This is a genomic window from Algibacter aquimarinus (genome assembly GCF_039543265.1).
GTDB classification, from domain to species: domain Bacteria; phylum Bacteroidota; class Bacteroidia; order Flavobacteriales; family Flavobacteriaceae; genus Algibacter_B; species Algibacter_B aquimarinus.
On sequence record NZ_BAABJK010000004.1, the window covers coordinates 115,344 to 173,014 of the forward strand.

44 protein-coding genes (2 of these 44 cut by a window edge) are annotated in these 57,671 nt (G+C 32.7%); 27 read left to right on the plus strand and 17 right to left on the minus strand.

Annotation, left to right across the window (positions count from 1 at the left end; translation table 11 throughout):
* The 6 genes from ABD939_RS03335 to ABD939_RS03360 all read left to right on the plus strand — a co-directional run.
* On the plus strand, window positions 1-144 hold the final stretch of the coding sequence (locus ABD939_RS03335) for a glycosyltransferase family 2 protein (protein WP_345164510.1). Its footprint begins 807 nt before the window's first position; only the last 144 of its 951 coding nucleotides appear in the window; its start codon lies off the left edge, out of view; the stop codon is at window positions 142-144.
* A 107-nt stretch (window positions 145-251) separates the two neighbouring features.
* Complete coding sequence (locus ABD939_RS03340; RefSeq protein WP_345164512.1) at window positions 252-1,982, plus strand: phospho-sugar mutase; 1,731 nt, start codon at window positions 252-254, stop codon at window positions 1,980-1,982.
* A complete protein-coding gene (locus tag ABD939_RS03345; protein ID WP_345164514.1) occupies window positions 1,982-3,817 on the plus strand; it encodes an ABC transporter ATP-binding protein in 1,836 nt (611 codons plus the stop codon). The genes ABD939_RS03340 and ABD939_RS03345 overlap by 1 nt, the downstream gene beginning before the upstream one ends.
* Window positions 3,818-4,108: 291 nt before the next feature.
* Window positions 4,109-4,651, plus strand: a complete 543-nt coding sequence (locus tag ABD939_RS03350; protein WP_345164517.1) for an RNA polymerase sigma factor — start codon at window positions 4,109-4,111, stop codon at window positions 4,649-4,651.
* 45 nt (window positions 4,652-4,696) lie between these two features.
* Complete coding sequence (locus ABD939_RS03355; protein ID WP_345164519.1) at window positions 4,697-5,206, plus strand: hypothetical protein; 510 nt, start codon at window positions 4,697-4,699, stop codon at window positions 5,204-5,206.
* An 11-nt stretch (window positions 5,207-5,217) separates the two neighbouring features.
* On the plus strand, window positions 5,218-5,652 hold the full coding sequence (locus tag ABD939_RS03360; RefSeq protein ID WP_345164522.1) for a sensor of ECF-type sigma factor: 435 nt from the start codon (window positions 5,218-5,220) through the stop codon (window positions 5,650-5,652).
* Between the two features lie 2 nt (window positions 5,653-5,654).
* Here the strand turns inward: ABD939_RS03360 and ABD939_RS03365 are convergent, their stop codons facing one another.
* From ABD939_RS03365 to ABD939_RS03385, 5 genes are all read right to left on the minus strand, one after another.
* Window positions 5,655-6,722: a WD40/YVTN/BNR-like repeat-containing protein gene (locus ABD939_RS03365; protein WP_345164524.1), complete on the minus strand. Its 1,068-nt coding sequence runs from the start codon at window positions 6,720-6,722 to the stop codon at window positions 5,655-5,657.
* Between the two features lie 78 nt (window positions 6,723-6,800).
* Window positions 6,801-7,448 (minus strand): SCO family protein, encoded by a 648-nt coding sequence (locus tag ABD939_RS03370; protein ID WP_345164526.1) that lies wholly within the window; start codon window positions 7,446-7,448, stop codon window positions 6,801-6,803.
* Window positions 7,435-7,995, minus strand: coding sequence for a toxin-antitoxin system YwqK family antitoxin (locus tag ABD939_RS03375; RefSeq protein WP_345164529.1), 561 nt, complete (start codon window positions 7,993-7,995; stop codon window positions 7,435-7,437). The genes ABD939_RS03370 and ABD939_RS03375 overlap by 14 nt, the downstream gene beginning before the upstream one ends.
* On the minus strand, window positions 7,996-8,772 hold the full coding sequence (locus ABD939_RS03380) for a YHYH protein (RefSeq protein WP_345164531.1): 777 nt from the start codon (window positions 8,770-8,772) through the stop codon (window positions 7,996-7,998).
* A 20-nt stretch (window positions 8,773-8,792) separates the two neighbouring features.
* Window positions 8,793-10,115, minus strand: a complete 1,323-nt coding sequence (locus ABD939_RS03385) for a sulfatase-like hydrolase/transferase (protein ID WP_345164533.1) — start codon at window positions 10,113-10,115, stop codon at window positions 8,793-8,795.
* Between the two features lie 285 nt (window positions 10,116-10,400).
* Between ABD939_RS03385 and ABD939_RS03390 the strand changes: the two genes are divergently transcribed.
* The 4 genes from ABD939_RS03390 to purL all read left to right on the plus strand — a co-directional run bounded on the left by ABD939_RS03390 (window position 10,401) and on the right by purL (window position 17,009).
* Complete coding sequence (locus ABD939_RS03390) at window positions 10,401-11,615, plus strand: RsmB/NOP family class I SAM-dependent RNA methyltransferase (RefSeq protein ID WP_345164535.1); 1,215 nt, start codon at window positions 10,401-10,403, stop codon at window positions 11,613-11,615.
* Between the two features lie 435 nt (window positions 11,616-12,050).
* Complete coding sequence (locus ABD939_RS03395; RefSeq protein WP_345164537.1) at window positions 12,051-12,200, plus strand: hypothetical protein; 150 nt, start codon at window positions 12,051-12,053, stop codon at window positions 12,198-12,200.
* Window positions 12,201-12,366: 166 nt separating this feature from the next.
* Window positions 12,367-13,083, plus strand: a complete 717-nt coding sequence (locus ABD939_RS03400) for a suppressor of fused domain protein (RefSeq protein WP_345164539.1) — start codon at window positions 12,367-12,369, stop codon at window positions 13,081-13,083.
* A 269-nt stretch (window positions 13,084-13,352) separates the two neighbouring features.
* Window positions 13,353-17,009, plus strand: a complete 3,657-nt coding sequence (purL, locus tag ABD939_RS03405; protein ID WP_345164541.1) for a phosphoribosylformylglycinamidine synthase — start codon at window positions 13,353-13,355, stop codon at window positions 17,007-17,009.
* 77 nt (window positions 17,010-17,086) lie between these two features.
* Here the strand turns inward: purL and ppdK are convergent, their stop codons facing one another.
* The 4 genes from ppdK to pflB all read right to left on the minus strand — a co-directional run bounded on the left by ppdK (window position 17,087) and on the right by pflB (window position 24,343).
* Window positions 17,087-19,816 (minus strand): pyruvate, phosphate dikinase, encoded by a 2,730-nt coding sequence (gene ppdK / locus ABD939_RS03410; protein ID WP_345164543.1) that lies wholly within the window; start codon window positions 19,814-19,816, stop codon window positions 17,087-17,089.
* Window positions 19,817-19,974: 158 nt separating this feature from the next.
* Complete coding sequence (locus tag ABD939_RS03415; RefSeq protein ID WP_345164546.1) at window positions 19,975-21,243, minus strand: L-lactate MFS transporter; 1,269 nt, start codon at window positions 21,241-21,243, stop codon at window positions 19,975-19,977.
* Window positions 21,244-21,280: 37 nt separating this feature from the next.
* On the minus strand, window positions 21,281-22,081 hold the full coding sequence (gene pflA, locus ABD939_RS03420) for a pyruvate formate-lyase-activating protein (RefSeq protein ID WP_345164548.1): 801 nt from the start codon (window positions 22,079-22,081) through the stop codon (window positions 21,281-21,283).
* A gap of 36 nt (window positions 22,082-22,117) precedes the next feature.
* Window positions 22,118-24,343: a formate C-acetyltransferase gene (pflB, locus tag ABD939_RS03425; RefSeq protein ID WP_345164550.1), complete on the minus strand. Its 2,226-nt coding sequence runs from the start codon at window positions 24,341-24,343 to the stop codon at window positions 22,118-22,120.
* A gap of 315 nt (window positions 24,344-24,658) precedes the next feature.
* On the opposite strand from pflB, the gene ABD939_RS03430 reads away from it, so the two are divergent.
* From ABD939_RS03430 to ABD939_RS03480, 11 genes are all read left to right on the plus strand, one after another.
* Entirely contained in the window at window positions 24,659-26,428 is a 1,770-nt protein-coding gene (locus tag ABD939_RS03430) for an AMP-dependent synthetase/ligase (protein ID WP_345164552.1), read from the plus strand.
* Between the two features lie 128 nt (window positions 26,429-26,556).
* Complete coding sequence (locus tag ABD939_RS03435; RefSeq protein ID WP_345164554.1) at window positions 26,557-26,949, plus strand: hypothetical protein; 393 nt, start codon at window positions 26,557-26,559, stop codon at window positions 26,947-26,949.
* Window positions 26,950-27,060: 111 nt separating this feature from the next.
* Entirely contained in the window at window positions 27,061-27,516 is a 456-nt protein-coding gene (locus ABD939_RS03440; RefSeq protein WP_345164556.1) for a MarR family winged helix-turn-helix transcriptional regulator, read from the plus strand.
* A 1-nt stretch (window position 27,517) separates the two neighbouring features.
* Window positions 27,518-29,926: a 3-hydroxyacyl-CoA dehydrogenase/enoyl-CoA hydratase family protein gene (locus ABD939_RS03445; protein ID WP_345164559.1), complete on the plus strand. Its 2,409-nt coding sequence runs from the start codon at window positions 27,518-27,520 to the stop codon at window positions 29,924-29,926.
* 5 nt (window positions 29,927-29,931) lie between these two features.
* On the plus strand, window positions 29,932-31,122 hold the full coding sequence (locus tag ABD939_RS03450; RefSeq protein WP_345164560.1) for an acetyl-CoA C-acyltransferase: 1,191 nt from the start codon (window positions 29,932-29,934) through the stop codon (window positions 31,120-31,122).
* 26 nt (window positions 31,123-31,148) lie between these two features.
* On the plus strand, window positions 31,149-32,960 hold the full coding sequence (locus ABD939_RS03455) for an acyl-CoA dehydrogenase family protein (RefSeq protein ID WP_345164562.1): 1,812 nt from the start codon (window positions 31,149-31,151) through the stop codon (window positions 32,958-32,960).
* Window positions 32,961-33,053: 93 nt separating this feature from the next.
* Window positions 33,054-34,385: a M28 family peptidase gene (locus tag ABD939_RS03460; protein WP_345164564.1), complete on the plus strand. Its 1,332-nt coding sequence runs from the start codon at window positions 33,054-33,056 to the stop codon at window positions 34,383-34,385.
* Between the two features lie 112 nt (window positions 34,386-34,497).
* Window positions 34,498-35,193, plus strand: coding sequence for a M23 family metallopeptidase (locus tag ABD939_RS03465; protein WP_345164566.1), 696 nt, complete (start codon window positions 34,498-34,500; stop codon window positions 35,191-35,193).
* On the plus strand, window positions 35,186-36,832 hold the full coding sequence (locus ABD939_RS03470) for a M1 family metallopeptidase (RefSeq protein ID WP_345164569.1): 1,647 nt from the start codon (window positions 35,186-35,188) through the stop codon (window positions 36,830-36,832). Before ABD939_RS03465 ends, ABD939_RS03470 begins: the two co-directional genes overlap by 8 nt.
* Before the next feature lie 358 nt (window positions 36,833-37,190).
* Window positions 37,191-37,409, plus strand: a complete 219-nt coding sequence (locus ABD939_RS03475) for a YdeI/OmpD-associated family protein (protein ID WP_345164571.1) — start codon at window positions 37,191-37,193, stop codon at window positions 37,407-37,409.
* Window positions 37,410-37,412: 3 nt separating this feature from the next.
* The gene (locus tag ABD939_RS03480) at window positions 37,413-37,901 is read left to right on the plus strand and encodes a YdeI/OmpD-associated family protein (protein ID WP_345164573.1); all 489 of its coding nucleotides are present in this window, start codon (window positions 37,413-37,415) and stop codon (window positions 37,899-37,901) included.
* 2 nt (window positions 37,902-37,903) lie between these two features.
* Here the strand turns inward: ABD939_RS03480 and ABD939_RS03485 are convergent, their stop codons facing one another.
* The 5 genes from ABD939_RS03485 to ABD939_RS03505 form a co-directional block, all read right to left on the minus strand.
* Window positions 37,904-38,788 (minus strand): carbohydrate kinase family protein, encoded by an 885-nt coding sequence (locus ABD939_RS03485; RefSeq protein ID WP_345164575.1) that lies wholly within the window; start codon window positions 38,786-38,788, stop codon window positions 37,904-37,906.
* A gap of 11 nt (window positions 38,789-38,799) precedes the next feature.
* Window positions 38,800-40,080, minus strand: coding sequence for a glycosyltransferase (locus ABD939_RS03490; protein ID WP_345164577.1), 1,281 nt, complete (start codon window positions 40,078-40,080; stop codon window positions 38,800-38,802).
* Window positions 40,081-40,098: 18 nt separating this feature from the next.
* Window positions 40,099-42,180: an HAD-IIB family hydrolase gene (locus ABD939_RS03495; RefSeq protein ID WP_345164579.1), complete on the minus strand. Its 2,082-nt coding sequence runs from the start codon at window positions 42,178-42,180 to the stop codon at window positions 40,099-40,101.
* A 238-nt stretch (window positions 42,181-42,418) separates the two neighbouring features.
* Window positions 42,419-43,147, minus strand: coding sequence for a LytR/AlgR family response regulator transcription factor (locus ABD939_RS03500; protein ID WP_345164581.1), 729 nt, complete (start codon window positions 43,145-43,147; stop codon window positions 42,419-42,421).
* Window positions 43,144-44,214 (minus strand): sensor histidine kinase, encoded by a 1,071-nt coding sequence (locus ABD939_RS03505; protein WP_345164583.1) that lies wholly within the window; start codon window positions 44,212-44,214, stop codon window positions 43,144-43,146. The genes ABD939_RS03500 and ABD939_RS03505 overlap by 4 nt, the downstream gene beginning before the upstream one ends.
* A 183-nt stretch (window positions 44,215-44,397) precedes the next feature.
* On the opposite strand from ABD939_RS03505, the gene ABD939_RS03510 reads away from it, so the two are divergent.
* Window positions 44,398-46,797 (plus strand): TonB-dependent receptor domain-containing protein, encoded by a 2,400-nt coding sequence (locus ABD939_RS03510; RefSeq protein WP_345164585.1) that lies wholly within the window; start codon window positions 44,398-44,400, stop codon window positions 46,795-46,797.
* A 16-nt stretch (window positions 46,798-46,813) separates the two neighbouring features.
* Window positions 46,814-47,389 carry a hypothetical protein gene (locus tag ABD939_RS03515; protein ID WP_345164587.1) on the plus strand — a complete coding sequence of 192 codons (576 nt, stop codon included), beginning with the start codon at window positions 46,814-46,816 and terminating at the stop codon, window positions 47,387-47,389.
* 38 nt (window positions 47,390-47,427) lie between these two features.
* Here the strand turns inward: ABD939_RS03515 and ABD939_RS03520 are convergent, their stop codons facing one another.
* Window positions 47,428-48,894 (minus strand): MoxR family ATPase, encoded by a 1,467-nt coding sequence (locus ABD939_RS03520; protein ID WP_345164589.1) that lies wholly within the window; start codon window positions 48,892-48,894, stop codon window positions 47,428-47,430.
* Window positions 48,895-48,896: 2 nt separating this feature from the next.
* Window positions 48,897-50,024: a vWA domain-containing protein gene (locus tag ABD939_RS03525; protein WP_345164591.1), complete on the minus strand. Its 1,128-nt coding sequence runs from the start codon at window positions 50,022-50,024 to the stop codon at window positions 48,897-48,899.
* Between the two features lie 107 nt (window positions 50,025-50,131).
* On the opposite strand from ABD939_RS03525, the gene ABD939_RS03530 reads away from it, so the two are divergent.
* A complete protein-coding gene (locus ABD939_RS03530) occupies window positions 50,132-53,332 on the plus strand; it encodes a WD40/YVTN/BNR-like repeat-containing protein (protein WP_345164593.1) in 3,201 nt (1,066 codons plus the stop codon).
* 85 nt (window positions 53,333-53,417) lie between these two features.
* Here ABD939_RS03530 and ABD939_RS03535 read toward each other — a convergent pair whose 3' ends face one another.
* Complete coding sequence (locus ABD939_RS03535) at window positions 53,418-54,095, minus strand: Crp/Fnr family transcriptional regulator (protein ID WP_345164595.1); 678 nt, start codon at window positions 54,093-54,095, stop codon at window positions 53,418-53,420.
* 112 nt (window positions 54,096-54,207) lie between these two features.
* Between ABD939_RS03535 and ABD939_RS03540 the strand changes: the two genes are divergently transcribed.
* The 3 genes from ABD939_RS03540 to ccoN form a co-directional block, all read left to right on the plus strand.
* Complete coding sequence (locus ABD939_RS03540; protein ID WP_345164597.1) at window positions 54,208-56,583, plus strand: heavy metal translocating P-type ATPase; 2,376 nt, start codon at window positions 54,208-54,210, stop codon at window positions 56,581-56,583.
* 205 nt (window positions 56,584-56,788) lie between these two features.
* A complete protein-coding gene (gene ccoS, locus ABD939_RS03545; protein WP_345164599.1) occupies window positions 56,789-56,974 on the plus strand; it encodes a cbb3-type cytochrome oxidase assembly protein CcoS in 186 nt (61 codons plus the stop codon).
* A 10-nt stretch (window positions 56,975-56,984) separates the two neighbouring features.
* On the plus strand, window positions 56,985-57,671 hold the start of the coding sequence (ccoN, locus tag ABD939_RS03550) for a cytochrome-c oxidase, cbb3-type subunit I (RefSeq protein WP_345164601.1). Its footprint extends 1,509 nt past the window's final position; 687 of the gene's 2,196 nt are visible here — the first part of the coding sequence; its start codon is at window positions 56,985-56,987; its stop codon lies beyond the right edge, outside the window.

The window sequence follows — 57,671 nt, forward strand, 5'->3', positions numbered from 1 at the left end:
CAACGCCCCCAGTTTTACATTGCTCTATCTACAATGATTATTGGTTCTCAGTTTTTTGTGGCAGGTTTTTTAGGAGAAATAATACTTAGGAATCGTCCTGACAAAAAGCGCTATTTAGTTAAAGATAAATTAAATTTAACCTAAATTATTTTCGAATACTTTAAAAATGGTTTTCATTTAAACCAAAATAGATACTCTAACAAATATTTTAAGAAGCAATTGTTTATTTTTGTTCAATATTTAATACAATTATGATACACATCGAACCAAAAATTTTAGATCGAATAAATACATGGTTAACTCCAACTTTTGATCAAGACACACAAAATACAATTAAAAACGCCATAGCTAATAGTCCTAAAGAAATAGAAGAAAGTTTCTATAAGGATTTAGAGTTTGGTACAGGTGGTATGCGAGGCGTTATGGGTGTTGGTACCAATAGAATAAATAAATATACATTAGGAAAAAGCACTCAAGGTTTAAGCGAATATTTACAAAAACAGTTTCCTGGAGAGACTAAAAAAGCTGTTATAGCATATGATTGTAGATATAATAGTAAAACTTTAGCAAAAGTTGTTGCTGATGTTTTTTCAGCAAACGGTATAGAAGTTTACCTTTTTGAAGATTTAAGAACTACCCCTGAACTATCATTTGCCGTAAAACATTTAAATTGCCATTGTGGTATTGTTTTAACAGCGTCACACAATCCACCAGAATATAATGGATATAAAGTCTATTGGCAAGATGGCGGACAATTAGTTCCACCTCACGACAGTGCTTTAATTAACATGATTAACGATTTAGAATATGCCAATATAAAATTTGAAGCGAACGAGAGTTTAATACATTATATAGGTAAAGATGTTGATGATTCTTTTATTGACGCATCAGTAAAAAATGGAGATGTTGGTGCATCACAATCTGCAAAAGACGATTTAACAATTGTTTTCACCTCTATTCATGGAACCTCTATTACTGCTGTTCCTGAAACTCTTAAACGCGCTGGTTATAAAAATGTTCATGTTGTAAAAGAACAAGAAGAACCAAATGGCGGTTTTCCAACAGTAAAATCACCTAACCCTGAAGAGCCAGAAGCACTAAAAATGGCTTTAGAACTAGCAGAAAAAGTAAATGCAGATATAGTAATTGGAACTGACCCTGATAGCGACAGATTGGGAGTTGCTGTTCGTAATTCTGAAAACGAATTGCAATTACTAAACGGAAATCAAACTATGGTGATGATGACCGATTTCTTATTGAAAAAATGGAAAGCTGAAAACAAAATAAAAGGTAAAGAATTTATTGCAACTACAATTGTATCAACCCCTATGCTAAACAAATTAGCAGACGCGTATAATGTAGATAATAAGATTGTTTTAACAGGATTTAAGTGGATTGCAAAACTTATTAAAGATTTCCCAGAATTAGATTTTATTGGAGGAGGAGAAGAAAGTTTCGGTTTTATGGTGGGTGATTTTGTAAGAGATAAAGACGCTGTTACCTCCACTCTTTTAGCTTGTGAAATTGCTGCAATTACAAAATCTAACGGTAGTTCATTTTTTAGTGAATTAATTAAACTTTACGTTGAGCATGGCTGTTTCAAAGAAAAGTTAATTTCACTCACAAAAAAAGGTATTGAAGGTGCTCAAGAAATTAAGCAAATGATGATTGATGCTCGCGAAAATCCTTTCAAGGAAATTAATGGCTCAAAAGTTACTAAAATCGAAGACTACGATTTATCAATTGCTAAAAACATGTCTACTGGTGAAGAAACCTCTATAGATGTGCCTAAATCAAACGTACTTATTTATTATACCGAAGATGGAAGTCAAGTAGCCTTAAGACCAAGTGGTACAGAACCAAAAATAAAGTTTTACGTTAGTGTAAATACCCAATTAGATACTACAGAAAATTTTAAAACTATAGAAGCTGAATTAAATACCAAAGCAGAAAATATCTTTAAAGATATGAACCTTATTTAATGAGCCATTTTACAAATATTCTAAGGTACGCAAAGCCTTATAAAAATTATGCCGCAGGACACATTATTTCTAATGTGTTTTTTGCGTTATTTAGCACACTTTCATTCGTTGCTTTAAAACCAATGTTGGATGTTATTTTCGATAATGAAAAAACCATTCCAACTGAAAAACCAATATATACAGGTCTAGATAAACTAGCAGATTTCGCAGGTGATTATTTAAACTACGAAATGTATCAATTTACTGAAGGAGACAAAGGTAAAGCTCTTATGTTTACTATTGGTTTAATAGTAGCTATGTTTTTACTAAAAAATATTTTTGGCTATTTAGCTAATTACTTTCTAGTATTTTTAAGAAATGGTGTAATTCGTGATATTCGAAATAGAGTTTATAGAAAAACAATAGAACTCCCGTTATCTTACCTTTCAGACCAACGCAAAGGGGACATTTTAGCCAGAGTTACAGGAGATGTTCAAGATTTACAATATTCATTTTTATCTGTATTAGAACTTATTGTAAGAGAGCCATTAACAATTATATTTACCATAATTGCAATGGTTTATATTAGTCCCCAACTTACCTTATTTGTATTTATTTTTATTCCCTTAATGGGATTTGTAATTTCTAAAATCGGTAAAAGTTTAAAACGGAAATCAGATCGTGTTCAAAAAGAACAAGGTATGTTTTTATCTACTTTAGAAGAAACACTTACTGGATTGAGAATCATTAAAGGCTTTAGTTCTGAAGGAAAATTCAACGCTAAATTTCAAGAATCAACCAATAGATTTTATAATTTCTCCAATAAACTACTTAACCGCCAAAACCTTGCATCACCTGCAAGTGAGTTTCTGGGTATTTGTATGATATCAGTAATTCTCTGGTATGGTGGTAACCTAGTATTAAATAATGATACAAACTTAGCTCTAGACGGAGGTAGTTTTCTTATTTACATGGGTTTAGCTTATAATATTCTAACTCCTGCAAAAGCTATTTCTCGTGGTTTATATAATATAAAAAAAGGTGGTGCTGCTGCTGAAAGAATTCAGGAAATAATTGACACACCAAATCCATTAAAAGATAAACCTGATGCTATTGTAAAAGATGGGTTTACTTCTGAAATAAAATTCAATAACATTTCATTTAAATATAAAGATGATTATGTACTTAAAAATTTCAGTTTAACTATTCAAAAAGGAAAAACAGTAGCATTAGTCGGTCAATCTGGAAGTGGTAAATCTACAATAGCCAATCTAATTACGCGTTTTTATGACGTTAATAAAGGATCTATTTCAATTGATGATATTGATATTAGAGATTTAACAACAAATTCTCTACGAAGCCAATTAGGTATTGTAACTCAAGATGCTATTTTGTTTAATGATAGTATTAAAAACAACTTAAAACTTGGTAATGAAAAAGCATCTGATGAGGAAGTAATTGAAGCTCTCAAAGTAGCTAATGCATGGGAATTTGTAAAAGATTTAGAAGGTGTACTTGAGTACAACATTGGTGATGGAGGTGGCAAACTTTCTGGCGGACAAAAGCAACGTTTAAGTATAGCACGTGCGGTTCTAAAAAGCCCACCTATTATGGTGTTGGATGAAGCTACATCTGCTTTAGATACAGAAAGTGAACGCTTAGTACAGATTGCTTTAGAAAATATGATGAAAAACAGAACATCTATCGTTATTGCTCACAGATTATCTACCATTCAAAATGCAGATGTTATAGTCGTTTTAAATAAAGGTGAAATTGTGGAACAAGGGAAGCATAACGAATTAATGTCTAAAAAAGGTGTCTATAAAAAACTTGTAGATATGCAGAGTTTTGAATAAAAACTTACTTTTAGAAATATAAAAAAGGATAGAGATTTGGGCTTCTATCCTTTTTTTTGTTCATTGTTAGACTTGGGGACGACTAACAACATAAGTAGGTTTCTGATACAAACTTATAATAAAAAAACATTTCCTACAAGAAAAAATGCATTTTATCGTGTTTAATTCACACTTAATCGATTATTAGTATTATAAACCACTGATAAACAAGTGTTTATTTTTTTAAAAAAATTTAAAAAAATCTCCCTTAAACTTTTAGTATATTTAATAGTCTAATAATAAAATATTTTTGTGACAGACGAGGCAGAACTTGTAATACAATTAAAATCTGACACTCAAAAAGAGCAAGCTTTTAGAGACCTAATAACACTCTTTAAAGAACGCCTTTATTGGCATATAAGAAATATTGTAAAATCTCATGATGATGCTGATGATGTCCTTCAAAACACATTTATAAAAATTTTTAAGAATATCGATAACTTTAAAGGAGATAGTAAATTGTTTTCTTGGATGTATAGAATAGCTACAAACGAGTCTATAACATTTATTAATAAAAAAGCTAAACGTTTGCAAACTACTAATGAAGAAGTTCAACAATTGGCTATAAATAATTTAACATCAGATGTTTATTTTGAGGGAGATGCTATTCAACTAAAATTGCAAAAGGCTATTGCTACATTACCAGAAAAACAACAATTAGTTTTCAATATGAAATATTTTGAGGATATAAAATATAAAGATATGGCTGATATTTTAGACACGAGCGAAGGTGCTTTAAAAGCCTCATATCATATAGCAGTAAAAAAAATAGAAGCATATTTAACTAGTAATTAAACCTTTGTATTAATTATTAGTCAAATTAATAAGTGTGAGTAAAAAATGAAAAACGAAAATTTAAATAATATAAAAACACCAGGTTTTAAAACTCCAGATAATTATTTTGAGTCTTTTGATGATGTCCTTTTAAATAAACTTAAAACAGAAAAAACTCTAAATACTGTTAAGACCACTGGTTTTAAAACTAAGAAAGACTATTTTGATAATCTAGAAGATAAAATATTAAATAAGCTTTCTAAGAAAAATGATACAAAAGTTATTTCTTTAGTAAGTAGAAAAACTATTATTTATGTTTCAAGTATTGCTGCAGCTATTTTGCTATTATTTAATCTTTCTATTTTTGGAAGGACCACAGAAACTTTTGATAACTTAGAAACTGAAACAGTAGAAAATTATATTATTGATGAAAATATAAGTTCTTACGAAATTGCAGCTTTATTAACACAAGAACAAATTGAAGAAAACATTACCATTGATTATAGTATTGATGAAGATAACATTCAAGAATTTTTAATAAACAATGCCGATATTGAAGATTTAATGGTAGAATAAAATTTATTCATATGAAAAAACTACTCCCTATAATATTTCTTTTACTGTCGTTGAATGTAATGGCACAAAAAGGTAACAGACAACAAATAAAAGCACTTAAAGTGGCCTTTATTACTGAAAAATTAAACTTATCTGAAATTGAAGCTCAAAAATTTTGGCCTGTTTATAATGAGTTTGAGCTTAAAAGTGCAAATATTAGATATAAAGAAATAAGAGCTATTCGTAAAGAAATAAAGGAAAACATAGATAATATGTCTGATGAAAAAGCAAGTGAACTTTTAGATAAACTCAGAAAATCTGAAAACCGTTTACATGAATTACACACAGGTCTTTTTGAAAAGCTTTCTGGTATCATTTCTCCAAGAAAAATGATATTACTAAAAGTAGCAGAAGATGATTTTAAAAGAAAAATGCTTAATGAATTAAAAAGACGAAAAAAAGGGTAACCTTAATAATCTCTATCTTTTTTTTCTCTAAATATTAATTTAGATACCCTCCCCTTTCCTGCAGCATAAGCTATGCTATCATTTAAAAAGCGGATTGTATAAAATCCTTCGTCACTTAAATGCTTCCATGAATTTCCGGAATCATTACTGTAATCTATTCCCTTAAAACCAATGGCGACTAATTCTTTTCCTTTTCTATTTGGAATATATTGAACGCAACTTCTATATCCAGGGTTCATTCCATCTGCAACAATTTTCCAAGTTTTTCCACCATCTGTAGTTCTAATTTTATTTGCTGTATTTTCATTAGGTTTTGTGTAATCACCACCAATCGCAAAACCGTTTAATTCATCATAAAAATCAATAGAATAAATACCTTCGGTTTCTTGCTCTTTAATTATTGGTGTATCATAAACCTCCCAAGTTTCACCTTTATCTGGCGAATAATATACACGGCCAGCGGTAGTTGCAACCCAAGTATTATCTCCAATAATTGCAATATTCGTATCACTAGCAGCAAAAGCACCTTCGTTTTCTAATCCTTTTGGTAATTCGTCACATGGAAGCTTACTCCAAGTATTTCCGCCATCACGGGTAATGATGACACTTAAACAACCATCAGTTGAATCACCAATTGCTATACCTTCTTGATTGTTCCAAAAATCCATAGAATCATAGAAGGCTTTAGGGTGGTTTTCTTGATATACCAAATTTATTGAGTCATGGGTGACTTTGTATAATAGAGCTGGAGTTGAAATGCTAAAAATAAAGACTGCTCTATTTGTAACTCCTAATGCACGGAAATTTGGAATTATTGTATCATGCTTTAACTTAGTATTCACAATTGCTTTCTCACCTTTAAAATCAGCTACAGTTCCTCCAAATTCTCCATTTGAAGTTGCAAACCCTAAACTTTTAGACGAATCTATTTCAATTGCTCTGACATTCAACAAAGAATCTTGCATTAAATGTTCAATTTCTACCTCAGAAAAATCTCTTGGTTTAAAAGTTTCCTTCTTTCCACAAGAAAAGAAAAAGACAACTACTAAGGGTACAATAAAATACTTCATAAATTTCGAATTTCCATAAAAATAGAAAAGCTCCACGAACAATCGTGAAGCTTTTTAGAAAAAAACTAACCAACCAAATTAAGTTTCCTTCCTTAAAATTTTAATATGTCGCTTTAAACGCTCTACATCAATTTCTAATGTACCGTTATAAACGCCACGTATATAACCTTGTTTATCTACTAAAACAAAATTTTCAGTGTGAATAAAATTACTTTCATCTTGAGTTTTTGTAAAATCTTCATCTGCAAAATAACCTGTTCTAGCAATAGTATAAAGTGCATCTTTACTACCAGTAACTAAATGCCATTTATTTGAATCTACATTATACTTTTTTGCATATTGTTTTAATAAAGGTACGGAATCTCTCCAAGGCATTACGGTATGAGACAATAACATAATATCATGATTATTTTTGTAAGTTTCTTGAATATGCCCCATATTTTTGGTAAGCTTTGGGCATATACCAGGACAACTGGTAAAAAAGAAATCTGCTACATATATTTTGCCTTCAAATGTTTTATTATTTACCTCTTCTCCATTTTGATTGGTAAACGAGAAATCAGGAATTTTATGTTCTGGCGTATTCCATTCTGGAGTAAAATCTGCAGCATTAAAATATGGTAGCGCTTCAATTTCTTTCGAATCTGTCTCTTTGGTATTATGTTTACACGAGCAAAAGCAAACAATTAATAAAACAGATAGTATATATATTCTATTCAATTTCATCTTTATTTACTGTTACCATATAACATTTTTTTAAACCAATTAAACCAAAACGCTCTCCATTTACTACCTCATAATTTGCCTTTATACTACCATCGGGTTTCCATAACCGCTGGCTTCCTGTTTCTTTTCCATTCTCATAATTAAAATCTCTAAATAGAATTCCGTCTTCATACCATTCTTTTACTATTCCATGAAATTCTCCCTTATCATTAAAATGATATTCAAATTTTACATTACCATTTTCCCACCACGATTTGTGGATACTTTGTTTTATACCTTCAATATAAAACCGTTCTAAAGCAAGTTTGCCATCAACATACCACTGTTTTTCAGAACCTTCTTTTAAACCATGTTTATAATAAACTTCAGATTTTAAATTTCCATCAGGAAAATAAGCTATCAATTTACCTGTAAAAGGTTGGTCTTCGAACTTTAAAACACCATTATGTAATTCTAAACTTTCATTAGAAAAATTTAGTACAAGAGGGTTATGCTTTTCACATGAAAAAAAGACAATAGCAATAATATATAATAACAGATATCTCAATTATCGAGAGATGTTTCCAGAGGTTCCAAAAAACCCGTTACCATTTAAATAAGGGTCTTCGTTAGTTATATGATAATGATAAATACCATCTGGAAAATCTGCCGTTGCTGATGTATGTCCATGATATGCATCTAAATCTGAATTTGTAATTGTTGTACCATTCTCTAAAGGCCCGTAAACAGGAAATCCGTCTGCCAATAATCCTAAAAAGGCATCTTCTCCAAATTGTTCCGTTAAAAAAGTAGGCTCAATATGATAATGGTAGTTATCTTGTCCTGCGGGATGTCCTAAATACTGATCAAATGAATCAATTTCATTGGTTAACGGCGAACCGCCTGCTGCATACTGGTTAAAAAATACCACGCCATTTCTTGAAATTCCTATTGGTCCCATTGGCGTTGCTTCTTTGTTAGTGGCCTCTTCTGGATTTAACGTTATGGTAAATACAATATTTTGCGCTGCAATTCTATTGGGGTTTAATCGAAAATTAGAATTAGTACCGTTGTAATCTGCATGTAAAGGATTATCTGTTGGCCAATACGGACTTGTATGATTTGGTAAATCTTGAGTAGTAAATGTTACCGTATTTCCATTTACAGCATATGATAAACCTGTACCCTCAAATTTAGAAAGAATACTACTAATATCATAATTGGTTGTGTTTTCCATATCATCTTGCTCCTGCTCCATAACTGGATTATCATCAGTATTAGAGCATGCTAGTATGATTAAAAAAGGTAATATGATGTATAGTATTGAAAGTTTAAGTGGTCTCATAGTTTTTGGGTTTTTAAAAGTTATTGTTTTATTTTAATAAGCTCTGCTTCAATATTGTTTTTAGATAGAGCAGCTTCACTAGACAATGGCAATTGGTTTGCATTTAACAAATTAGTAGTCTCTAAAGGGTCATCAATCAAGTTATAGAAGGCTTCACTACCGTTAGTAAATGAAATATATTTATAAGTGTTATCTCGCATTGTAAAATCTAAATTATTTGCATCATCTCCAATTTCTGAGTATACATAATCTCTAACACTAACACCAGAAATACTAAACATAGCACTAAAGTTTTTACTATCGTGTATATCGGTAATATCAGCACCTGCAATACCTGCAATGGTTGCAAATAAATCTGTAGTACCAAGTAATGCAGATTCCTTAGCACCTTGTCGTGTTATATTTTTACCCGAAATTACCATAGGCACATTAATACCACCTTGGTACACACTATTTTTTGCTCGCCTATTTTGGTAAGTCTGTACTACTTGGTTTGGTGTACCATTATCGCCTACAAAAATAATAACAGTATTATCAAGCTCTTCCTGAGACATAGCGTTTAACAAGCGTCCTATTTCAACATCCATAGCTTCTATCATTGCTAAATAATAAGGCAGTGGGTTTGCATCAATACTTGCCTGATCTGCAGGTAGCACCCCTTGATTATGTAATTCGTTTGGAGGTAAATGAAATGGTGTATGTGGCGCATTATAAGCCAACCATAAAAACCAAGGCTTATCTTGACTGTCTACCCAATTAATAGCTAAATCCGTAAATTTTGTTGTAGTATATTCTGTAGAACTTGCAGTTTGCATATTTTCTACCAAGTCCCAATTAAAATAAGATTGTACACCACCACCTAAAACTCCAGCATACTCATTAACACCTATTTCGTTAGGGTGATTTACATCTCTATTAGATAAATGCCATTTACCAATAACAGCATGACTATAACCAGAATTCATATCATCTAAATAACGCTGTATAGACTGCTCGCTGCTTGATAAGGTTTGCCCAACATTAGTTACACCTGTTCTAAAACCATATTTCCCAGTAATTATACCTGCTCTAGTAGGCGAGCATAATGGCGATGACCAGACGTTAATGAAGGTAATACCGTTTGTCATTAAAGACTCCAAATTTGGCATATTAGGCTGTATAGCCCCAACACTATAGCCAGGGGTGGCATCTAAACCCATATCGTCAGCTATGATTAATAAAATATTTGGCTTAGTAGATACGGTTTGCTCCTCTTCATTTTCGTTAATACTGACTTCTTCGATATTACTGCATGAACAAAAAACAATCAGAATAAATAATAATTTGAAAAATGTAGATTTCATTCTTATAACAATTTGTTTTTAGACCTTTAAAGTAAAAAAAGGTTTAAAATGATATATCACTCTCAGACTGAACTTCTGAAAATGACGTACTCACAAATTGTTAATAACACCAACAATGTGTTTTTTAATAAAGTCTGATTTTAAAAGCACAAAAAGGAAAAAACTCGCACTTGTTTAGGTAAGTTTTTCAAATTTATATAAAATGCTATTTATTAGAGAAATAAGTTATTGGCACTTATCAAATAACACATTTAAAATGTACCTTTGCACCCTCAATAAAATACCATGCGATTACACAGAAACCTTTGCTTTGCCGTTATAGACGGATTAACCTTAATATTTAATGAGGGTAAGTATGCCGATAAAGTTATCCAACAGCTATTAAAACGAGATAAACGTTGGGGCTCGCGCGATAGAGGCTTTGTGGCCGAAACCGTTTACGACATTGTACGCTGGAAACGCCTATATGCAGAAATAGCAGAAGTAAAAGAACCTTACGATCGTGATAACCTATGGCGTATGTTTGCCGTATGGGCAACCTTAAAAGGCATTACATTACCAGATTGGAAATACTTTGAAAACACACCAACACGTAAAATAAAAGGACGTTTTGACGAACTTTCTAAAGTTAGAAAACTTAGAGAATCTATTCCAGATTGGATTGATGAAGTTGGCGTAAAGGAATTAGGAGAAGCAAAATGGACTAAAGAAATAGCGATGCAAAATGAAAAGGCAGACGTTATTTTAAGAACCAACACACTAAAAATTACAAAAGAGAAATTACAGAATATATTAGCTGATGACGGCATAGAAACCGAATTTATAAAAGGCTACGACGCTGCATTAAAATTGGTTGAGCGTGCTAATGTATTTGTAACCGACGCCTTTAAAAAAGGTTATTTTGAAGTGCAAGATGCTTCCTCTCAATTGGTAGCCGATTTTCTAGACGTTGCTCCAGGTATGAAAGTGGTTGACACCTGTGCGGGCGCCGGCGGAAAAACATTACACATAGCCTCTTTAATGGAAAACAAAGGGCAAATTGTGGCTATGGATATTTACGAAAGCAAGCTTAAAAAACTAAAAGTAAGAGCCCGTAGAAACGGTGCACATAACATTGATTTAAAAGTGATTGATTCTACAAAACCAATCAAAAAATTATATAATAAAGCAGACCGGGTGTTGATTGATGCACCATGTTCTGGTTTAGGAGTTTTACGCAGAAATCCAGACGCCAAATGGAAACTAGAACCGGAGTTTTTAGATAACATTAGAGTAACCCAACAAGAGGTATTACAACAATATTCTAGAATGGTAAAAGAAGGCGGTAAATTAGTTTATGCTACCTGTTCTGTATTACCATCAGAAAACCAAGACCAAGTAAAAGCCTTTTTAAAATCAGAAGGTGGTACAAATTTTGAGTTGGTAAAAGACAAAAAAATTCTTGCTCACCAACAGGGTTATGATGGATTTTATATGGCCTTGATGGAACGTAAAGCGTAACCTTTTCTCATTCTGATGACTACCAAAGTACAACTTGTGAATCTCATCATTCTTAATAAGAATATTTAAAAATCCTGATAGAAAACTATCAGGATTTTTTTTGATTTATCTGTGGGAAAAATTATTTACCTTTACTTGATAGCAACAACATTAACTTCTTGTTTTATGACTTATTTGTGGGATAAGCGTAATAAAAGTTGTTATATAACGAGTTGGCAACAATATCTTAACAAAACGCTATAAATGAAAAGAACATTATTTACAGTTTTCCGAATCTTAATAGGAATAATATTAATCGGAAAAATATCAAATTGGTTTCTGAATTATAGTGACGAAACGAATCAAATTCTGAACACCGGAATGTTTACTATAATCGGAATTGTATATGTAGTCGGAGGTTTTATTTGGGATAAAAGACTGACTAACATAATTTTTATGATTTGTGGAATTTACTTAATTGTTATGAATTTTATAGGAGATTTCGAATTGAAATCAATAATGGGAATTGTTTGTATTTTGACACCAATGTTAATTGCACGATTCTCATCTGAAGAAACTGATGAAAAAGAATTGGCTGAAAATTAAAAAATACTGTTACCAGAAATGTGTAAAAACAATTAAGATTTAGTGGGTAATCAAATGGAGTTACATGTTTTCTAAATCTTATTTTCCTCTAAAAAATCCTCCAACGTGAAAACGCAACCAATCATACACAATACCGTTGCCCGTTATATTAGAAAACCGAAATCGAATGAAAATAAACAACTATAAAATAATCATTTTAATTTTAGTTTCAACGTACAGCTATTCTCAAGAATCAGAAAAAACCATGAATAATAAAGTTCCAAATAGTGTCGAAATTGTTGATGGTCATTTAGACTTATTTTTTGACGAAAACACAGATATATTAGTATTTGATGAGAAAGAATCTGAAATAATTCATCGAGATATATTTTTCATTAAAGCAACAAAAGACAGACCATATCACATCCTATTAAGTTGCGGAATGAGTGCATTACCGATGGTAATTCCTAAAGATATTGAATCATCCGAGTTTGTTGAAATAATGTTTTTACTTCCTAAAGAATGGACTTTAAAATACGAATCTTTCAGCGATGAGAAGAATTATTGGCCAATTAGAATTATGAAAGAAATAATGATGTTACCTCATGAGAAGAAAACTTGGTTTGGATATGGACACACTTACGGACACGAAGAAGCCGAGGAATTTGCAGAAGGAATTGGATTTAATTCTGTAATGTTGGCCTATTCAATGGAATTATCAGACGATTTTACTCAAATAGAAATAGAAAATGATAAGGTAGTCGACATATATACATTAATTCCACTTTATAAAGAGGAACTGGAATTTAAGAAAAAGAATGGAGCGAGTGCTTTACTTGAGCGATTTGATGAATTTGGAATTGAGGAAATTTTAGAAATCGGAAGAAAAAACGTTTGTAAATAAATAATACTACTGGAAAATTGCTATAACTAATTGCTAATTCTTACATAATTCTGAAAATCCTCTTGAGCCTTGGCAAATACCTGCAAAACTGAACCTCAAAAGAAACTATTGTAAACCAGTACCACCAAAAACCTTATAACAACTAAACCCAAAAATTAGTTGTTAAAATACTGTTGATAACCAACTGCGCTTTCATGAAAAAAGCAATCCTAAATCATGAAAAAAGTGTATTTTTGCATTTTCTTTAAACACTCACAAATAAAGACCTAATGATTCATTTCTTTGGAAACGTAGCCAGCAAAGTATTTGCTGTTCAAACAACAAAAGAATTATCAACTGAAACCATCTCGAAATTAACGTGGCTTTTTGGCAACCAACCAAAAATTAAGCAAGCATCTTTGGATGCTTTTTTTGTTGGTCCTCGTACTGCGATGATTACACCTTGGAGTACTAATGCGGTTGAGATTACGCAAAACATGGGGATTACGGATATTATTAGAATTGAGGAATTTGAAGCTGTTGCTGAAGATTTTGCTGATTTTGACCCCATGATTTCGGAGCGATTTGACGGCTTGAATCAAGACTCTTTTACGATTGATATTGAACCTGAACCGATTTTGAATATTGAGGATATTGCGACGTATAATGCCCAGGAAGGTTTATCGTTAAGCGATGAAGAAGTAACGTATTTAGAAGGTGTCGCAAAAAAAATTGGAAGACCGCTAACAGACTCTGAAGTGTTTGGGTTTTCGCAAGTAAATTCTGAGCATTGTAGACATAAAATTTTTAACGGCACATTTGTGATTAATGGCGAAGAGAAACCTACCTCGTTATTCAAATTAATTAAAGAAACATCGAAACAAAACCCAAACGATATTGTTTCGGCTTATAAAGATAATGTGGCTTTTATAAAAGGCCCGAAAGTGGAACAGTTTGCACCAAAACGCGCCGATATTCCTGATTACTATACAACTCAGGATTTTGATTCTGTAATTTCTTTGAAAGCAGAAACACATAATTTCCCTACTACCGTTGAGCCATTCAACGGTGCTGCAACAGGTTCTGGTGGAGAAATTAGAGATAGACTTGCTGGTGGAAAAGGTTCGCTTCCTTTAGCTGGAACTGCAGTTTACATGACATCTTATTCTCGTTTGGAAGAAAATAGACCTTGGGAAAAAGGTGTTAAAGAACGTGATTGGTTATACCAAACACCAATGGATATTTTAATTAAAGCATCTAACGGTGCATCAGACTTTGGTAACAAATTTGGGCAACCTCTAATTTGTGGTTCGGTATTAACTTTTGAGCATGAAGAAGATGCTAGAAAACTTGGTTTCGATAAAGTGATTATGCAAGCCGGTGGTATTGGCTACGGCAAAGCAAATCAAGCTTTAAAAGACACCCCAAAAACGGGTGATAAAATAGTAATTCTTGGTGGTGAAAATTACCGTATTGGTATGGGTGGTGCTGCGGTATCATCGGCTGACACTGGTGAATTTGCCTCTGGAATTGAATTAAACGCAGTACAACGTTCTAACCCAGAAATGCAAAAACGTGCTGCCAATGCAGTACGCGGTATGGTAGAAAGTGATGAAAACTTTATCGTTTCTATTCACGATCATGGTGCCGGAGGCCATTTAAATTGTTTATCTGAACTCGTTGAAGATACTGGCGGAAAAATTGATTTAGATGCATTACCTGTTGGCGACCCGACGCTTTCTGATAAAGAAATTATTGGTAACGAATCTCAAGAACGTATGGGATTGGTTATTGGAGAAAAACATATTGACACCTTACATAAAATTGCAGACCGTGAACGTTCACCGATGTATACCGTTGGTGATGTAACGGGTGATGATCGTTTTACGTTTCAGTCTAAAACCAAAGGTAACAAACCTATGGATTTAGCTATGGAAGACATGTTTGGAAGTTCGCCAAAAACGGTGATGACAGACCAAACGATTCAGCGTAATTATGCTGATGTTGCTTATAATTCTGATAATTTCCATGACTATTTAGAGCAGGTGTTACAACTAGAAGCCGTGGCTTGTAAAGACTGGTTAACTAACAAAGTAGACCGTTGTGTTGGTGGTAAAGTAGCCAAACAACAATGTGTTGGCGCGTTACAAATACCTCTAAACAATGTTGGCGTTATGGCTTTGGATTATAAAGGAAAAGAAGGTATTGCCACGTCTATTGGGCACTCGCCTATTTCTGGATTGATTAATCCTGTAGCTGGGAGTAGAAATTCTATTACCGAGGCCTTGACTAATATCATTTGGGCGCCTTTAAAAGATGGTTTACAATCGGTATCGTTATCTGCAAACTGGATGTGGCCTTGTAAAAATGAAGGGGAAGATGCTAGATTATATGAGGCTGTTGAAGCTATTTCAGAATTCTCGATTGACTTAGGTATTAATGTGCCTACTGGAAAGGATTCGCTTTCCATGAAACAAAAATATCCTAATGAGGATGTGATTTCTCCTGGAACCGTTATTATTTCTGCAGCAGCCAATTGTAACGCTATTTCTAAAGTAGTTGAACCTGTTTTTAAGAAAAATGGTGGCGGTATTTATTACATAAATATCTCTCAAGATGATTTTAAGTTAGGCGGAAGCTCTTTTGCGCAAGTACTGAATAAAATTGGAAACGATGCACCTAACGTAAAAGATGCTGGGTATGTTAAAACCGTTTTTAATACCATTCAAGAATTAATACAGAATGAGCAAATTATTGCCGGACACGATGTGGCCTCTGGTGGTTTAATTACTACGTTATTAGAACTTTGTTTTGCTGACACGAATTTAGGTGCTGCATTAAATCTTTCTGCATTAAATGAAAGTGATTCTGTAAAACTATTATTTTCTGAAAATTCTGGCATTGTAATTCAGGCCAAAGACAGTTCAATTGAAAACATCTTAACTGATGCTAATATTGAGTTTTTCAACATAGGAAAGGTTACTGAAAGCGATACGTTAAGCATCATTAACAATACTGATGTATTTACTTTAACCGTTTCAAGATTGCGTGATGTTTGGTATAAAACATCGTTCTTATTAGACCAAAAACAAACGGCAAATGGTTTAGCACAAGACCGTTTTGATAATTATAAAAATCAACCTTTACAATATACATTCCCCAAACATTTTACGGGTAAATTACCTGTATCTGGAAGTTATAGACCAAAGGCTGCCATACTTCGTGAAAAAGGTTCAAACTCTGAACGTGAAATGGCTAACGCTATGTATTTAGCTGGTTTTGATGTGAAGGATGTACATATGACCGATTTAATTTCTGGTCGTGAAACCCTAGAAGATATTCAGTTTTTAGGAGCAGTTGGTGGTTTCTCAAACTCTGATGTCTTAGGTTCTGCAAAAGGTTGGGCTGGTGCTATAAAATATAATGCTAAAGCAAAAGCTGTTATTGACAACTTCTTTGCTAGAGAAGATACATTATCTGTAGGGATTTGTAATGGGTGTCAACTTTGGATGGAATTAGACCTCATCAATCCAGACCATGAAGTTCATGGTAAAATGCATCATAATGAGTCACAAAAACACGAAAGTTCGTTTACTTCAGTAAAAATTCAAGAGAATAATTCGGTAATGCTTTCAACACTTGCTGGTACAACTTTAGGCGTTTGGATTTCGCATGGTGAAGGTAAATTCAGTTTACCCTACGCTGAAGACAAATACAACATTGTAGCTAAATATGGTTATGAAGGCTATCCTCATAATCCAAATGGTTCTGATTTTAATACAGCGATGATGAGTGACAAAACAGGACGTCATTTAGTAACCATGCCACATATTGAACGTTCTACATTCCAATGGAACTGGGCTAATTATCCTGATGGTAGAAAAGACGAAGTTTCGCCTTGGCTGGAAGCTTTTGTTAATGCCAGACTTTGGTTAGAAAAGAAATAATCCTTTTTAATAAAATCATAATAAAGCCCGAAGTAAATAATTTACTTCGGGCTTTATAATAGAATAGATAAAGGGAATTACAAACTTGCCTTAATAGCAGCCTGAGCAGAAACTAGTCTTGCAATAGGCACACGATAAGGTGAACAACTTACATAATCCATCCCTGTATTGTAACAGAACTCTATAGAACTAGGTTCGCCACCATGCTCTCCACAAATACCAACCTTTAAATTTGGTTTTGTACTTCTACCACGTTCAGTTCCAATTTTCACTAATTGCCCTACACCTTCTTGATCTAAAATTTCGAAAGGATCATTTTTTAGAATTCCTTTTTCGATATATATAGGCAAGAATTTACCAGCATCGTCTCTAGAATAACCAAATGCCATTTGTGTTAAATCGTTTGTTCCAAAGGAGAAGAAGTCGGCTTTTTCAGCTATTAAATCTGCCATAAGTGCCGCTCTTGGAATTTCAATCATGGTTCCTACTAAGTATTCAACCTTATCATTACGTTCTTCAAAAATAGTGTTTGCTGTAGTTCTAATAATGGCATCTTGAGCTTCAAACTCCTTAACTGTACCAATTAATGGTACCATAATTTCTGGTTTACAAATTACACCCCTTTCTTTTAAATTTAATGCTGCTTCAATAATAGCACGTGTTTGCATTTCGGTAATCTCTGGATAAGTATTTCCTAATCTACAACCTCTATGTCCTAACATGGGGTTAAACTCTTCCAATTCGGCTACTTTATTTTTAACGGCTTGTAGAGAAATATGCATTTCATCTGCCAAATCTTTTTGGGTAGCTAATTGATGAGGAACAAACTCATGTAGTGGCGGGTCAAGTAACCGAATAGTTACAGCATGACCTTCCATAGCTTCAAAAATGCCCTCAAAGTCGTCACGTTGCATAGGTAATAAATCTTCAAGTGCCTGTTTTCTTCCTTTAACGGTATCTGCCAAAATCATTTCGCGCATTGCTTTAATTCGGTCCAATTCAAAGAACATGTGTTCTGTTCTTGTTAATCCAATACCTTGTGCGCCAAAACCACGTGCTACTTTTGCATCTTTAGGACTATCTGCATTTGTACGCACTTTCATTTTTGAATACTTATCAGACAACTTCATAATTTCAGCAAATTCGCCACTCAACTCAGGTTCGATAGTAGCTACTTTTCCTTCAATGATATTCCCTGTAGAGCCGTTTAATGAAATCCAATCGCCTTCATGATAAATATGATCTCCAACGGTTAAAGTTCTTTTCTTATAATTAATTTTTAGAGCTCCAGCACCAGAAATACAACATTTACCCATACCACGTGCTACTACAGCAGCATGCGAGGTCATTCCGCCTCTTGCCGTTAAAATACCTTTAGCAATATTCATTCCCTCTAAATCTTCTGGAGATGTTTCAATACGCACTAAAATACTGTTTTTATACTTATTTGCTTCATCAGCAAAAAACACAATTTTACCTGTTGCGGCGCCAGGAGATGCTGGTAATCCTTGAGCTATTACATTAGCCTTTTTAAGTGCACTTGGATCAAAAACTGGATGCAATAATTCATCTAGTTTATTTGGCTCTACTAATAGTATAGCCTCTTTTTCATTAATCATACCTTCTTTTAATAAATCCATAGCAATTTTTACCATGGCAGCACCTGTTCGTTTTCCATTTCTGGTTTGTAGAATCCATAGTTTTCCATCTTGAATTGTAAACTCCATATCTTGCATATCGCGATAGTGTTTTTCAAGAATATCTTGATACGAATTAAGCTCTTTAAAGATTGAAGGCATCAATTCTTCAAGCGAAGGATAATTTTTGGCTCTATCCGTTTCTTCTACTTTTGCTAATTCTGCCCAACGTTGTGAACCTAATTTTGTGATTTGCTGTGGCGTTCTAACACCAGCAACTACATCTTCACCTTGTGCATTTATTAAATACTCGCCATTAAACACATTTTCTCCTGTTCCAGCATCTCGAGTAAAACAAACTCCTGTTCCAGAATTATCGCCCATATTACCATAAACCATAGCTTGAACATTTACTGCTGTTCCCCAGTCTGCTGGGTAGCCATTCATGTTTCTATAATAAATTGCTCTATCACCGTTCCAACTATTAAATACAGCTATAATTGCGCCCCAAAGCTGATTCCATGGATTTGTTGGAAAATCTTGACCTGTTCGTTTCTTTACAGCATCTTTAAAATCGTAAACCAAATCTTTTAAATCTTGAACTGTAAACTCAGTATCTAATTCAATACCTCGCTTTTCTTTAAGATGTTCCATAATTTCCTCAAAAGGATCAATATCATCCTTTGAAGCAGGTTTCATTCCAAGTACTACACCACCATACATTTGAATAAAACGACGGTAAGAATCCCAAGCAAATTGCTCATTATTCGTTTTTTTAGCTAAACCTAATACAACCTCATCATTCATACCCAAATTAAGAACAGTATCCATCATTCCTGGCATAGAAACTCTAGCTCCAGAACGTACTGAAACTAATAGCGGATTATCTTTATCCCCAAAAATAGTACCCATTTGAGACTCAATATTAGCTATACAGTCTTCAATATCTTCATTAATCATTTCTACAACAGCGCCTTGTCCTAATAAATTATATTCGGTACAAACTTCAGTCGTAATTGTAAACCCAGGTGGTACAGGAATTCCAATTGAACTCATTTCTGCTAAATTCGCTCCTTTCCCTCCTAAAAGGTTTTTCATTGTACTATTTCCATCGGCAGTTTTGTTACCAAACTTGAAAACCCGAGCCTTAACATTTTCTAGTATTTCCATAATATTTGTTTTAATTTTTTATTTGCTTAAAAAGTGAAATAAAAGTAGCTATTATGAATAAAAAATATCATGACAAAAATCATGTTAAGCCTTATTTTTACTAAAAAAAAGCACTTCCGTTTTCAGAAGTGCTTTTTAATCAAATCAACTATTAAAGTTTAAGCAAACTTCAATTTTTTGTCAATTTTTTTTTCACTTTTTTTATAGGATTTCATTACGGTTCTTTTCATTAACAAAGACACCATAAAAGCAACAATGAATAATATCGCGAATACTTTGAGTGTAGTGTCGAGTGAACCTGTTGCATTTTTAACCATATCGTAAATAGTTGGTCCAATAACACCAGCTAATCCCCAAGCCGCTAATACCATACCGTGAATAGCTCCTAATTGTTTTGTGCCAAATAAATCGCCTAAAAAAGCTGGTAATGTTGCAAATCCTCCACCGTACATAGTGATTACCGTAAAAAGCACAATTAAAAATGCTAATTCCATTGATATCTGTGGTAAAAAGTAAAATGCTAAAATCTGAAATGCAAAGAAAATGATATAGGTGTTTGCTCGCCCCAGATAATCAGATAAGGTAGACCACATGATTCTACCCAATCCATTAAACACGCCTATTAAACCAACTATAGCTGCTGCCTCCATTGGTGTGTAGTTTAGCTTTTCTTGCATCATTGGGCTTGCTGCAGAAATAATAGCAATACCACAGGCGATGTTGATAAACATCATAATCCAGATATAGTAGAAACGTGATGTTTTTAAGGCTTCATTAGCCGTAATATTTGCCATATCTTTTTTGATTGTTTTACCTTCTCCTGGTTTAAAACCATCTGGCAAATAACCTTCTGGTGGTCTTTCAATATACCTTGCAGAAGATAAAATCAATACCATGTAAATCAATCCTAAAATGTAAAATGCATTTGAAACACCTACAGCATCAAAAAGTGATTGCATTACAGGACCAAAAATTAACGCTGCAAAACCAAAGCCCATAATCGCCATTCCTGTAGCTAACCCTCTTCTATCTGGAAACCATTTTACTAATGTACTTACTGGGGTAATGTAACCTAATCCTAAACCAATACCACCAATAACACCGTAGCATAAGTAGAATAACCATAAGGCTTCTAGTTGTACTGCTAATCCAGAACCTAAAATACCAATACCGTAAAATATACCTGCTGTTGTACCACTAACTTTTGGACCAACTTTTTCTACCCATCTTCCTAAAAATGCTGCAGATAAACCTAATAATAAAATAGCAATTTTAAATGCCCATTTTATGACGCTGCCATCAACATCAAATATGTCTTTTACAGGGTTGGTCATTACTGAATACGCATATACCGATCCTATTGAAATATGTATTCCTACCGCTGAAGCAGCTATTAACCAACGGTTTTTTAGTTTTTGTGTTTTCATAATACTAATTGTTAGAGTTTTGCTTTCTGCTTACTCATTAATTTATTCTAACTTCTTTGAAATACTGTTGCAATATCTCTACTGCAGCATCAATTTCTTTTGGAGTATTTTCTCTTGCATCCTTTAAGGGATAATCCCAACCCAAAGCATCCCATTTATGAACGCCTAACTTATGATAGGGCTGAATTTCAATTTTCTCAATGGTTTTGTAATCTTTAAAATACACCCCCATTTGATGTAATAACTCTGGTTTATTTGTTATTTCTGGAATCAACACATACCGTAACCACATTTTTTTTCCAGAAGCTTCTCTGTGTTTTGCGAAATTGAAAGTGGTCTCCTTGTTTTTCTGACCTGTGATGTATTCATAACCTTCCTCAGTCATATGCTTAATATCCAGCATTACTAAATCCGCATATTTATCTAGTAATTCTTCTGTGAAATGATTAAGAAGTCTACCGTTTGTATCAATATTAGTATGAATACCTTCTTCTTTTAATCTTTTGAAAAATGGAACCAGTTCTTTGGATTGTAACAAAGGTTCGCCGCCTGAAACAGTAACACCCCCTCTTTTTCCGAAATAAGGTTTCTCTTTTATGGCCATTTGCACCAATTCCTCAATTTGGTATTCCTTACCGCCATGAGTATCTATAGTATCTGGGTTATGACAATACAAACATTTTAGTTTACAACCTTGTAAAAACACTACCATTCTTACTCCCGGTCCGTCATGAGTGCCAAATGATTCTATTGAATGAACTCGTAATATGTTGTCTTTGTGTTGGATGACTTTAGGTTTTAAAATTAGCATCTGAAAAAAGAAGCTTATACGCTTCATTTCTCAGATGCTTACAAAATATAAATAGAGTTTAGTTTAGATTGATTCGTGGAACGATCTGGTAATCACTTCCATTTGTTGTTCCCTAGTTAATCTTACGAAGTTTACTGCGTATCCAGAAACCCTAATGGTTAACTGTGGATATTCTTCTGGATGCTCCATCGCGTCAAGTAAGGTTTCTTTATCTAAAACATTCACATTAACGTGTTGTGCATTTTTAGAAAAATAACCATCTAAAATACATGCAAGATTTTCAATTCTTTCTTCTTCGTTAGTTCCTAATGATTTTGGAACAATTGAGAATGTATTTGAAATCCCATCTTGTGAATCTTTATAATCTATTTTTGCAACAGAGTTTAATGAAGCAATAGCACCATGAGAATCTCTACCATGCATTGGGTTTGCACCTGGTGCAAATGGAATACCTTTTGCTCTACCATCAGGTGTAGCTCCAGTTTTCTTACCGTAAACCACATTTGATGTTATAGTTAATACAGACATCGTTGGTTCTGCATTTTTATAAACAGGTAATTTTTTCAATTCATCATTAAAATCGGCAACAGCTTTCGCAGCTAAAACATCAACTCTATCGTCATCATTACCATAGCATGGGAACTCGCCTTCAATTTTAAAATCGACGGTTAAACCTTCCTCATTTCTAATTGGTTTTACCTTCGCATATTTAATAGCCGAAAGTGAATCTGCAACAATTGATAATCCAGCAATACCATAAGCAATATTAATTTCTGGATTGGTATCAATTAAAGCCATTTGTGCTTTTTCGTAATAGTATTTATCGTGCATGTAGTGAATAATGTTCATGGAATCATTATAAACTCTTGCAACTTCTTTCATGGCAATTTTAAAATTAGCCATAACTTTATCAAAATCTAAATACTCACAGTCACATGGTTCAATACCTTCCACCATTTGCGTTCCTGTAATTTCACATTTACCACCATTAATTGCTAATAATAGTGTTTTAGCTAAGTTGGTACGTGCTCCAAAGAATTGAATTGACTTTCCTAAAGCTTGGTAAGACACACAACACGCAATACCATAATCATCAGAACCTCGATTTGTTCTCATCATTTCATCGTTTTCAAACTGAATTGAAGAAGTGTCAATTGCAACTTTAGAACAATAATCTTTAAAGTTTTGTGGTAGTTTTTCAGACCAAAGAATAGTCATATTAGGCTCTGGTGAAGGCCCTAAGTTGTATAATGTGTTTAAGAAACGGAAAGACGTTTTTGTTACTTTTGTTCTTCCATCATCAAACATACCACCAATAGCTTCTGTAACCCATGTTGGATCTCCAGCAAAAATCTCATCATAAGCACTCATTCTTAAATGACGTACCATACGCAATTTCATCACGAATTGGTCTATAAATTCTTGAGCTTCTTCTTCAGTAATTAAACCTTCTTGTAAATCGTTTTCAATGTATATATCAAGGAATGTAGACACATTACCAAGAGACATTGCAGCACCATCTTGCTCCTTAACAGCAGCTAAATATGCCATATAAGTCCATTGTACAGCTTCTCTAGCGGTTTCTGCAGGACGATTTAGTTCTAAATCATATTTAGCACCTAAAACAATCATTTCTTCAAGCGCCTTAATTTGATCTGAAACTTCCTCACGAAGACGAATCACAGCATCCGTCATAGGTCCCGTGATATTTGCCAAATCTTTTTTCTTTGCTTCAATTAAAGCATCAATACCATACAATGCCACACGACGGTAATCTCCTATAACTCTACCTCTAGCATAGTTATCAGGTAAACCAGTTAAAAATCCTAACGAACGGAATTTTTTAATCTCGTCATTGTATGCTGCAAACACACCATCGTTATGTGTTTTCACATATTTGGAAAATAATTCTGTAAGGTTATCATTTGGCTTAACACCTTGTTCTGCTAAAGCTTTTTGTACCACTTTAAAACCACCAAAAGGTTTCATAGTACGTTTTAACAATTCATCTGTTTGTAATCCAACAATTACCTCATTTTCCTTGTCTATATATCCAGCATTAAATGCACTAACTGTTGAAATAGTTTCAGTATCTAAAGCACGAACACCATTATTTTGACGTTCTTCTTTTGTGGCATCTTTACAGATGTCCCATAGACGCTTTGTTTTTGCACTTGGTCCTACTAAAAATTCATCTGTTCCATAATAAGGTGTAACGCTTTTGTAAACAAAATCTTTAACGTTAATCTCATCAATCCAAATTCCGGGTTTAAATTCTTTTACTTCCATCTCTATATATTTAATATTTTGTAAAAATTGTATCTATTTTGACTATTCAAATTTAAATACTACCCCAGTAAAGAATTATGACATTTATCAGTAAACCATTGAAAATTAGAGATTTTAATACTTGACAAAATATTCGTCTTATTTTATCAAAAACCTAAAAAACCTATTTAGTATTTGCGTTTTTATTAGTTAAATAAGAAAAAAATGATAATTTCAAAATACACAAAAAATCTATTTTTTAATTTTCTAATTATTTAATGTATTTGAAAATCCTTTTTATTTTCATATTTTGCATCACTGCTATAAAAAAAACCTATGAATAAGATTACTAGACTTTTTGATTTTCCCTATTATCAATTAGAAAAATTCAATTTAGAAAAAGCTTTTACAACAAAATATAATGGTGAATGGCAATCTATTTCTTCTAAAGAATATGTAGAAAAAATCAATGCTGTTAGTAGAGGTTTATTGAGACTTGGGGTAAAACCAAATGATAAAATTGCAGTTATTTCATCCACCAATAGAACGGAATGGAATATTTTAGATATTGGCGTTTTACAAACTGGTGCTCAAAATGTACCTATTTACCCAACAATTTGTGCTGAAGATTACGAGTATATTTTAAATCATTCAGAATCTATATACTGTTTCGTATCAGATAAAGAAGTTTTAGAAAAATTAAATGCTATTAAAGAAAATACAAAACTTAAAGGCATATATACTTTTGATGATATTTCTGGAGAAAATAATTGGAAAGCTATTTTAAAACTTGGTGAAGATGACAGTAACCAAAATGAAGTTGAATCTAGAAAAACCAGTGTTAAAGAAGAAGATTTAGCAACTCTTATTTATACTTCCGGAACAACAGGAAAACCAAAAGGTGTTATGTTATCGCATAGCAATTTGGTTTCCAATGTTTTAGATAGCGAAAAACGTGTACCATTTAGCAAAGGAAAATCTAAAGCACTTAGCTTCCTTCCAGTTTGCCACGTTTTTGAACGCATGATTTTATATCTATACCAATATTGTGGTGTTGAAATATATTTTGCTGAGTCTATTGAAAAAATGAGCGATAACCTTAAAGAGGTTAAGCCAACTGTTATGACAGCAGTTCCAAGACTATATGAAAAAGTATATGACAAAATAATAGCTAAAGGAGCAGATTTGAGCGGTATTAAAAAATTACTTTTCTTTTGGGCAGTTAATTTAGGTTTAAAGTTTGAACCATACGGAAAAAATGGATGGTGGTATGAAACGCAATTAAAATTAGCTAGAAAACTTATTTTTAGTAAATGGCAAGAAGGTTTGGGTGGTAATTTAGAGCTTATGGTATCTGGAAGCGCTGCTTTACAACAAAGGCTAACTAGAGTTTTTGCAGCTGCAGGTTTGCCCATAATGGAAGGCTATGGTTTAACCGAAACATCACCTGTTATCTCTGTTAACGATATGAGAAATGGTGGTTTTAAAGTTGGAACCGTTGGAAGGATAATTGATAATGTTGAAATAAAAATTGCCGAAGATGGAGAAATCCTTTGTAAAGGACCTAATGTTATGATGGGTTATTATAAAGACCCTGAAAAGACTGCTGAAGTTATGACTGATAATTATTTTCATACAGGAGACATTGGCGAAATTGACTCAGATGGATTTTTAAAAATTACAGATCGTAAAAAGGAAATGTTTAAAACCTCAGGCGGTAAATATGTTGCACCAGCATTGTTAGAAAATCAATTTAAACAATCTCGATTCATAGAACAAATAATGGTTATTGGAGAAGGTGAAAAAATGCCTGCTGCATTGGTTCAACTTAATTTTGAATTTGTAAAGGAGTGGGCAAAACGCCATGATATAGATTACCAATCCAATGAAAAGATCATTACAAACTCTAATTTAATAGAACGTATACAAGAAGAAATTGACGATGCTAATTCAAACTTTGGCAAATGGGAACAAATAAAAATGTTTGAAATTACACCAGACATCTGGTCTATCGACGCAGGACATTTAACACCTACTATGAAAATGCGTCGTAAAGTAATAAAAGAAATCTACTCTAACCTTATTGAAAAAATTTATAGAAATTAAGTTCCAACAAAATCATAAAATTTGCCTTACAAGAAATTATCAAATTAATGATTTTTAAGTATTTATGTAAGTAATTCGTATTTTTTTAATACTTTTATTGACAACTAATCAATAAACCATTAAAAAAAATGAAAACAAAGAATTTTTTAATTGCTGGAATTGTTGGCGGAATAGTAGACTTTCTTTTGGGTTGGCTATTTTACGGAATTATATTTTTAGACACATTTCCACAGCCAGAAGAAAGCTCAGAAACTATGTTGTTTATATTTTTAGGATGCCTAACATTTGGGCTATTTGTGTCCTATATATATACACAATGGGCGCAAATTTCTACTTTTGCCACAGGCGTAAAAGCTGGAGTAATTATTGGGTTATTCGTAGGGATTTACTATAATTTCTTCAATTTAGCTATGGGACCAGATGCTACAATGCAACTTGCTGCATTAGATGTTGGCATATCATTAGTAATGACAGCCATTATAGGTGGTGTGATAGGTCTAGTAAATGGTAAATTAGGATAATTTTAAAATAAATACTTTTATTACACCTCTTATATGGAGGTGTTTTTTTATTAATTTATTATGCATGCATAATAAATTTTATTATATTTGACAACACCAACCATAAATAGAATGAAAGAAAAAACTATAGATTATATATTAAGGACAACATGGTTAACAGTCCAAAAAATGTATAATGAGGAAGCCTCAAAGTTCGAAAGCACTATGGCCACAGGTTTTACACTTTTAAGTATTGATCCAGAGAATGGAACTCCATCAACAGCTTTAGGTCCAAAAATGGGCATGGAAGCTACTAGTCTTTCAAGAATATTAAAGACTATGGAAAAAAGGGGTTTAATTGAGCGTCATCCAAATCCTGATGATGGCCGAGGTGTTATTATAAAATTAACAGAGTTTGGTCGTGAAAAAAGAGATTATTCGAAAGAAAAAGTTTTAATATTTAATGAAACCATTAAGAATAATATCTCAGCAGAAAAAATAAATCATTTTTATGAAGTTGCGAAAATTATAAATGATATGGTTTTAAACAAAAAAATATACAATCAAAACGAAAGCATTTTAAAATAAAATGAGCAAACGAAGAATTAAAAAAGTGGCCATTATTGGTTCAGGAATAATGGGGAGCGGTATAGCTTGTCATTTTGCTAATATTGGTGTTGATGTTTTATTATTAGACATTTTACCTAGAGAACTGAATGACAAAGAAAAGGCTAAGGGGCTTACTTTAGACGATAAAGTAGTTAGAAATAGGTTAGTTAATGACGCCCTTACTACGTCTTTAAAATCAAAACCATCTCCTATTTATCATCAAAAATTTGCAAATAGAATTACTACTGGTAATTTGGAAGATGACATTACAAAAGTAAAAGACGTTGATTGGATTATGGAAGTAGTTGTAGAACGTCTAGACATAAAACAACAAGTTTTTGAAAAATTAGAAAAGCACAGAACACCGGGAACTTTAATTACTAGTAACACTTCTGGAATTCCAATTAAATTTATGAGTGAAGGGAGAAGTGAAGACTTTCAAAAACATTTCTGCGGAACTCATTTCTTTAACCCTGCACGTTATTTAAAGTTATTTGAAATAATTCCTGGTCCAAAAACAAGTAATTCAGTTTTAGAATTTTTAAATGGCTATGGCGAGCAATTTCTTGGTAAAACCTCAGTAGTCGCAAAAGACACTCCAGCATTTATTGGAAACAGAATTGGTATTTTCAGTATCATGAGTTTGTTTCATACCGTAAAAGATATGGATTTAACCATTGAAGAAGTTGATAAATTAACAGGTCCGGTAATTGGCCGACCAAAATCTGCAACCTTTAGAACAGTTGATGTAGTTGGTTTAGATACTTTGGTACATGTTGCTAACGGCATTGCAGAAAATTGTAAAGATGACGAACAACTAGAGTTATTTAAACTACCCGATTTCATCAATACTATGATGGAAAACAAATGGCTAGGAAGTAAAACTGGACAAGGATTTTACAAAAAAACTGTAACAACTGAAGGTAAAAAACAAATACTTTCTCTAGACTTAAACTCATTAGAATATCGCTCAAAAAAAAGCGCAAAATTTGCAACTTTAGAATTGACTAAACAGGTTGATAAGGTTGTAGATCGTTTTAAAATATTAACTAACGGAAAAGATAAGGCAGGTGAATTTTATAGAAAAAGTTTTGCCGCTTTGTTTGCCTATGTATCTAATAGAATTCCAGAAATAACTGATGACCTTTATAAAATTGATGATGCCATGAAAGCTGGTTTTGGTTGGGAACATGGTCCTTTCCAAATATGGGATGCCATTGGTGTTGAAAAAGGTATTGAACTCATGAAAGCTGAAAATTTAGAGCCTAACTCATGGGTAAATGATATGTTAGCATCTGGTAGTTCATCATTCTATACAATTAATAATGGTGCAACTTATGCATACGATATTCCCAAGAAAACACAAGAAAAAATACCTGGTCAGGATGCCTTTATTATTCTAGATAACATCAGAAAATCAAACGAAGTATTTAAAAACTCTGGAGTTGTTATTGAGGATTTAGGCGATGGTATTTTAAATTGTGAATTCCAATCTAAAATGAACACTATTGGTGGTGATGTTTTGGCAGGAATAAACAAAGCTATTGATTTGGCTGAAAAAGATTTTGATGGACTAGTTATTGGAAATCAAGGAGCTAACTTCTCTGTTGGCGCTAATATAGGAATGATTTTCATGATGGCTGTCGAGCAAGAATATGATGAACTAAACGGAGCCATTAAGTATTTCCAAGACACTATGATGCGTATGCGTTATTCATCGATTCCAACAATTTCCGCACCACATGGCATGTCTCTTGGTGGTGCATGCGAGCTTTCCATGCATGCAGACAAAGTAGTTGCAGCAGCAGAAACTTACATGGGGTTAGTTGAATTTGGTGTAGGTGTAATACCCGGAGGAGCTGGATCAAAAGAAATGGCATTAAGAGCTTCAGACACATTTAGAAAGGGTGATGTAGAATTAAATGTACTACAAGAATACTTCTTAACAGTTGGTATGGCTAAAGTTTCAACCTCTGGTTATGAAGCATTCGATTTAGGTTTACTCCAAAAAGGAAAAGATGTCATAGTTGTTAATAAAGACAGACAAATAGCAACCGCAAAGGCACATGCAAAATTAATGGCAGATGCTGGTTACACGCAACCCGTTAAAAGAACTGATGTTAAAGTTCTTGGAAAACAAGCTTTAGGTATGTTTTTAGTCGGTACGGATGCTATGAATGCTAGTCATTACATAAGTGAACACGATCAAAAAATCGCTAACAAATTAGCTTACGTTATGGCTGGTGGTGATTTATCTGAACCAACTTTAGTAAGCGAACAATATTTATTGGATTTGGAGCGCGAAGCATTTTTAAGTTTATGTACAGAACGTAAAACTTTAGAACGTATCCAGCACATGCTAAAAACAGGTAAACCTTTAAGAAACTAAAAAAAATGAAACAAGCATATATAGTAAAAGCATACAGAACAGCTGTTGGTAAAGCACCAAAAGGCGTATTTCGTTTTAAAAGAGCTGATGAATTGGGTGCTGAAACCATCCAATACATGATGAAAGAACTACCAAATCTTGATGTTTCTAGGATTGATGATGTTATTGTTGGTAATGCAATGCCAGAAGGATCTCAAGGTTTAAATATGGCACGTTTCATATCATTAATTGGATTAAATAGTATTGATGTTCCTGGTGTAACTGTAAATCGCTTTTGTTCTTCAGGTATTGAAACCATAGGTATTGCAACAGCAAAAATTCAGGCGGGTATGGCTGATTGTATTATTGCTGGTGGTGCAGAAAGCATGAGTGCAGTACCAATGACAGGTTTTAAACCAGAGTTAAATTATGACACTGTAAAGGCTGGACATGAAGACTATTATTGGGGCATGGGAAATACCGCTGAAGCAGTTGCCAACCAATTTAAAGTATCTCGAGAAGATCAAGACGAATTTGCATACAACTCTCATATGAAAGCTTTAAAAGCACAAGCTGAAAATCGTTTTCAAGATCAGATTGTCCCTATAGATGTAGAGCAAATTTACATTGACTCAAACGGAAAAAAAGCAACAAAGTCTTACACCGTAACAAAAGATGAAGGGCCTCGTGCTGGAACAAGTAAAGAAGTTTTAGGTAAATTAAGACCAGTTTTTGCGGCTGGTGGAAGTGTTACTGCTGGAAATTCATCACAAATGAGTGATGGTGCAGCATTTGTTATGGTAATGAGTGAAGAAATGGTTAAAGAGTTAAATCTAGAGCCTGTGGCACGTTTAGTTAATTATGCAGCTGCTGGTGTAGAACCTCGTATTATGGGTATAGGGCCAGTTAAAGCTATTCCAAAAGCACTAAAGCAAGCTGGCTTAAAACAAAATGATTTAGAACTCATAGAATTAAACGAAGCCTTTGCATCGCAATCTTTAGCAGTTATTAGAGAACTAAATTTAAACCCAGATATTATTAATGTTAACGGTGGTGCTATTGCATTAGGGCATCCACTTGGGTGTACAGGAGCAAAATTATCTGTTCAATTATTTGATGAGATGCGAAAACGTACTATGAAAGGAAAATATGGAGCCGTTACTATGTGTGTGGGAACCGGACAAGGTGCCTGTGGCATTTTCGAATTTTTAAATTAAAAAGACAACAAAAGAAAAGAATAAAAATGGAAGCAACAGAAAAAGATATTTTACGTGGTGGTCAGTTCCTAGTGAAGGAAACAAAATGTGAAGACATTTTTACACCCGAAGATTTTAATGAAGAACAGCTAATGATGAAAGAAGCTGTTACCGAATTTGTTGACCGAGAAATTTGGCCAAACAAAGCGCGCTTTGAAGCTAAAGATTACGCCTTAACAGAATCTTGTATGCGACAAGCTGGAGAAATGGGTTTTTTAGGAGTTTCAGTGCCAGAAGAATATGGTGGGATGGGAATGAGTTTTGTTTCAACCATGCTAGTTTGCGATTATATATCTGGAGCAACAGGTTCTTTCAGTACTGCTTTTGGTGCACATACAGGTATTGGTACTATGCCAATTACACTATACGGAAATGAAGAACAGAAGAAAAAATATGTTCCAAAATTAGCTACTGGCGAATGGTTTGGCTCGTATTGTTTAACTGAACCCAGTGCTGGTAGTGATGCTAATTCTGGAAAAACCAAAGCCGTTTTATCTGACGATGGAAAAACTTATAGTATAACAGGCCAGAAAATGTGGATATCAAATGCTGGTTTCTGTAGTTTAATGATTGTTTTTGCTCGCATTGAAGATGATAAAAACATTACTGGTTTTATTGTTGAATATGATCCTGAAAACCCTAATGGAATCACTATGGGTGAAGAAGAACATAAACTAGGAATTAGAGCTTCTTCAACACGTCAAGTATTTTTTAGCGACACTGTAGTTCCTGTTGAAAATATGCTTTCAACTAGAGGCAACGGATTTAAAATTGCTATGAATGCATTAAATGTTGGCCGTATTAAATTAGCAGCAGCTTGTTTGGACGCCCAACGTCGTACTATTACAGAGTCTATAAAATATGCTAACGAACGCATTCAATTTAAAACGCCTATTTCTAGTTTTGGTGCTATTCGTCAAAAAATTGCTGAAATGGCAACTAACTGTTGGGTTGGTGAAGCAGCAAGTTATAGAGCAGCAAAAAATATAGAAGACCGTATTGCAATTCGCCAAAATAATGGTAAAGACACTCATCAAGAAGCAGAATTAAAAGGTGTTGAAGAATATGCAATAGAATGTTCAATCCTAAAAGTAGCAGTTTCAGAGCATACACAAAATTGTACTGATGAAGGCATTCAAATTTTTGGTGGTATGGGATTTTCTGAAGAAACTCCTATAGAATCGGCTTGGAGAGACGCTCGAATAGCAAGAATTTATGAAGGCACAAATGAAATTAACAGAATGTTAAGTATAGGTATGCTTATTAAAAAAGCTATGAAAGGTCATGTAGATTTATTAGGACCAGCTACTGCTGTGGCTAATGAGCTAACAGGAATACCTTCATTTGATACTCCAGATTTCTCTGAGTTATTTTCTGAAGAAAAAAGCATTATTAAAAACCTTAAAAAATTATTTTTAATGGTTGCTGGTGCTGCATTGCAAAAATATGGAGAAGAAATAGAAAAGCATCAACAGTTAATGTTGGCCTCCTCAGATATCTTAATTCAGATTTATATGGCAGAATCAGCTATTTTACGTGCTGAAAAAATGGCTAAAAAAGATGGTGAAGAAAAAGCTAAAGAACAAATAGCTATGGCTAAGCTAAATTTATTTCATGCTATTGATGTTATTGAAACAGCAGGAAAACACTCTATTATTTCATTTTCAACTGGAGATGAGCAACGGATGATGTTAATGGGTTTAAAACGTTATTTAAAATATGTGAACATGCCCAACATTATTGAATTGCGACATATTATTGCTGATAAAGTAACAAAAGAAAACAAATACTGTTTCTAAAATACATTGTGACTAACTCAATTAAAAAAAAACGTTTCAAAACTTAGTTTTGAAGCGTTTTTTATTTTCTGTAATTTAGAGAAAAATTAAACCATGAAAAAACTACTATTTATTTCTCTCTTACTTCTTACTTATTTTGCAACAGCACAAAACAATCAAAAAATATATGATATTATAAATGATGTCTCTGCAGAAAGAATTCAAAAAGACATTCAAACACTAGTAAATTTTGGAACAAGAAACACCTTTAGCGATACCGTATCAACAACAAGAGGAATAGGCGCTGCAAGACGATGGATAAAATCTGAGTTTGAAACTATTTCTGAAAGTTGTAATAATTGTTTAAACGTTTTTTATCAAAAAGATTTTGTATCAAAAGAAGGTAACAGACGTGTACCACATGATGCTTGGGTTGTAAATGTTGTAGCTGTACAGAAAGGAACAAAATACCCAAATAGATATGTGATTATGAGTGGAGATATTGATTCTCGTGCTAGTAATACCATGAATTTTACAATTGATGCCCCAGGAGCTAACGATAATGCTTCTGGTATGGCTGGAACTATTGAAGCTGCGCGTGTATTATCAAAATATAAGTTTGAAAACAGTATTATTTACGTTGGGCTTTCTGGTGAAGAACAGGGTCTTTTTGGGGGTGCCGGATTAGCTGCATATGCCAAAGAAAAAGATTGGGATATTATTGGTATTTTAAATAATGATATGATAGGAAACATTAAAGGTGTTGATGGTGTTATTGATAATAGAACCTTTAGAATTTTTTCTGAACCGGTACCTGCTAATGAAACAGAAAGACAAAGAAAATCGCGCCGATTTTACGGTGGTGAAGTTGATGGTATTTCACGTCAATTAGCACGATACATTCATAAAAATGTAAAAACATATATGCCGGAAATGAATCCTATGATGATTTATAGATTAGATAGATTTGGTCGTGGCGGCCACCATCGTCCATTTAACGATTTAGGCTTTGCAGGGATTAGAATTATGGAAGCTCATGAAAATTACACTCAACAACATCAAGATATTAGAGAAGAAAATGGCATTAAATATGGTGATGTTATAGAACATGTTAATTTTGATTATGCGAAAAAACTAACTGCTGTAAATGCTATTAATCTAGCAAATCTAGCTTGGGCACCCCCTGCTCCAAAATCTGTTGCTATTGGCGGTATTGTAGAAGCCTCAGCCAAATTAAAATGGGAGAAAGTTGATGGTGCAAAAGGTTATAAAATATACTGGCGAGATACTACCTCACCAACTTGGGATAACAGTAGATATGTTGGTGATATTTCAGAATTCACTTTGGATGGTATTGTTATTGATAATTATTTCTTTGGAATATCAAGTGTTGGAGAAAAAGGTTTCGAAAGCCCAGTGGTATTTCCAAATTCTGTAATGAGATAACATGAGATGTTTCAATTTTTTGGTTGTTTTTTTTCTACTTGTATTCGGCTGTTCGAAAGACAAGTATAATCGTGGGAATATCTTCTTTGAAATTTCGGGTGATTCGACAAAAGTGTTGTACAAAAATGGCTTGCTCTGTCCTGTATTTACCAAAATTGAAAATTTAAAGGATAACACTATAGATTTTGTACAATCAATTCCAAAAGAAACATCCTTAATTATGCAATTCAAAACAGAACAAAAAGATTCTACTTCCATTTTAAATTCATATAAATTCGCTCATTATTATGGTTACTACGAAAAGGAAAAACAAGCTTACGATACACTTTTTAATTATGCTCTACCCTTTCCGAAAGGCAAACAATTTAAAATAATTCAAGGATACAATGGTGATTTCACACATAACACAAACTTTTCCAGATATACTATTGATTTTAACTTACAAATAGGAGATACAATTGTTGGAACGCGAGATGGGGTTGTTATCAAAGTAATTGTAAAGCATAATAAACAAGGTACCACCGAAAAGTTTAAACCTTTTGGCAACTATATTATGGTGCATCATAATGATAATACCTTTGCACAATATGTACATTTAAAACAGTATGGTGCATTGGTAAAAGTTGGTGATTCCGTAAAAAGAAATCAACCCATTGCCTTATCTGGCTTTACAGGATTGACAACGACACCTCATTTACATTTTGGAGTTTTTAAGGCAACAACAAATGGAATTGAATCTATTCCTATTATTCTAGATTCAATTCTAGGAAAAAAATATATTAAAAGTAAAATCGCTAAAAATGAATAATCATAAATTCTTCTTTATTTTTTTAATCTCAAGTATATCGTTAACCGCTTATTCTCAAGGGCTTTTAGAAGAAAAAGTTAATTTTACAAGACAAGATACACTAAGAGGTTCTATAACTCCAGAACGCGAATGGTGGGATTTAACTTATTATCATCTAGACATAAAAGTAGACCCAGATAATAAATTTATTTCCGGTAAAAATACTGTTCGGTATAAAGTTCTTGAAAATGATTCTGTAATGCAAATAGATTTACAACCCCCTTTAAAAATTACTAAAGTCGTTCAGAACAACACAGAATTAGAAGTTAAACACGATGGTAATGCACACTTTATAAGCTTAAAGGAAAATCAAAATATAGATGATATTCTTAGCTTAGATGTATACTATGAGGGTAATCCAAAAGAAGCTGTTCGAGCGCCTTGGGATGGTGGTATCTCTTGGAAAAAAGATAACAATGGTAATCATTTTATTGCATCTTCTTGCCAAGGTTTGGGTGCTAGCGTATGGTGGCCATGTAAAGACCACATGTATGATGAAGTAGATAGCATGCTTATTAGCGTAAATGTCCCTTCTAAATTAACGAATGTATCTAATGGACGCTTGAGAAAAGTGGAACAAATTGGAGATACAAAAACGTATTCTTGGTTTGTAAGTAATCCAATTAACAACTATGGCGTAAATATAAATATTGGCGATTATGCTCATTTCTCAGAAGTTTACGATGGTATGGCAGGAAATTTAGACATGGACTATTATGTTTTAAAAGATAATCTTGAAAAAGCAAAAGTTCATTTTAAAGACGCACCAAAAATGATGAAAGCTTTCGAGCATTGGTTTGGTCAATATCCATTTTATAAAGACGGATTTAAATTAGTAGAAGTTCCTTATTTAGGAATGGAACATCAAAGTTCGGTAACCTATGGAAACCAATATATGAAAGGTTATTTAGGAAACGACTTATCTAGAACTGGTTGGGGTTTAAAGTTCGATTTCATTATTATCCATGAATCTGGTCATGAATGGTTTGCAAATAACATTACTTATAAGGATGCAGCAGATATGTGGATTCATGAAGGATTTACAGCATATTCAGAAAATTTGTTTTTGGACTATTATTATGGTAAAGAAGCTTCAGCTGAGTATGTTATTGGTACAAGACAGCTTATAAAAAACGACCGCCCAATAATTGGATTCTATAATGTAAACAAAGAAGGTTCAGGAGATATGTACTACAAAGGCGCCAATATCCTTCACACACTGCGTCAACTTATTGAGGATGATGAAAAATGGAGGAAAATTTTGAGAAAAATGAATGTTGAATTTTATCATAAAACTGTTACAACACAACAAATTGAAAATTTTATAAGTAGAGAAACTGGTTATGATTTAACCGAATTTTTTAACCAATATTTAAGAGACACACGTATTCCTACTTTGGAATATTCAATAAACAAGAAAGAACTAAAATTCCGTTGGACCAATATTATTGACAAATTTGACATGCCTGTTCAAGTAAAAATAGATGGAAAAGAACAATGGCTGTTTCCAAAATCCGAATGGAAAACAATGGAATTAGAAACTAAAAATGCTCCACTTACCATAGACCCAGATTTTTACATTTATTCTAAACAAATATAAATACTTTGGAGTTTAAAGAAATCCATTTTGAACGCGATACCGATTGGTATGATTGGTTGCTAAACAACCATAGCAAAGAAAAAGCTGTATATCTTATTTTTTACAAACTAGAAATGAATATTCCAACTATGCGATGGGAAGAGGCTGTAAAAGTTGCCATTTGTTTTGGTTGGATTGATTCAACTGTAAAAAGTTTAGGCAATGGAAAAAGACGCCAATACTTTTGTCCAAGAAATCCGAAAAGTACATGGAGTGCTCTTAATAAAAAGTATGTGGAGGAATTAGACCAAGCAGGTTTAATACATGAATCTGGTCGTAAAATGATTAATCTTGCAAAAAAACTGGTAAATGGACAGAAATGGATGATGTTGAAAATGGTATTATACCCAATGACTTGCAAAAAGCATTTGATGAAAACTTACGTTCATTTGAAAATTATCAAAACTTTTCTAAAGGTTACAGAAAAAATTATTTATCCTGGCTTCATAGTGCTAAACGCAAAGAAACGAGAGAAAAACGCATAAATCAAATTATAGAATTATGTTCTAAAAATATTAAATCTAGAGAAAATTGGTAAGCTATGAAAAGTAAAAAATTCACTGTGGGTTTATTAGACCAATTTCATATTTCAATACCTGAAAAAATTTTTAAATCTTTTGCAGAAGCAAAGCAAAATAGAGTAAAAGTAGTCGCTACTTTTAAAAATAAAACTATTCATTTTTATGCTGCTATAAAAAAGGATAAAAACACGGGAGATTATAAAATGATGTTTGGCAAAAGGCTTCAAAAAGAACTAAATATATTTCAAAATGACTACTTTGAAATGCAACTTTTTGAAGACACTTCCAAATATGGCGTTGATGTTCCAGAAGAATTAGATGCTGTCTTTTTAAGCGATTATGAAGCATTTAAAATCTTTGAAAATTTAACCCCCGGAAAAAAGAGAAGCATTATTTACGCTATTTCAAGATATAAAAACAGCCAAACTAAAATAGATAAATCATTAATTATGTGTGAGAATTTGAAGCGAGGACATTTAAATCCTTACTCCATTTTAAAACCACAATAACACTATTGAGGGTTCATAAAAGAATCAATATCTTCGAAACTTAACTCAGGATTAGCTCCTTTATTTTGTGCCACCAATGCCCCAACAGCACAAGCCAAATTTATAGCTTTTTGTGGATTCTCTTTACTTAACAACTGACTTATAAGAGAACCTAAAAATGAGTCGCCAGCTCCAACTGTATCGTCAACCTTTATTTTATAACCACTATTATAATATAATTTTTCATTGTAAAGTAATACAGCCCCAAAAGATCCTTTGGTAACACAAAGATGTTTAGTGTTTGTTTTTTTAGCTATGAACTTTAAATTCTGCTCTAATGAATTAAACTTAGACCCAAGAAAATTACTCACCTGATATAATTCCTCATCATTCAATTTTATAAAATCAGATTGCTCCATCAAATGTATCAATATATCTTTTTTGAAATGAGGTGGTCTTAAATTTAAATCAAAAACTTTGTACTTAGCTAATTTAACTAGTTCAAAAAGTGTTTCTTTTGAAACATTATCTCGGGTAATTAAACTTCCAAAAACTAAAGCATCCGCCTTTTTTACTTTGTTTTTAGATAGCTCTGTGATTGAAATTTTATCCCAAGCACTAGGATATTCTATACTATAAGACGCAGATCCTTTGCTATTTAAAGTTACTTTAACCTCTCCCGTTTTGTATTTATCAAGTAACTGAACACAATCTGTATTAACTTTATTTTCTTTTAAATAGTCTAATATGGATATTCCTAATTTATCATTTCCAACAGCACTAATTATACTTACCTCATTCCCAAATAATTTGGACCGTACAGCTACATTAAGTGGCGCACCACCAATTTTTTTGTCATGAGGAAAAACATCCCATAGTACTTCACCAAAACATACAATATTAGGCATTCTTGAAAATTTTAATAAAAAAGATTTGACTCCATAGTACGCTGATTAATTGAGCTTTTGAATACTTCAATCATACGTTTTGCAATGCCCGTCCATCCAAAATTCCGTCTAGCAAAACGTGCACCCTCCACAGAAAGTTCGTTACGCATTTTAGGATATAAAAGCGGCATAGACATCATTGCTCCAAACTCTAAAGGTCTATGTGGGTCAGCAAACAATGCTTGGTTACCAAAATCAATCAAATCATAAAGACCACCGTGAACAGTAATTACACTAGGTGTACCACACGCCATGGCTTCAATAGCTACCATGCCAAAAGGTTCATATCTAGATGGCATTGCGAAAATATTAGCAGATCTGTAAACATTTGCTAAATCTTCGTCTGCTATATAATTTTTCCATTTTATTTTATCCATTACTCCTAATTCATTTGCTAGTTTCTTCAACTTTGCAACACCTTCATCATCTTGATCGGATTTATCACTACCAATTGCGGCTACTAATCTTGCTTCCGGACAAAGTTCGAGAACTGTTGGTAACGACTGTATTAATAGGTCATAACCTTTGTTATGTGCCATTCTACCCAGAGCAAGAATATCGGTTGGTTGAATATCGTATTTAGATCTAATTTTATCATTCTCTTTTGATGGAACAGGGAAAAAGCGATTTTCATCAATTCCAGGAGGAATCATACCACAATTTTTAGGCAAAACATCATACTGCTTTGTCAATAAATCTACCTGTGGTAAAGTTGTTGCAATTATATAATTACACATCTGATAAACAAAATATTCTTTTTGAATACGTTCTTTAAAACGATATGTTTTCTCCATTTCCTTTTCGTCCATATCGCTACCCATGGTATGCTGCTTCCACCAACCAACGGAGTGAGGCGTGTGTACATGAGATATACCAAGTTCCTCCGCTATTTTTTGTCCAGCAAAACCAGCATCCCAATAATGAGAATAAACAACATCATATTTTTTACCCTCTTTTTTAATAGCAGCTAAACAATTGGTGACAAACTTTTTTAAATGATCGTGCATATCCTCTTTTCGGATAAACTTTTTACCTCCAAAGGGAATTCGCCATACACTATAATTTTCATCTACATGGTCATATTCTGGTTGATCTTCAAACTGACGGGTTACCAAATCTACTTTTTTGCCTAACCTGCTAAAACGTTCAGCAAGCTCTAAAACATAAACTACTTGACCACCTGTATCTGGTTTTCCGAATTCTGCATTTGCCCCCACATAGCCATGTAGGGAGATCATTAATATTGATTTCATAGTTTTAAATTTTAGTTATTATTTAATTATTTTTAAATCATGACATGCGGAAATATATTGTGCAGCAGACCATGCTTGATATGCTTTACCCATAGCTTTTCCAGTAATTCCGTGTGCCCATTCTGTGAATTCCCACTCTTCAGTTAAACCTTCTTTATTTATTAATGCTAGTTTGTGCAACTCTGAAATAGCAACATCTCTTAGACCTAGTTTACTTATAAACTTAACCCAAAAACCACCAACAAAAGGCCATATACCACCGTTGTGATAATGGTTAGGTAAATTCAATAAATTTACGGTGTAATACGATTTCCAATCGGGATCACCAGGTGTTACAACAGGATAAACATTTGTAACAGGATAGGGATCGTTAACACCAACACCCAACATAAATTTAAAAGTTTGATGAGCTTTTTCTGCATCAATAGTACCATGTAAAAAAGCTAAAACATTGCCAAAAACATCACAACGCCAGCTAAAATCGAATGGCGATGTTTGCTGGATTAAGTATGAGGTATCACCCAACGTAAATTGACGCTCTGCAAACGAAACTGATTGAAATAATTTCTGTTGCGTTGATGGCCAAAAATTTTGTAATATTTCCTTCTTAATAACTTGAGACCATCTTATATTTTCTCCAGCTTCTTCATAATCACCCAGCATTTCTAACATTCTACCGTAACAAACGTTAGCACGGTACCACAGAATTTCATCATAAAGTATGTTGTAACTTCCTCCAAATAAATCGGTCCAATCTCCAGCTTCAGGAATTTCTAAAAGGGCATCATTATTACTGTCATGAGCTCCTAACCAGCGCATAGTTTCTTTTATAGAGGATATATACTCGCGAAGAAAATCGATATCGTTAGTGACTTTTACATATTCATAAAAAGCTATTACTACCCAAATACCACTATCTATAGAACATATACCACCAACTCCAGAATAGTCGGCTACATTATCTTTTATTCTTACGTTAGAGGGAATTTGTCCGTTTCTAGTAATATGCTCAAATAAGGTTACTAAAGTTTGGCGTTGACATTTATGAATTTCTTTATCATGAATTAAAGATAAAGAACCTATAACAGTTATAGCCCCATCTCTTGCCCAAACACTATGATAATTTGCATCAGTACCTTTAGTAATATTATCTTCTATTGAACAGGCTGAAAAACCCAACGGTGTTATATTCTTTTTAAGTGCTATTATAGCTTTTTCGTAACCTTCTTTAATAAGCTCTAATTTTTCATCATCATCTTCTTCGGCTATCGTGTTTAATTCCTTTTGAATGATATAATCATCTGTATGATTTTCTTCATTAATAATTTTAGCATCATCAGGAAATATTCCAAAGTAAATAAGACCTTCAATAATACCATCGCCACTTTCATTTTCTGAATGATATACTTCACGATGCTTTGTAAACTTATAAAGTTCTTGATGAGCGTTAGCTACTACAACACCCTTTACACCATCAACACTAAACATGGCAGAGTCATTGCCACTATCGCCAGCAACTAAAACATGACTTGATTTTAAATTTAACTTCCTTAATAACCATATTAGTGCATTTCCTTTATTAGCCCATTTAGGCAAAATATCTAAAAATTTATCTCCAGAATACACTACATTGATATACATCTTAGAATCTGCAAATACTTTTTCAACACTACTTATTAATTCTTCGCTGGCACCATGAAAAAAATAACTTCTCTTGTAAGAATGTTGAAATCTTATGGGCTGTTCACTTATTGGATAATCTAAACTCTGAATTATCTCTTCAACAGCATCAATATCCCAACCTTCATCTAAAACATCATTAAACTCTTTAACTACCTTTTTTCTATCAAAGTCGTAAATATGTGTTCCAACTCCTGATATAATATAATCTGGCTCAGGTAAAACACCTTTGTCTATTAAATTTAGAACATCATCAATTAAGCGTCCTGTATTATAAGTTAGAATAACCCCCTCGGGTTTAAATTTTTTCCAAACCTTAGGGAAATTGCTTTTATGTGTGTGAAAATCTATTAGAGTGTTATCAATATCAAAAGAAAGAAGTTTTATATCAGGCTTAATATTATCTTCTGTTTTACTCATATAATACTATTTTTTGTAAAATTAAGGTATGAATTTTCCAAAATTTAAGATTTTAAGCCTTAAAAAGCAAGAAAAGAAATACTATTCTTATATCAATTCTTGATGTGTTAAATAGAAACTATTACACTAAGAAATTAAAAAATTAATTCCTGAATTTTTGTATATTTAATAACACAAAAAAGGCTTATTAAACTCTAGAATAAATAAAGTAATTGTATACACTTAAAAAAGTTAGTAACTAATACATCAGTTTTTTGATGTTATCCATATACCCTCTACTTACGCGAACAACATCACCGTTTTGCATAGTCACATCGTAACTTTTGGTATATTTATTTAACTCTTTTACCTTATTAAGGTTGATAATTGAAGAACGGTGTACTCGAATAAAAATAGCATCATTTAGTTTTTCTTCTAATATTGAAATACCGTAGTTACTTAGGAAGGTATTATCTTTTGTTATTAATTTTGAATAATCTCCAAAAGCTTCAATTCTAATAACATCTTCTGTAGATATAGTTATTAATTTGTTTTGCTTTTGAACTAAAATACGCTCTGGGTATTTTGAATTCTCAATAAGCAAGCTTTCCGCCAATGGTCTTGCATTATTAACTTGTATAGATTCTGATAAACGCTCCACAGCAACCTTAAATCTATCTTTTGTATAAGGTTTTAATAGGTAATCTACTGCATGTACTTCAAAAGCTTTTAAGGCATATTGGTCGTAAGCCGTTGAAAATATAATTTGAGGTAGTTCTTCTAAATGTGTTAAAACATCAAAACCCGTAATTCCAGGCATTTGTATGTCTAAAAAAACTAAATCTGGTTTAAACTCATTAATGATTTTAACAGCATCAACTCCATTATTAGCTTCACCTAAAAGAATTAAATCGTCAAAATCCTGCAAATATTCTTTTATTAATTTACGGCCAGAAGCTTCATCATCAACTATAATTACTTTTCTCATAACTCGAACATAACTTTTAATCCTTGCGGATTATTGTCACTTAACTTCAGCGAACTTTGGTACATTTTCTCTAAGCGTAAACGCGTATTTGTTAAGCCAATTCCTTTACCAAAAACTTGTTCTTTATCTTTAATTCCAACACCACTATCAGATATTTCAAAAGCAAGCTTCCCTTCTTTTTTAAGAATCGTTATTGAAATTGTTCCTCCATTTATTAAAGACGATAAACCATGTTTTACTGAATTTTCCACCAAAGGTTGCAATAGCATAGGAGGAACTTGTTCATTCATTAAATTTTTATCAACATCTATTTCTATTTGCAAACGTTCTTGAAAACGTTCTTTTTCTAAATCTAGATACTTTTTTACAAAGTCTAATTCTTCTTTTAAAGGAACCAAATCTACTTGCGATGCTTTTAATTGATAGCGAAATAAATCTGATAATTCAGCTATCATATGTCTTGTTTTTTCATTTTCTGCTGGGACCGAAGCACTTATTGTATTGAAAATATTATATAAAAAATGTGGATTTAACTGAGCTTTTATAGCAGATAATTCACTCTTTAAAGCTGCATTACGAAGTTCTCCTTCTAAGACTAACTTCCGTTGATTCTCTCTGTAATAATTATAGGCATGAAGAATGCCAAATTGTAAAACATAGAATAATCCAGGAATATAAATATCCCAAATCTTTCCTGAACCTTGAAGGTGAAAAAAACCTAGTAATTCGCAAATTTCGTAATATACAGTTTGCCAAATAATTACAAAAAGCGGTAAAAAGAAAACATGAAGTAATAACCTAAATTTTAATGGCCAGTTTTTTAATTTCCTGAAAATTAACCACCAAATTGGTACTGTTAAAATAAATTTTATGGTATAACCCAATCCACTCCCATCAAAAAAATCTAAAAAACTGAAAAGATTATAATTACTATTATTATAACCCAGCGAGTTTATTTCTAAAGTAAAATGATAGAATAAAGCAAATAGTATATAAAAACAAACAAACGCTAAAAGCTCGTCATGTCTGACTCCAAAAGAGTGTTTTTTCAAAAATTTATTCTTCATCTATTAATGTTTTACACAAAAATAAATTTAATACATTAAAATAGATAATACTAATCGTTGAGTCGACCCATATACAGATGAACTGACTTTTCCCACTCATCGACTCATAGCTCAACTAAACTGTTTTCAATTGTATATTCCCCACCATGATTTCATATTTGTATCATCAAAAAACGAATAGTTATGAAATCATTATTATTAATTCTTAGTCTATTAATCTTTAATATATCTTTTGCTCAATACAGCATAAAAGGAACGATTTCAGATTCAGATTCAACTCCTGTTAACGCAGCAGTAGTGTCATTATTAACAATTGAAAACAATACTTTTGTAAAAGCCTCAATAACTGACGAGCTTGGTAACTTTGTTATAAAAAACATTGGTAATGGCACTTATAAAATTCTTGTTACTTATTTAGGTGCTAAAGATTATAACTCTAATAACATTATTGTATCAGATGAAAATATAAGTTTAAATAATATTAATCTTTTACCTGACACACAAGCACTAGAAGAGGTTACTGTAACCGCTGAAAAACCACTAATTCAGGTACTTGCAGACAAAACCGTTTTTAATGTTCAAAATTCTATAAGCGTTGCAGGAGATTCTGGGTTCGAACTACTAAGAAAAGCGCCGGGTGTACTTATTGATAATACCGAAAATATAATCGTTGAAGGTAAGGCTGGTGTTTTAATTTACATTGATGATAAACCAACCGTACTGCGCGGTCAAGATTTAGTAAATTACTTGAAAACTATTCAAGCTACAGAAATTGATGCACTTGAAATAATAACTCAACCATCATCAAAATATGATGCCGAAGGAAATGCAGGTATTATAAACATAAAATTTAAACGAGATAAAAGTTTAGGTACAAATGGAAATTTAGCATCTGGTATTACAGTGGGAGATTTTGCCAGATATAACAATACAATATCTATTAATAACCGAAATAAAAAAACGAGTCTATACGGCACCTTTAGTAATAGATTTGGCGAGAGTACCGGATTTATAAATTTAAATCGTACCCAAAATAATACTAATTTCGATGCTCGGACAAAAAGTAACGCAGATTTTAACAACAAAAATATTCGTTTAGGATTTGATTATTTTGTTGATTCAAAATCAACCATCGGTGTTATTTTAACGGGGAATTTTAGTGATAATGAAAATACGAGTAATTCTAGAACACCAATTACACCCAATGGTAATACTTCCCCAAATGAAGTTTTAGTAGCAGGTAGTAATGCTAATGCAGAAACATCTAACCTATATAGCAACATAAACTACAGATTAAAACTCAAAAACAATACCTCATTAAACATTGATTTAGACTATGGAAAATACAATCAAGATAGAACTAATTTACAGCCTAATACTTATTTTAATGGTGATGAAACACAGATAATCAGCGAATCTGTTAACTTCATGAATACGCCAATTACTATTGATATACTTACAGCAAGAATTGACTACGAACAAAATTTCTTAAAGGGCAAACTATCATTAGGTGCTAAATACTCTAAAATAATAACAGATAATCAATTTGACTTTTTCGATAGAATTAACGATGTAGATATAATAAACAGAAGCAGATCTAACACATTTAATTATGACGAAAATATTAATGCTGCTTATGTAAATTTTAATAAAAAATATGAAAAATTCAATTTTCAAATTGGTTTAAGAGTAGAGCAAACTATATCTGATGGTGTTTTGGAAAGCTTTCAGGAAGAACAAAATGATAGGGTAAAAAGAAATTATACTGATTGGTTTCCAAGTGGCGGAATAACCTATCAAATGAATCGAAAAAATGCTTTTTCTTTAACTTACAGTAAGCGAATACAACGACCTAATTATAGAAGCTTAAATCCTTTTGAATTCCAAATAGATGAATTATCGTTTAGTAAAGGAAATGCATTTTTACAACCTCAGTACACTGATAATCTAAAGTTTTCTCATACTTACAATTACAGATTGAACACCTCAATAAGTTATAGTTTCATAAAAGATTTTTCAGCTCAAGTAACAGAGGCGGTTGGAGAAAATAGAAATTTTTTAAGTCCTCGAAACGTAGCAAATCAAAAAATAATCAATTTAGGTATTTCTTATCCAACCCGCTTTAATAAATGGTGGAGTATTTATTTCAGTTTAAATGCTTTTAGAAGTATTTACGAGGCAACAAATGAAGATTTTCTATCAACAAAGCAAAACACGTTGAGTTTATACGCCCAAAACACCTTTAAATTAAGTAAAACATTTAACGCCGAAATATCTGGTTGGTATAGTTCGCCATCAGTTTGGGGTGGCACATATGAAACCAAAAGTTTAGGCTCATTAAACATTGCTTTTCAAAAAAAGTTTTTAGATGATAAACTAAGTGCTCGATTAGGTTTTAATGATATTCTTTTTACTTCACCTTGGAGAGGCGTAACACAGTTTGGAGCTTTAAGAATTAATGGAAATGGAGGTAGTGATAGCAGGCAAGTTCAATTAAATCTAACTTATAATTTTGGTAGAAACGAAATTAAAAAAGCTAGAAAAAGAGATACCGGAATTGAAGATGAAAAAAATAGAATATAAATTTAAAACAATAAATATGAAAAGCATTTTAATTATCATAGGAATTACTTGTTGCAACTTTTGTTTCACTCAAAACACCTACTTAAAAATAACTGAAAATAATAAAACATCTATTAGCTATCCTCCAGAAACAAAGTTTGTATTAAAAAACAAAGAGGGCTATTATATTTTAAAAGAGAGTAACACACCACTAGTTTTTAAAATCGATGAACCTTATACACTTGATGTTTTTCCAGATTACAAAAAAGAGAAAGATGTTTATAACCTAACTAATGGAAAAATTGAATTAATATATAATCCAAGTTATGACAGTAACTACATTGAAAATAGAGTGAAACATGAATCTAACGGAATTTCATTAGTTAAAACAACTTTTACAAACTCTACATTAAATGAAGAAGAAAGCAATGTAATAATAGAATTTAGCAATGGTGTTATTTTTAGTTATACTGATGAAAAAGTTGTTGCCAAACTAAACGGCGTGTCATTACACATAAATGGTAAATACCTAATATATTCTGATTCAGGAATAATAAAATTAAGTTATAATCCAAAAAGCAAACAAATTTGGTGGGTTTTTGAGCCTAAATGAAAATAAAAAGGGAAGCAAATTTGTTTCCCTTTTTATTTTTATATGCCGCTTATAAAACTCCCGTAAGGGTCTTTAAATTGAATGCCTTCAGAAAACCTATACTTGCTAAGTTGTTTAAATTCAACAAGCGCCCAAAGCACAAACTCTTTTACAAAATAGCTATCTTGTTTGTTTAAATTTGGTTGGTATTCACCTAATAAATCATCTAATGGAGAAATGGAATCCAAAAGGTTTTTATATTCTTTATCACGTAAATCGTCTAATAACTCGAAACCATCTTTTTGGTTAAAAAACCAAGATACAACATCATCATATGGGCTTTCGTTTTCTTGCTTTTGAAGTTTTTCAATTTTTGGAAAAAACTCTCCAAACAAACTTTTTACAGCTTCGCCTATTAAATTATAAGCAACCGCAGCAGCTCCCTCCTGCTCACCTTCATAAACTAATTCCACTTTTCCGGTAATGGCTGGAATAATACCAACAAAATCACTTAGGCGTAACATGGTTATTTTATCACCAGAAATTAATGCTCGCCGTTCTGCTGTACTTAGTAAATTTTCCAGAGCTGTAATACTCAATCGTGCACTTACACCACTTTTAGCATCAATAAACTCATTTTCTCTGGCTTCAAAAACAATTTGTTCTAATAAATCTCTGGCCAAATCTGGAACTATTACTGAGTTTTTCTGAGCTTCAACTAATCTAGCTTCTTGCTGTGTAATTTGCCTTGCAGTTTCAATATCTGAAGGATAATGTGTTAAAATTTGTGAACCTATTCTATCTTTTAATGGCGTTACTATACTTCCTCTGTTGGTATAATCTTCTGGGTTTGCCGTAAATAAAAATTGAATATCTAAAGGTAACCTTAACTTAAAACCTCTAATTTGAATATCGCCTTCTTGCAAAATATTAAATAACGCTACTTGAATTCTTGCTTGTAAATCTGGCAATTCATTTATTACAAAAATACATCGATTAGCTCGAGGAATCATACCGTAATGAATTACTCTATCATCTGCATAACTCAACTTTAAATTTGCAGCTTTTATTGGGTCTACGTCTCCAATAATATCAGCAACAGTTACATCTGGTGTAGCTAATTTTTCTGCAAAACGTTCGCTTCTGTGCATCCATTTAATTGGTGTATCATCTCCTTTTTCTTTAATTAATTCGATAGCATAACGAGAAATAGGTTTTAAAGGATCGTCATTAATTTCTGAACCTTCTACAAAAGGTATATATTCATCTAATAAGTTTAACATCAATCGTGCTAAACGCGTTTTTGCTTGACCGCGTAAGCCCAACAAATTAATATTATGTCTTGATAGTATGGCGCGTTCTAACTCTGGTATTACTGTATTTTCATAACCATGAACGCCTTCAAAGGTTGTTTCCTTATTCTTTATTTTTTCAATAAGGTTATCTCGTAATTCGTCTTTTATAGATTTACTTTCGTAACCAAATTTTTTTAATTGCCCTAATGTTTTTATTAATTCTAATTTCATATTTATCCTCTAATTCTTTTTTTTCTGTTTGTTTCGTAATCTTCAAAAATCATTTCACCTAAACCTTTCAGTCCAGTGTAAAAAGCTTTTCCTTGATTTGCATAGGTAAACTCTCTTACAAATTGCATAAGGTAACTGTCTTTTGCAATCATAAAAGTTGTAATTGGAATATGTAACCGTCTTGCTTGTTGAGCCATAGCATAACATTTATTGACAATATGTTTATCAAGACCATTACTGTTTTTATAATATTGTCCGTCTGGTAAACGCAAGCAACTTGGTTTTCCATCGGTAATCATAAAAATTTGTTTGTTCGTATTTCGTTTACGTCTCAACAAATCCATAGCTAATTGTAAACCCGCTACTGTATTTGTATGGTAAGGACCAACTTTTAAATATGGTAAATCTTTAATTTCTATTTGCCAAGCATCATTACCAAAAACCAAAATATCTAAAGTATCTTTTGGATATCTTGTGGTAATTAATTCAGCCAAAGCCATGGCTACTTTTTTGGCTGGTGTAATTCTATCTTCACCATACAAGATCATGCTATGGCTAATGTCTATCATTAAAACCGTACTCATTTGAGATTTATGCAATGTTTCTTCAACTACCAAATCATCTTCAGATAATGTAAAATCTCCAATACCGTTACTTATTTGAGCATTCCTTAAACTTTCTGTGATGGATACTTTATCTAAAGCATCTCCAAATTGATAGGCTCTAAAATCTCCTGTATGCTCGTCACCTAGCCCAGGGCTTTTACTTTTGTGATTTCCTTGTCCGCTACGTTTTATTTTTCCAAAAATATGGTCTAAAGCTTGTTGACGAATGGCTCGCTCGGTTTTTGCTGTAATTTCTAAAGAACCATTTCCATCAGAATCTATTTCTTCACGTAAATAGCCCTTCTTTTTTAGGTCTTCAATAAAATCATCAATAGTATATTCTGATGTAGTAAGCTTATATTCCTTATCTAATTCCCTTAACCAATCTATAGCCTCATCAAAATCACCAGAAGTGTGCGTAATTAACTCTTTAAAGACTTCAAAAAGTTTATCAAAAGGGGATTGAAAAGGTGTTTCGTATTTTTTAAACACAAAACCTTTTCTTATAGTTTCATTCTTTTTCATAGCTCTATAAAAGTAATAATTTTATTCAAAAAGCACTTAACATTAACATCTATTTAAATAATTCTATGATAAGTTTTTATTATTTTCGGTTGATAAAAATTTAACCAATGAAAAAATCTATTTTATTACTCCTTTTATTAGCTTCAATTTCAGCCTTCAGTCAAAATTTATCAATGGATTTATTGAAGAATATGCATCCAAGAAATATTGGCCCCGGAGGCATGTCTGGAAGAGTAACATCAATTGATGTTGTACATTCAAATCCAGATGTTATGTATGTAGGAACAGCATCGGGTGGATTATGGAAATCTACCTCTGGAGGCATAAAATGGGAACCTATTTTTGAAAAAGAGTTAACCGCTTCTATAGGTGCAGTTGCTATCCAACAATCTAATCCTAGTGTAATTTGGGTTGGAACTGGAGAAGGTAATCCAAGGAATAGTTTAAATGGTGGCTTTGGAATTTATCGCTCGTTAGATGGAGGTAAAAACTGGACAGCCATGGGATTGAAAAATACACGCCACATCCATCGTGTCATTATAGACCCTACAAACCCCAATATTGTTTACGCAGCTGCAATAGGCTCACCTTGGGGAGAACACCCAGAGCGTGGTGTTTTTAAAACTACCGATGGTGGTAAAACATGGAACAAAATACTTTTTGCAAATAATAAAACTGGGGCAGCAGATTTAATTATGGATCCTACGAACCCAAACAAACTTATAGCAGCCATGTGGGAACATAAACGCGAACCTTGGTTTTTTAATTCTGGTGGTGTAGGTTCTGGTTTACACATAACACATGATGGCGGAAACACATGGAAAAAAGTAACCGATGAAGATGGATTTCCAAAAGGAGATTTAGGAAGAATAGGGGTTGCTATTGCCAGAAATAAACCAAACATAATTTATGCTCTAGTTGAATCTAAGAAAAATGCTTTGTACAGAAGTGAAGATGGTGGTTTTAATTGGAAAAAGATAAACGATAAGAGCGATATTGGAAATAGGCCTTTCTATTACTCAGAAATTTATGTTGACCCACAAAACGAAAATCGTGTTTTCTCTGTATTTACTTATGTTAATGTTAGCGAAGATGGTGGTAAAAACTTTACACAATTAATGCCAGCTTATGGCGCAAATAATGGTATCCACCCAGACCATCATGCGTGGTGGATTCACCCAGAAAATGGAGATTTTATGATTGATGGAAATGATGGAGGTATGAACATTACCAAAGACGGTGGTAAAACTTGGCGTTTTATTGGTAACTTACCAGTAGCTCAATTTTATCATATAGCAGTAGATAATGAAATACCTTATAACGTTTATGGTGGTATGCAAGATAATGGGTCTTGGAAAGGACCTGCCTATGTTTGGCGTGCACAAGGCATCAGAAATTCGTACTGGCAAGAAATTAGTTTTGGTGATGGTTTTGATGTTGTACCCGATAAAAAAGACGCCCGCTTTGGTTGGTCAATGAGTCAACAAGGAAATGTAAGTTATTATGATTCTGAAACGGGTAATAATTTTGGTGTTAAACCAACTCATCCTAATCCAGATGTTTTATTACGCTTTAATTGGAATGCAGCTATAAATATAGATCCTTTTGATGATAACACTATTTATTTTGGAAGTCAGTTTGTTCATAAATCAACCGATAAGGGCTTAACCTGGGATATCATTTCTGAAGATTTAACAACAAATAACCCTGAAAAACAAAAGCAAAGTGAAAGCGGTGGATTAACCATTGATGCGACAGGAGCAGAAAACCACTGTACCATTCTAGTTATTGAACCTTCTCCTATTGAAAAAGATATGCTTTGGGTTAGTACCGATGATGGAAAAGTACATATTACAAAAGATGGTGGAAATACTTGGTCAGATGTTTCTAAAAACATAAAAGGATTACCAGCTGGTAGCTGGATTCCACAAATAAAGCCTTCCAACAAGAATAAAGGTGAAGCCTTATTAATTGCAAATGATTATAGAAGATTTAATTATACACCTTATGCTTACAGAACCAAAAACTATGGAAAAACCTGGGAGCGTATTGTAGACGAAAATGATGTTGAAAGTTATACGCTCTCGATTATTGAAGATGCTGAAAACTCTAATCTTTTATTTTTAGGAACCGATGACGGTCTATACCTTACACTTGATAATGGTGTAAATTGGACAAAATGGACTGAAGGTTTCCCAACGGTATCTGTTAAAGATTTAGTTATTCATCCAAGAGAACAAGATTTAATAATTGGTACATTTGGTCGCGCAGCTTGGGTTTTAGATGATATTCGCCCACTGAGAGCGATTGCCAAAAACAAAGACATTCTTAACAAAAAACTAGAACTTTTTAAACCACCAACAGCTTACTTAGCAGCTTATCAACAACCTACTGGAAGCAGGTTTGGAGCTGATGCTTTGTACCACGGAGAAAACAGAAATTCTGGGGCACAAATATCTTATTATGTAACTATAGATAAAAACAAAAAAACAGAAAAAGAAGAGGAAAAAGAAGATTCTGAAGATGAAAAAGATGATTCTAAAATAAAATGGGACTCTTTAATTATGAAAATTTATGATGGAGACCGATTAATAAGAACACTAAAAAGAAAAGCTCCAAAAGAAACTGGTTTTCAAAAATGGACATGGTATCTTAACGAAAAAGGCGCTGATAGACTATCAAGAACTATTAGAAAAAGAACTAATGAACCAGGAGGTGTTCGAGTAAAACCAGGAACCTACAAAATAGCTTTACACTTTGGAGATAAAATGTCTGAACAAATGATTACTGTTGAGAACGACCCGCGTTTAAACAAATCAATGAATTCTATTAATGAAGTTTACAATACTTCTAAAGAAATTGAAAATATGTCGCAACTATCTGCTGATGCAGTAAAACAGTTAGTTGAAAGTAAAAAAATAGCTTCAAAATATCAATCTGAGTTAAAAATACTTGATAAAGAAAAGTATAAAGACGAAATTAAATCATCTAAAGATATTACTAAAAAAATTGATGAAGTACTAGCTTTATTTTTAGGTAAAGAAGATAAACGTCAAGGATTAGTTAGAAGTACGGACCCAAATATTAGCGGTAGATTAAGCTTAGCAAATAGATACGTAAGGTCTAGACAGAATGGAATAACCGCTACTGAAAATAGGTTAATAGAACATGCAAAAAATGCTTTGCAAAATGGATTAGAAAAAACCAATACCTTTTTTAATGAAGAATGGAAAGCTTATAGGAACACCTTAGAAACTATAAACTTATCTACATTCAAAGATGTTAAAGTATTTAGTATGGACAAATAAAAATAATTTTTATGTATAAATTTAAAGAGGTTTCAAAATTGAATTTTGAAACCTCTTTAATATATTTTTATAAGACGATAAAAAGTTATTCAATACGTTTTAAGTCATTTAAATTTTCGATTTTTATATGCTTACCCTGAGTCGAAATCATACCGTCCTTTTTAAATTGAGACAAAACTCGAATTGCAGATTCTGTTGCAGTACCAACAATATTTGCAAAATCTTCTCTAGAAAGTAAAACACTTAGTGTACCATCTGGATTAGTTCCAAAACTTTCATGAATATAAATAAGTGTTTCGGCTAAACGTTGACGAACAGATTTTTGAGCCATATTTACTATAATATTGTCAGCTTCTTTTAAATCCCGAGCCATGTCTTGTAACATGTCATAAGAAAACTTAGGGTTTTTTTGAAGATCTGCAATAATTTCACTTTTAGGAATAAAGCAAACTTCCATATCATTTAGAGCTGTTGCTTGTAAATTTGAGCTTTGATCTGAGACTAAAGAGCGTTGACCAATTAATTGTCCTTTTACAACCATTTTTACAATTTGATCTTTCCCATTTTCACTCAATTTAGATAGTTTACAAATACCATCTTTTACGCAGTAAACACCGTTAATGGTATCACCTTCGTCAAAAAGAATAGTTCCTTTCTTAATAGTCTTAGAAGTTTTACATGCAGATATTCTAATTAACTCATCCTTGGTCAAGGATTTAAGTGAATTAAATTGTTTAATAATGCATTGCTCACATTTACTCATTACACATTGTTTGTTTGTAATGTAAAAATAGATAAAACATGACAATTATCATATTTAAAACACAGTTGTTTTATCACTTTTGTCTCAGGTATAAATGAGCAAATAAAAAATTATGGAACATAAAACATGTTTCCATTGTGGATTAGATTCTACAACTTCCGAAATTATATATGATGACAAATCATTTTGTTGTAATGGTTGTAAGACTGTTTACGAGATATTTTCTGCAAACGATTTAACGTGTTACTACGATTTACAAAACGCTCCAGGTACTACACCAAAAGAGATTGAAGGCAAATATAATTTTTTAGACAACCCTAAAATAGTTGAACGTTTATTGGAATTTAATGACGAAAAAACGCAAATCGTTACTTTATATATTCCGCATATACATTGCAGTTCTTGTATTTGGATTCTTGAGAATTTGAATAAACTGCATCCTTCTGTAAGTTCATCAATTGTAAATTTTGGAAAGAAAACAGTTCGGGTAAATTACAATACGGAACATTTTTCTTTGAAAGATTTAGTAAAACTTCTAAGCAGCATTGGCTATGAGCCTTTTATAAGTTTAGATGATTATAGCGTTGGAAAAAAGAATGTAGACCGCTCACTAATTTACAAACTAGGTGTTGCTGGTTTTGCTTTTGGTAACATTATGTTTTTGTCGTTTCCTGAGTATTTTCAGGTGAGTGGATTTTGGATTGAAAAATATGCACCCGTTTTTAGATGGTTAATGTTTGTGTTTTCTTTACCTGTTGTTTTTTACTCGGCTCAAGATTATTTTATTTCAGCTTATAAAGGAATACGCTCTAAAATTTTAAATATTGATGTGCCTATTGCTTTGGGTGCAGCAGTTTTATTTATAAGAAGTACCGCCGAAATTGTTTTAGATATTGGTACAGGTTTTTTTGATAGTTTATCTGGACTCATTTTCTTTTTATTACTCGGGAAGTTTTTTCAACAGAAAACCTATACTTTTTTATCCTTTGAGCGCGATTATAAATCCTATTTCCCGATTGGAATTACTAAAATTTTATCTGATAATTCTGAAACGTCTATTCAGGTTTATGACATTGAAAAAGGCGACAGACTTTTAATTAGAAATGAAGAATTGATTCCTGTAGATTGTATTTTGATTAAAGGAAAAGCTCGCATTGATTACAGTTTTGTAACTGGCGAATCTGAAGCAGTTTCGAAACAATCTGGCGATAAATTATTTGCTGGAGGAAAACAGTTGAATGGTAGTATTGAAGTTGATGCTTTAAAAACGGTTGAGCAAAGTTACTTGACCCAACTTTGGAGTAACGATGTGTTTAGCAAGAATAAAGAGGATGGTTTCACTACATTAACTAATGCTATTAGTAAACGTTTTACCATCTCTGTTTTGAGTATTGCCATTATTGCAACATCGTTTTGGATGTTTACAGATTCTTCTAAAGCATTGAATGTATTTACATCTGTACTTATAATTGCTTGTCCTTGTGCTATTGCTTTGGCTGCTCCTTTTACGTTTGGAAACTTGTTACGCATATTTGGAAAGCTGAAATTTTATGCTAAAAACGCTTCAGTTATTGAACAATTAGCGGCTGTTGATACTATCATTTTTGATAAAACAGGAACCATTACTGCTAATAAAGAAACGTCTATTGAATATAATGGATTAGAACTTTCAGAAGATGAAGAAGCGTTATTGAAAAGTACATTGCGAAATTCTAATCATCCGTTAAGTAGGTCTTTATATTCTCTTTTGAATGAAAATGATATTGTGACTTTAGATACTTACGAAGAGCATATCGGTAAAGGCATTGAAGCACAACACAACCAAGATTCAATAAAAATTGGTTCTGCTCCTTTTGTGGGTTACACTTCTGAAACAGCTGCGTTAAACACGGCGGTTCATGTGAGTACTAATAACAGATACAAAGGATCCTTTACGTTTTACAATAAGTATAGAAAAGGATTATCTAAGTTATTTAATAAACTGAAAAAGGAGTATGATTTAGTGATTCTTTCTGGCGATAATTCTGGAGAAAAAGAAAACTTAACAAAACTACTTCCTGCTAAAACAAAATTGTTTTTTAATCAAAAGCCTGAAGATAAATTAGAATATATAAAACACCATCAAAATTCGGGTGCTAAAGTGTTGATGATTGGAGATGGTTTAAATGATGCTGGTGCTTTGGCGCAGAGTAATGTTGGAATTGCTATTTCAGAGAATGTTAATGTGTTTTCGCCGGCTTGTGATGCGATTTTGGATGCTACAAAATTTAATCAACTATATCATTTCATTAAGGCTTCAAAACAGGCTATAAAAATTATAAAATGGAGTTTTTTACTGTCGCTTATTTACAACTGTATCGGGCTTTATTTTGCGGTTACTGGACAATTAGCACCTGTAATTGCTGCTATTTTAATGCCTTTAAGTTCGATTAGTATTGTGGTTTTTACAACCATTTGTACGAATGTTTTAGGACGGAAATTGAAATAGGAATTGGGACAGGTTTTAGCGGATAAGTGCGTTAGGGATAGCAGCGGATAGCCCACAGCCTGACGAAGGAAGTGCGAGGACTTGTAGCGAATAGCCCGACCCTTGTGGTAACGCCAAAAAAATTAAAATAAACGATAGAACATGACAAATGTCATCTTTTAAAAATAAGTATAAAAGTACTTTTGAACCATAACTTCAAGTAGGTATGAGTGTTATATATATTTTATTGACTATAAGCATTGTAGTAGCTATTGGCTTTTTTGTAGCCTTTATTGTTGCGGTAAAACGTGGACAGTTTGACGATAGTTACACACCGTCTGTTCGCATGCTTTTTGAAGACGAATTAGTTAAAGATAAACCAGAAAAAACGATACTAACCAAAGAAGAATAAATTTTTAGATATGGAAATGCAACAATTTCATTACGATAATAAAATCGTTACCAAATTCATTTACGCTACCATTGTTTTTGGCGTTGTGGGTATGGCAGTAGGTTTACTACTTGCTTTTATGTTTTTATTCCCGAACCTTACAGATGGGATTTCATGGCTTAGTTTTGGTCGGTTAAGACCTTTACACACAAACGCTGTGATTTTTGCCTTTGTTGGTAATGCGATGTTTGCAGGGATTTATTACTCGCTACAACGTCTATTAAAAACGCGTATGGCGAGCGACCTTTTAAGTAATATTAACTTTTGGGGTTGGCAATTAATTATTGTTGCTGCGGCTATTTCGTTGCCGCTGGGTTACACCACATCTAAAGAATATGCTGAGTTAGAATGGCCTATAGATATTGCCATTGCACTAATTTGGGTGGTTTTTGGTGTGAATATGATTTGGACAATTTTAAAACGTAGACAACGCCATTTATATGTTGCTGTTTGGTTTTATATCGCAACCTTTATAACAGTAGCAGTACTTCATATTTTTAATAGTTTGGAGTTACCTGTTAGTGCTTTAAAAAGTTACTCGGTTTACGCTGGTGTACAAGATGCCTTGGTACAATGGTGGTACGGACATAATGCGGTAGCTTTCTTTTTAACAACGCCGTTTTTAGGATTGATGTATTATTTTGTTCCTAAAGCAGCG

Bases quoted from the DNA above. Each gene is read 5' to 3' on its own strand.
- ABD939_RS03435 (WP_345164554.1), top strand. From the start codon at position 26,557: ATGAAAACAAAGAATTTTTTAATTGCTGGAATTGTTGGCGGAATAGTA.
- ABD939_RS03490 (WP_345164577.1), bottom strand. From the start codon at position 40,080: ATGAAATCAATATTAATGATCTCCCTACATGGCTATGTGGGGGCAAAT.
- ABD939_RS03365 (WP_345164524.1), bottom strand. From the start codon at position 6,722: ATGAAGTATTTTATTGTACCCTTAGTAGTTGTCTTTTTCTTTTCTTGT.
- ABD939_RS03515 (WP_345164587.1), top strand. From the start codon at position 46,814: ATGAAAAGCATTTTAATTATCATAGGAATTACTTGTTGCAACTTTTGT.
- ABD939_RS03495 (WP_345164579.1), bottom strand. From the start codon at position 42,180: ATGAGTAAAACAGAAGATAATATTAAGCCTGATATAAAACTTCTTTCT.
- ABD939_RS03345 (WP_345164514.1), top strand. From the start codon at position 1,982: ATGAGCCATTTTACAAATATTCTAAGGTACGCAAAGCCTTATAAAAAT.
- ABD939_RS03485 (WP_345164575.1), bottom strand. From the start codon at position 38,788: ATGCCTAATATTGTATGTTTTGGTGAAGTACTATGGGATGTTTTTCCT.
- ABD939_RS03535 (WP_345164595.1), bottom strand. From the start codon at position 54,095: ATGAGTAAATGTGAGCAATGCATTATTAAACAATTTAATTCACTTAAA.
- ABD939_RS03385 (WP_345164533.1), bottom strand. From the start codon at position 10,115: ATGAAATCTACATTTTTCAAATTATTATTTATTCTGATTGTTTTTTGT.
- ABD939_RS03520 (WP_345164589.1), bottom strand. From the start codon at position 48,894: ATGAAATTAGAATTAATAAAAACATTAGGGCAATTAAAAAAATTTGGT.
- ABD939_RS03510 (WP_345164585.1), top strand. From the start codon at position 44,398: ATGAAATCATTATTATTAATTCTTAGTCTATTAATCTTTAATATATCT.
- ABD939_RS03370 (WP_345164526.1), bottom strand. From the start codon at position 7,448: ATGAAATTGAATAGAATATATATACTATCTGTTTTATTAATTGTTTGC.
- ABD939_RS03430 (WP_345164552.1), top strand. From the start codon at position 24,659: ATGAATAAGATTACTAGACTTTTTGATTTTCCCTATTATCAATTAGAA.
- pflA (WP_345164548.1), bottom strand. From the start codon at position 22,081: ATGAAGCGTATAAGCTTCTTTTTTCAGATGCTAATTTTAAAACCTAAA.
- ABD939_RS03475 (WP_345164571.1), top strand. From the start codon at position 37,191: ATGGATGATGTTGAAAATGGTATTATACCCAATGACTTGCAAAAAGCA.
- ABD939_RS03540 (WP_345164597.1), top strand. From the start codon at position 54,208: ATGGAACATAAAACATGTTTCCATTGTGGATTAGATTCTACAACTTCC.
- ABD939_RS03360 (WP_345164522.1), top strand. From the start codon at position 5,218: ATGAAAAAACTACTCCCTATAATATTTCTTTTACTGTCGTTGAATGTA.
- ppdK (WP_345164543.1), bottom strand. From the start codon at position 19,816: ATGGAAATACTAGAAAATGTTAAGGCTCGGGTTTTCAAGTTTGGTAAC.
- ABD939_RS03470 (WP_345164569.1), top strand. From the start codon at position 35,186: ATGAATAATCATAAATTCTTCTTTATTTTTTTAATCTCAAGTATATCG.
- ABD939_RS03355 (WP_345164519.1), top strand. From the start codon at position 4,697: ATGAAAAACGAAAATTTAAATAATATAAAAACACCAGGTTTTAAAACT.
- ABD939_RS03415 (WP_345164546.1), bottom strand. From the start codon at position 21,243: ATGAAAACACAAAAACTAAAAAACCGTTGGTTAATAGCTGCTTCAGCG.
- ABD939_RS03500 (WP_345164581.1), bottom strand. From the start codon at position 43,147: ATGAGAAAAGTAATTATAGTTGATGATGAAGCTTCTGGCCGTAAATTA.
- pflB (WP_345164550.1), bottom strand. From the start codon at position 24,343: ATGGAAGTAAAAGAATTTAAACCCGGAATTTGGATTGATGAGATTAAC.
- ABD939_RS03390 (WP_345164535.1), top strand. From the start codon at position 10,401: ATGCGATTACACAGAAACCTTTGCTTTGCCGTTATAGACGGATTAACC.
- ABD939_RS03480 (WP_345164573.1), top strand. From the start codon at position 37,413: ATGAAAAGTAAAAAATTCACTGTGGGTTTATTAGACCAATTTCATATT.
- ABD939_RS03380 (WP_345164531.1), bottom strand. From the start codon at position 8,772: ATGAGACCACTTAAACTTTCAATACTATACATCATATTACCTTTTTTA.
- ABD939_RS03340 (WP_345164512.1), top strand. From the start codon at position 252: ATGATACACATCGAACCAAAAATTTTAGATCGAATAAATACATGGTTA.
- ABD939_RS03460 (WP_345164564.1), top strand. From the start codon at position 33,054: ATGAAAAAACTACTATTTATTTCTCTCTTACTTCTTACTTATTTTGCA.
- purL (WP_345164541.1), top strand. From the start codon at position 13,353: ATGATTCATTTCTTTGGAAACGTAGCCAGCAAAGTATTTGCTGTTCAA.
- ABD939_RS03455 (WP_345164562.1), top strand. From the start codon at position 31,149: ATGGAAGCAACAGAAAAAGATATTTTACGTGGTGGTCAGTTCCTAGTG.
- ABD939_RS03505 (WP_345164583.1), bottom strand. From the start codon at position 44,214: ATGAAGAATAAATTTTTGAAAAAACACTCTTTTGGAGTCAGACATGAC.
- ABD939_RS03530 (WP_345164593.1), top strand. From the start codon at position 50,132: ATGAAAAAATCTATTTTATTACTCCTTTTATTAGCTTCAATTTCAGCC.
- ABD939_RS03450 (WP_345164560.1), top strand. From the start codon at position 29,932: ATGAAACAAGCATATATAGTAAAAGCATACAGAACAGCTGTTGGTAAA.
- ccoS (WP_345164599.1), top strand. From the start codon at position 56,789: ATGAGTGTTATATATATTTTATTGACTATAAGCATTGTAGTAGCTATT.
- ABD939_RS03445 (WP_345164559.1), top strand. From the start codon at position 27,518: ATGAGCAAACGAAGAATTAAAAAAGTGGCCATTATTGGTTCAGGAATA.
- ABD939_RS03440 (WP_345164556.1), top strand. From the start codon at position 27,061: ATGAAAGAAAAAACTATAGATTATATATTAAGGACAACATGGTTAACA.
- ABD939_RS03395 (WP_345164537.1), top strand. From the start codon at position 12,051: ATGATTTGTGGAATTTACTTAATTGTTATGAATTTTATAGGAGATTTC.
- ABD939_RS03400 (WP_345164539.1), top strand. From the start codon at position 12,367: ATGAAAATAAACAACTATAAAATAATCATTTTAATTTTAGTTTCAACG.
- ABD939_RS03525 (WP_345164591.1), bottom strand. From the start codon at position 50,024: ATGAAAAAGAATGAAACTATAAGAAAAGGTTTTGTGTTTAAAAAATAC.